The following is a 57,671-nucleotide window of genomic DNA, read 5'->3' on the forward strand; positions in this document are numbered from 1 at the left end:
CAATTGCTATAAGCATCATGGATTTTGACGCCGTCCTGCTGCTCTCGTTCGGCGGGCCGGAAGGGCCAGAACAGGTACGGCCGTTCCTGGAAAACGTCACCCGGGGCAGGAATGTGCCGCCCGAGCGGCTGGACGACGTCGCCCAGCACTACTTGCATTTCGGGGGCGTGTCCCCGATCAACGGCATCAATCGCGCGCTGATCGGCGAGCTACAGGCCGAGCAGGACCTGCCGGTGTATTTCGGCAACCGCAACTGGGAGCCCTACATCGAAGACACCGTCAAAGCCATGCGCGACAACGGCGTTCGGCGGGCCGCGGTGTTCACCACCTCAGCGTGGAGTGGCTATTCCAGTTGCACGCAGTATGTCGAGGACATCGCACGGGCCCGCGAAGCGGCCGGCCCGGGCGCGCCGGAACTCGTCAAGCTGCGGACCTACTTCGACCATCCGCTTTTCGTCGAGATGTTCACCGAGGCGGTGGCCGCGGCCGCGGCAACCGTGCCCCCGGAGGCCCGGCTGGTGTTTACTGCGCATTCCGTCCCGATCGCGGCCGACCAGCGCTGCGGCCCGAACCTCTACAGCCGCCAAGTCGCTTACGCCGCAAGGCTTGTCGCCTCAGCGGCTGGGTACGACGACTACGACCTGGTGTGGCAGTCCCGTTCGGGGCCACCGCAAGTGCCCTGGCTCGAACCCGACGTCGGGGACCATCTGGCGTCGTTGGCTCAGGCCGGTACCAAAGCCGTAATCGTCTGTCCCATCGGATTTGTCGCCGATCACATCGAGGTGGTCTGGGATCTGGATACTGAGCTGCGGCAGCAGGCCGAGGCGCTGGGCGTCGCATTCGCCCGCGCCACGACACCCAATGCCGATCGCCGATTCGCCAGGCTCGCTGTGGATTTGATCGGTGAACTGCGGGACGGTCGCTCGCCCGCGCGGGTCAGCGCCCCGGACCCGGTACCGGGTTGTCTGGGCAGCGCCAATGGCGAGCGGTGCGGGCCGCCGCATTGCGCCGCTGGCTAATCCGTCCAGGCCGAGTGCAGGATCGCGGTGACCGCCGCCATCCGCGCCGAGCGCACCACGGCGGTCAACGGCCGCAGGGCGTTGGTAGCGATCTGCCCTTCCGAGGACGACTGCGTACCCGCCAATTCCGGTGCGGCGGCCATCCGGTCGGGCAGGCGACTCGACCCGGCGCTGACCGCGATGATCGCATCGACGTGCGCCGCGTTTTCCAGCACCCGCAACGCGCGCGTCGGCGCATGGTCGGGAACCCGGTGCTGGCGCGACGATTCCAGCAGCTGCTCCACCATGCCGCGCGGGTCTTCGATGTCGCTGTTGGCTGAGCCTAGGCCCATGGTGCTCAACGCGTCGGCGGCCGAGCGTACCGCTGACCGCAGGGCGTACTCGGCGTCACCGAGCTCGTGGTGGTCGAACACCGGCGCCGCGGGCAGCGAGTACACCATCCACGTCAGAGCGCACAATTCCGGCACGACGGACTCGTCGTCGATGTCATCGAAGTCGCTGTAGGTGAACTCGGGGACGAGGCCGATCGCCGCGCCGGGTTCGTCGGGGTTGCTGACGATCACCGCTTCGCCCGCGGCCAGCGCGTCGCGCTCGAACTGAGTGCCCGCGGACAGCCCCCGAACGTCGCCGGGCACGGGCAGGACCACGTTGATGGTCCCGCGCAGTCGGCCTGGTGCCGCCGGCGACTTGCGGCCCACCGCCGCGCGCAACGTCTGAAGCAGACACACTGTGCCGGCATCGTTCACGTCCGGCCACGGTAGGCCGGTATGCCCGGCGGCGACGGCATCATACGCGGCGACCGATTGTCTTGGTGCCCATAGGGATAACGCGTCCAAAACGTCGTCGGGCGCAGCCTTGCCCGCGAGCCAGGCGTTGGCCCACATCGACAACGAAACACTCGGGCACCACATGATCTCGCAGTGTAATAGTTCGCCGCTATAAGCGTGGTTCACGCAGTATTCTGTGCGCATGTCCGTGGCGCTGGTCTGGCTGATCGCAGCTTTGCTGCTCGTCGGCGCGGAGGCTCTGACCGGCGATCTGTTCCTGCTGATGCTCGGCGGCGGCGCGCTGGCCGCTTCGGGGAGCAGTTGGCTGACGGACTGGCCGCTGTGGGCCGACGGACTGGTCTTTTTGATCGTCTCGGTGCTGTTGCTGGCAGTGGTACGTCCCGCGTTGCGGCGGCGGCTGTCCTCCGGCAAGGCCGTGAAAATGGGCGTGCAGGCGCTCGAGGGCAAGAGCGCCCTGGTGCTCGACAGGGTTGCCCACGATGCGGGGCAAGTGAAGTTGGACGGCCAGGTGTGGACGGCCCGTCCGCTCAATGCGGGCGACGTGTTCGAACCCGGCGAATCGGTGACCGTGGTGCACATCGACGGTGCCACGGCGGTGGTCTTCAAGGACATCTAGGCGCTCGAGAAAGGGGCTCCGGTGGAAGGTGCAGTTGCAGGTTTGGTGTTCCTCGCCGTCCTGGTCATCTTCGCGATTGTCGTGGTGGCCAAGTCGGTCGCGTTGATACCGCAGGCCGAGGCCGCGGTGATCGAACGGTTGGGTCGCTACAGCCGGACGGTCAGTGGCCAGCTCACGCTGCTGGTGCCGTTCATCGACCGCATCCGCGCCCGGGTCGACCTGCGCGAGCGGGTGGTGTCCTTCCCGCCACAGCCCGTCATCACCGAGGACAACCTGACGCTGAACATCGACACCGTCGTTTACTTCCAGGTCACCGTTCCCCAGGCGGCGGTGTACGAGATCAGCAACTACATCGTCGGTGTCGAGCAACTCACCACCACCACGCTGCGCAACGTCGTCGGCGGCATGACCCTCGAGCAGACGCTGACCTCGCGTGATCAGATCAACGCGCAGTTGCGCGGCGTGCTGGATGAGGCGACCGGTCGATGGGGTCTACGGGTGGCCCGGGTGGAGTTGCGCAGCATCGACCCGCCGCCCTCGATTCAGGCTTCGATGGAAAAGCAGATGAAAGCCGACCGGGAAAAGCGCGCGATGATCCTGACCGCCGAGGGCACCAGGCAGGCGGCGATCATGCAGGCCGAGGGCCAGAAGGCCTCCCAGATTCTGGCCGCCGAGGGCGCCAAGCAGGCGGCGATCCTGTCCGCCGAAGCCGACCGGCAGTCCCGGGTACTGCGCGCCCAGGGTGAGCGGGCCGCCGCGTACTTACAGGCTCAGGGGCAGGCCAAGGCCATCGAGAAGACCTTCGCCGCCATCAAGGCCGGGCGGCCGACGCCGGAGATGCTGGCCTATCAGTATCTGCAAACGCTGCCGGAGATGGCCCGCGGTGACGCCAACAAGGTGTGGGTGGTGCCGAGCGACTTCAATGCCGCCCTGCAGGGGTTCACCCGGCTGCTCGGCAAACCGGGCGAGGACGGGGTGTTCCGGTTCGAGCCGTCTCCGGTCGACGACGCACCGCGGCACTCGGCCGACGACGACGATCCCGAGGTCGCGGACTGGTTCCGCAGCGACGGCGATGCGGCTATCGGGCAGGGGTCCAGGACGGAGGTGTTGCCGGTGAATCCGGCCGAACGTCCGTTGAGCAGTCCGCCCGAGTTGCGTCAATAGAATTCTCCGATGAGCACTTTGACGTCACCCAAGACCTACGCGGCGCTGGCAGCGCTGCAGGCCGGCGATGCGGTTGCGTGTGCGATTCCGCTGCCGCCCATCGCGACCGCGCTGGACACCGTCGGATTGCCCGAGAGCGTCCGCCCGGTGCTGCCGGTGGTGAAAGCCGCCTCGGCGGTCGGGCTCGCCTCGGTGACCCGCTATCCCACCCTGGCCAGGCTGACCACCGCGCTGCTCACGCTGTACTTCGTGCTGGCGCTCGGTGCGCACATCCGGGTGCGGGACAAAGTCGCCAACGCGCTCCCGGCGGCGTTGTTCCTAGCGCTGTTCGCCGCGATGACGGCAAAGGGCCCGGAGTCACCCCGCCAGCCGTAGCTCCACCATCGGCAGCGGCCGGTCGCCGAGGGTTTCCTCGAGAACGTGCTGGAACTGCTGCCAGGCGCGTGGGTGACGGCGTTGGTACTCGGCAAGAATGCCATCGGCTTCTGCTTCGCTGAGCACGCGGGCGGTAGCCGTCGCGGGCGCGCGGCTGCGGACGAAAACGCGCACTTTTGGGTTGGCCTGAATGTTGCGGAACCACTGCGCCTTCGCCCCGAACCCCGAGGGAACGATGTAGGTGTCGGGCTGCGGGTGGCCGACGACCTCCAGCACGACGTGACGGGGGAGGCCCGATTTGCGGCCGACGTGTTCGAGCATCAGCATGCGGGAGCCGAAGAGCGCCCCGGCGCGCGCTCGGTAGATCCAGATCGGGGCGCGCACGAGCCTGCGGGATCGCAGGAGGCGTGCGCCTACCCGCGCGAAAAGCCCTGGTGTACCCGTGGTCCTTACCCCTCCTCCTTCGAGGATGCCACGAGCTGGTGGGGTGTCGCGAGGGTGCGCAGATGCCCGCCGACACGCCGCTGGGCGTGGCATTCTCCGCACGCTCGGCGGGTGATCCCGGGCGTGTGGCCGCTCGTTGCGTCCCAGCCCGGCGCGAGGGTGCGCAGATGTCCGCCAACACGCCGGTGGGCGTGGCATTCCGCGCACCCTCGCGGCCAACCGCGTTGAGCTACCGCGGGGGAGCGGGCGATGCGCTGGGCCCGGCCGACGGCGACGCCGGCGGCTGGCCCGGCCCCGGCGGCTGGCCCGGCCCCGGAGGCTGCTGAGCACCGGGTCCACCCGGCCCGCCGGGGCCCATCGGCGGCGGTCCGCCCGGGAACGGCGGCCGCATCCCCATAGGTCCATGGCCCCACGGGCCCTTCGGTCCGGCCATCGGTCCGCCGGGGCCTGGCGCCGGGGCGCCGAAGTGCGCTGGTCCAGGTGGCCCGAATCCCGGCGGGGGCGGGGGCGGCCCGAAGCCGAAGGCCATGATCAGGGCGGCTGCGCCCGCGGTGAAGACGGCGCCCAACAGGCCGCCCAGCAGCCCGGCGCCGAGCACCACGCGGGTGGAGTGGCGGCGTTCCTTGGCCACCACCAGGGCAGCCGCGGATGCGGGCACGGCGGCCGGTTGTTCGGGGGCGACCGCGGATTCCTCGGAGGTCATGCGACTCCTCACATCGTCGGATTGATTGGCAACCGCGACGGTAGGAGCCGAACTTGAAGTGGAGCTGAAGAATTCAGCGCGGGCCGGGCGGCAGCGGTGGCGGCACCGGGATCAGGCTGGGCGCCGACGACGGCCCGACGCTGGGTGCCGGCGCGACGCTGGACACCGGCGGCGGTGGCGGCGGGTAACTGGGCGTCGAAGAAAACTGCGGATACGGCGGCGGGGGCAGCTGCACGCGAACGGTGAACACCAGACCAGTCACCGCGAAGGCGGCGGCCGCTCCAAGCGCCAGACCCGCCAGCCCGGCGCCGACCACCACGCCGGTGGAATGCCGCCGGGCAGGTGGCGGTGGGGCGGCCGGCGGCGGCGTGTTGGTGGGAGTCACGCGGTGAGCGTAACGCCAGATACGCTCGCGAGGTATGACCGAGTTCAGCGTCGGCACGCCGCGGGTGCTGGTGGTCGAGGATTCCGAAACCATCCGCGAAATGGTCAGCGAAGCGCTGGCCGACGCCGGCTACCACACCGATACCCGTTGTGACGGAGACGGATTGGAAGAGACTCTGGACGGCGTGCGGCCGGACCTGGTGGTGCTCGACGTGATGTTGCCCGGCCGCGACGGATTCGAGCTCATCGACGTGATCCGCGAGTGGGGGGAGATCGGGATTGTGTTGATCACCGCCCGCGACGGGTTACCGGACCGGTTGCGTGGGCTCGACAGCGGAGCCGACGACTACGTGGTCAAGCCTTTCGAGCTTGCCGAATTGGTGTCGCGGGTGGGCGCGGTGCTGCGGCGCCGCGGGCGCCTGCCCACCGTGGTGCAGATCGGTGACGTGATCCTGGACGTCGAAGCGGGCGTGGCGGCGCGCAATGGCCATCGGCTCGACCTGACCGCCACCGAACTGAAGTTGTTGCAGTACCTGGTGGAACAGCGCGGCCGGATCGTCAGCGCCGGTCAAATCCTCAGCGCGGTATGGGGTTACGACGCATACGACCCGAACCTGGTGCAGGTGCACGTCAGCGGGTTGCGGCGCAAGCTCGAAGCGCACGGACCGCGCATCCTGCACACCGTGCGGGGTATCGGCTACCGCCTGCAGCCGCGGTCATGACGGACCAAAGCGTGACGCCCACGCCGTCGCTGCAGCGCCGGGTGCTGGTGCTGGTCATCGCGCTGCTGGCGGTGCTGCTGGTGGTGCTCGGTGTGACGGTTGACGTCAGCCTGGGCATGCAAGCCCGCCGGAATCTGCACGACCGGCTGCTCGCCGCCACCTCGCGGGCCGACGCGCTGGCGGCGGCCCACACCTCGCCCGACCTGCTGGCCGCCGAACTAAACGGCGGCAGCGTGCGTGCGCTCGTCGTCACGGCCGATGGCGCTACCTACGGTGATCCCGGCATCAGGCCCGATACCCAAGCGGGCCCGATGGTTCCGCCGCCGCGCCGTCCACCGCCGCCCGGCCATCCACCGATGCCGATGCCCATGCCGGGGCCGCCGTCCGGTCCGCCACTGCCGCCACCACCGCCCCCGCCCCTGTTCCCACCGGACAGCACCGCGACGGTGCTGGTTCACCCACTGCCCGACGGCGCGCGGGTGATCCTGGTCGCCGACACCACGCAAACCACCGACGTCACCCGCCAGTTGCGTCAACTGATGATCAGTGCCGGCCTGGCGACACTGGTGATCGCGGCCCTGCTGCTGATTGCGGTGAGCCGGGCGGCGCTGCGGCCGTTGGACCGGCTGACCGCACTGGCCCGAAGCATCACCACCGGCGACCGCGGCCGGCGCTTGCATCCGTCCCGGACAGACACCGAATTAGGGCGCGCCGCAAGCGCATTCGATGGAATGCTGGACGCGCTGGAGGAGTCGGAGTTGCGCGCCCGCCGGGCGGCCGACGACGCACAGCGGGCCGAAGCCGCGACGCGGCAATTCCTCGTCGACGCCGCGCACGAGTTGCGCACTCCGATCGCTGGGATCCAGGCCGCCGCCGAACAACTCGCCGCCCACGAGGCCGAGGAAGCCCAGCAGCGGCGGGCCAGCTTGTTGCAGTCCGATGCGCGCCGGGCCGGGCGCCTGGTGGCCGACATGCTCGACCTGAGCCGAATCGATGCCGGGATCACGTTGTACCGCCAGGACACCGACCTGGCCGCCATCGTCGACGCCGAGGTGCAGCGAGCCTCGATGCTTGCCCCGCACCTGTCGATCGTCCGCACCGGGGTCCCCGAGCTCACCGTCCACGCGGACCCGACGCGCGTCGCGCAGATCCTCTCCAACCTGCTGGACAACGCGCGCCGGCACACGCCCGCCGACGGCACCATCACCGTGGACCTGCGCGTCGACGACACCGCGGACGTGACCGTCACCGATACCGGCCCCGGGATTCCCGACGACGAGCGGCTGCGCATCTTCGAACGGTTGGTACGCCTGGACGCCGGCCGCGCCCGCGATCACGGTGGCGCCGGGCTCGGGCTGTCGATCGCCCGGGCGCTGGCCCGGGCGCATGGTGGCGATCTGGTGTGCCTGCCGCACGACGGCGGCGCGCAATTCCGGTTGAGTTTTGCCGCTCAACCCGTCACCGCGGTGAGACCCCATTGCGCAAGCCACGGCCGTACCAGCTCCGCCACCGAAAACGTTGCGGGCGTTGAACATCCGGGGTTGGGATCATTGGGCCGCCCGGCGCGGATGTGGATCCCGACCGCTACGGCACCATCGGTGGTCAAGAGGTAGACCGGGCCGCCCGAGTCGCCACACCGGCTGGCCGCCAGGAACACCACTTTGCTCTCGGTAATGGCGGTGATCTCCCCGCATTCCATCCGGCCCGTCGTCATGCCGTACTTGCACAGTTGCTGGCCGAGCTGCAGGTCGTCCGCAACGCCGGTCACCGGTAACGAGGCGATGATGGCCGGGGTGCGCGGCACCTCGTCGGAGTCGAGCAGGAACAACCCGATGTCGTGATCTTCGCCGTGTTCACCTTCCAGCACGGTTCGGCTGAAGGTGCCCACGGTGGTGTAGGGGAGGCTGCCCGGGTTCATGCTCACCTTGCTTTGCTCACCGAGCTTGTTGCAGTGCCCGGCGGTGAGCACCCCGGTACCGCCGTCGCCGGTGCGGACCAGAAACCCCGCGGTGCAACCCATTCCGCCGCTGCCGTCCGCGTAGGTGACGGCAATGCCGGTGCCGGGCCCGACGGCGCCCGCAGCGGGCAGCGGGATGGGCGGCTGCACCTCCGGCTTCAGCTGCAGCAGCGGCGCCCGGTGGACCGGCATCTGCAGGGCCGCGACGAAGGCCGCGGCGCCGAGCAACGCGACAGCCGACAACCGCCAGCTATAGGTTCCGTGGGAATTCGGCGCCGGGACCCGTCTGAGTCCGCGGGCCATCAATGGCCACGCCGCAACCGTCAGACACAGCAGCATGCCGCCGAGCAACAGCACCGTGCGAAGAGACGCGTGCGCCGCCGGGGTCATGCCATAAATCTTGCACTCAGGCCGAGGACGTCAGGGGGTGACGACCGGTTCTGAGACTGGTTCACCGGTTTCCGGTGCCGACCGGTGGTGGCGCCGGTACTGGCGCACCTCATAGACCAGGCCGCACAGCCCCAGCGCGCCCGTGCACACCGAGACCAGTACCAGCAGCGGGCTACCGTCGCCGGCGACCGCGTTGCCCAGGATGACCACCGCGACCGTGCCGGGCAGCAGCCCCGCCAACGTCGCCCACATGTAGGGCATTACCCGCACCGCGGACGCACCGGCGGCGTAGTTGATCGCCGCGAAAGGCACGAACGGAATGAACCGCAGCGACAGGATGGCCAGCCACCCGCGTTCCCGCATGCGGTCATCGAGGCGGCCCACCGCCCGGCTGCGCACCAGGCGATCCAGTCGCCACCCGGTCGCGCGTACCAGCAAGGTGGCCAGCACCGCGCTGGCCGTACTGGCGGTCACCGCGATCGCGATGCCGAACACCGGCCCGAACAACAGCCCGGCGGCCAGGGTGAACGTCGTGCGCGGAAACGGTGGCACGGTCACCACGACGTGCACCAGCCAGAACACCAGCGGGAACCAGGGGCCCACCGATCGCGCCCACTCGCGCAGCTGCATCGCCGTGGGCAGTTCGACCAACAACGCGACCGCCACCAAGGCTGTGATTCCCGCCACGGTCGTCACCAGCCGCAGCACCGACATCTGACGCACGGCCAACCAGACAGCGGCCGCAATCGCACGCACCGTATCGGTGGTTTTGCTGATGGCGGCGGTCGTCACGCTGTCCAAGGGTACGGGTAGTTCGTGAATATCCAGTATCCGCAGGCTGGCGTTTCACCACTGGTGAGCCGCCGATCACAGCACCTCGATTCCTAAGTCGGGGCGGCGATCAATTAGCCTTATTAGCTAAGCAACGATCCCGGAGTAACCCACAATTGCTGCGGAAACAGGAGCAAATCGGTGTCCATTGACGTACCCGAACTCGCCGACCTAGAACAGGTTCGCGGGCGCTGGCGCAGCGCGGTCGCCGGTGTGCTGTCCAAGAGCACCCGAAGCGACCCGGCGGACTTGGGGGATCACCCCGAGGAGCGGTTGGAGACGCCGACGTACGACGGATTCGCCATCCGTCCGCTCTACACCGCGTTCGACGAGCTGCCGGAACCGCCGCTGCCTGGGCAGTGGCCGTTCGTGCGCGGCGGTGATGCCCTGCGTGACGTCAAGTCGGGCTGGAAGGTCGCCGAGGCGTTCCCGCTGCCGGACACGCCGACCGGGGAAGCGAACGGGGCACTGCTTGCTGCGCTCGGCGAAGGCGTCAGTGCGCTGCTGGTGCGGGTGGGGGAGTCGGGCGTAGCCCCCGAGCGCCTCGCGGCCCTGCTCGACGGTGTGTACCTGAGCATGGCGCCGGTCATCCTCGATGCCGGCACCCACTACACCGCGGCCGCCGACGTGATGTTCGCACTGGTAGAGGCGGTGGACGACGAGCAGCGCGCCCTGGTGTCGGTGGACTTGGGTGCCGACCCGTTCACTGCGGTGCTCAGTGACCGCAACGCTCCCTCGGTCGAGGACGTCGTCGCCGTCGCGCAACGCGCGGTCGAATACCGGGGGGTGCGGGCCGTCACGGTCGACGGGCCCGCGTTCCACAATCTGGGCGCGACCGCCGCGTGGGAACTCGGCGCCACGATCGCCGCGGCCGTGGCGTATCTGCGCACGCTCACCGAGGCCGGTCTCACAGTTGGCCAGGCGCTCGGCCAGATCAGCTTCCGGCTGGCCGCCGACGACGACCAGTTCATGACGCTGGCCAAGATGCGCGCCGTGCGCCAGTTGTGGGCCCGGGTGGCCGAGGTGGCCGGCGACCCCGACCGTGGGGCGGCCGTCGTGCACGCCGAGACGTCGCTGCCAATGATGACGCAGCGCGACCCGTGGGTGAACATGCTGCGCTGCACGCTGGCGGCTTTCGGCGCCGGCGTCGGTGGTGCCGATACGGTGCTGGTCTACGCGTTCGACGTCGCCATTCCGGGCGGGTGGCCGGGCACCGCTACCAGTTTCGCCCGCCGCATCGCACGCAACACCCAGCTGTTGCTCCTGGAGGAGTCACACGTCGGCCGGGTGCTGGACCCCGCCGGCGGCTCCTGGTTCGTCGAGGATTTGACGAAAGAACTGGCCGAACGGGCGTGGGAGCACTTCCAATCCATCGAGTCGCGCGGCGGTTTTGTCGAGGCCCGCGAGTACCTGGCCGGCCGTCTAGGCGAGCTGGCGGACAAGCGCGCCGACGACATCGCCCATCGCCGGATCGCGATCACCGGTGTGAACGAATTCCCCAACCTCGGTGAAGCTCCGTTGCCGCAAGGGGATTCGCTGGGCAGGGCCGGGCAGGTGCGCCGTTACGCCGCCGAGTTCGAAGCGTTGCGAGACCGCTCGGACGTGTTCCTCGCCGAGCACGACAAGCGCCCGCAGGTGCTGTTGCTGCCGCTGGGACCGCTGGCCGAGCACAACATCCGAACCACGTTCGCGGCAAACCTGTTGGCTTCGGGCGGTATTGAAGCGGTCAACCCAGGACCGCTCGACGCAGACGGGGTCGCCGATGCCGTCGCCGCGGCGGGTTCACCGACCGTGGCGGTGATCTGCGGCACCGACAAGCGCTACGCCGACGAGGCGGCCGGTGCCGTGCGGGCGGCTCGCGCCGCCGGCATCGAGCGGGTGTATCTGGCCGGTCCGGAGAAGGCGCTGGGCGAGGCCGAAGACCGGCCCGACGAATTCCTGACAGCGAAAATCAATGCGGTTGAAGCACTTTCGAGCTTGCTGACCAGGTTGGGGGCCTAATCATATGACCGCCACAGTTCCGTCGATAGGTAGTTTCTCCGATATTCCCTTGCGTAGCGAGCGTACGACGCAACCGCCCACCGACGCAGAGGTGCAAGAGCACATCGCCGCCGCCGCGAAGGCGCACTGGTACTCGCCAGAGGATCTGCAATGGCAGACCCCCGAGGGCATCGACGTCAAGCCGGTGTACATCTCCCAGGACCGTGCCGCGGCCGGGGAGGACGGCTACCCGCTGCACACCTTCCCCGGTGAGCCGCCCTTCCTGCGGGGGCCGTACCCGACGATGTACGTCAACCAGCCGTGGACGATCCGCCAGTACGCCGGGTTCTCCACCGCCGCGGAATCCAACGCCTTCTACCGCCGCAACCTGGCCGCCGGCCAGAAGGGCCTGTCGGTCGCCTTCGATCTGGCCACCCACCGCGGTTACGACTCCGATCACCCGCGCGTGCAGGGTGACGTCGGAATGGCCGGCGTAGCAATCGATTCGATTCTCGACATGCGCCAGCTGTTCGACGGTATCGACCTGTCGACGGTGTCGGTGTCGATGACGATGAACGGCGCCGTGCTGCCGATCCTGGCGCTTTACGTGGTGGCCGCCGAGGAGCAGGGGGTGCCGCCGGAGAAGCTGGCCGGCACCATCCAGAACGACATCCTCAAAGAGTTCATGGTCCGCAACACCTACATCTACCCGCCCCAGCCGTCCATGCGGATCATCTCCGACATCTTCGCCTACACCAGCGCCAAGATGCCGAAATTCAACTCCATCTCGATCTCCGGCTACCACATTCAAGAAGCCGGTGCCACAGCGGATTTGGAGCTGGCCTATACGCTGGCTGACGGTGTCGAGTACATCAAGGCGGGCCTGGACGCGGGTCTGGACATCGACAAGTTCGCGCCGCGGCTGTCGTTCTTCTGGGGCATCGGCATGAACTTCTTCATGGAGGTCGCCAAGCTGCGGGCCGGCCGGTTGCTGTGGAGCGAGCTGGTCGCCGAGTTCGACCCCAAGAGCGCCAAATCGCTATCTCTGCGCACACATTCGCAAACCTCCGGTTGGTCGCTGACCGCTCAGGACGTGTTCAACAACGTTGCCCGCACCTGCATCGAGGCCATGGCCGCCACCCAGGGGCACACGCAGTCGCTGCACACCAATGCCCTCGACGAGGCGCTGGCACTGCCCACCGACTTCTCGGCCCGCATCGCGCGCAACACCCAGCTGGTGTTGCAGCAGGAATCCGGCACCACGCGGCCGATCGACCCCTGGGCCGGTTCGTATTACGTCGAGTGGCTCACTCACCAGCTCGCGCAGCGGGCGCGCGCGCACATCGAGGAGGTCGCCGAGCACGGCGGCATGGCGCAGGCCATCAGCGACGGCATTCCCAAGCTGCGCATCGAGGAAGCCGCCGCGCGGACCCAGGCGCGCATCGATTCCGGGCAACAGCCGGTGATCGGAGTCAACAAGTACCAGGTGGTCGAGGACCAAGAGATCGAGGTGCTCAAGGTCGAGAACAGCCGGGTGCGCGCCGAGCAGCTGGCCAAACTCAAGGAGCTGCGGGAGACCCGGGACCAGGACGCGGTCGACGCCGCGCTGTCCGAGCTCAGCCGCGCCGCTGCCGCCCAGGGACCCGCTGGTGAGGATGGGTTGGGCAACAACCTGATGGCGCTGGCCATCAACGCGGCGCGCGCGAAAGCCACCGTGGGGGAGATCTCGGACGCGCTGGAGAAGGTTTACGGTCGTCACCAGGCCGAGATCCGTACCATCGCCGGCGTCTACCGTGACGAGATCCAAGGAGGCGGCAACATCACTCCGCTTTCCGATGCCACCGAGCTGGTCGAGAAGTTCGCCGAGGCCGACGGGCGCCGGCCCAGGATCCTGATCGCCAAGATGGGCCAGGACGGTCACGACCGCGGCCAGAAGGTGATTGCCACCGCGTTTGCCGACATCGGTTTCGACGTCGACGTCGGGTCACTGTTCTCCACGCCCGAAGAGGTCGCCCGCCAGGCCGCCGACAACGACGTGCACGTGGTCGGAGTGTCGTCGCTGGCCGCGGGACACCTCACCCTGGTGCCGGCGTTGCGCGACGCGCTGGCCGAGGTGGGCCGCTCCGACATCATGGTCGTGGTCGGTGGCGTTATCCCGCCCGGTGACTTCGATGAGCTCTACGAGGCGGGCGCGGCCGCGATCTTCCCGCCGGGGACCGTCATCGCCGAGGCGGCGGTCGGCTTGCTGACCAAGCTGGCCGAGCGGCTGGGGTATGACCTCGGTCCGTAACGTCGAATAGCGGGGTTCGCCCCTATCGCTCCTGACGTTCGCAAAAGTCTCTTTCTCGAGTTACCGCAAAGGCCTTCGCGAGTTAGCCGACGTTGTTAAATTTGACCTTGCCCGGTCCACGTCGGTCTCACAGGCTAAGTGGACGATGCCGCAGGTCCGTCGGGAGACTCGGGGAACTCCCGAGGGACCTGACTCGGAATCAATTCATCAAGGGGGGCGATGAAAGGGGTAGCTCGACCAGCTTTCCAATGGCCGTCGCTAGGGAGCAATGTGCTCTCATCGGACCCGCTGAGCGATGTCCTCAGCACTAGCCGAATCCGGGATAACGCGCAAGGATCGGCTCCGAAGCAGCCAATAGCCAACCACACGCGCACATTTTTTACCCTGCTGGCGTGGGTCATGGGTTGCACAGCAGTACATGTTTTTATTGTTTTAGTGGTCTACTCAAACGCGGTCGTGCTACTGCAGTATTATGCTGTCAATTACGACTATGGTTTTGTCCGTCGCGGTTTAGCGGGCGAGCTTATTAGTCTATTCCCATATTTTGATTATTTTACCGTCGCATATGCAGTGGTCTGGGCTTCCGCGATAACATGGCTAATTTGCCTGGCCGTGCTGGTCTGGATTGTCTTATCGCCCGACCCGTCCAGCCAGCGTCGAAGAATGCTTGCGTTGCTTATTCCAGTGCTGCCGTTCTCGCTATCATACGCAGTCTACAATTCGCACCCAGAGATATGGGGGATGTCTGCATTATTGATCTTCAGCATCGCCATACGAGGCGCCCGCACAACAAAATCGAAAGTAGTCGCTTCTATTGTTTACGGGCTGCTGATAGCAGTTCTGGCGCTGATTCATGAGGCGATACCCGTCCAGTTCGCGCTCGGCGCCGTACTTGCGGTTACGGTGCTTTCCAAAGACTCTTCGACATCGATGAAGCGGATGCTCAGTATCGTGGCCGTCGGTCCGGGCGTTTTGACACTCTTCCTCATCGCCGTGCTGGGGCGCCGCAACATCGGAAACGATCTGTGCGCCCAAGTTCCCCATGGCTTCATCGACGACCCGGTGGGTACGGTCAGTGTGCCGCACAGCAGCTTCAGTTTCATATTGCCACAATTTCAACGGCAATCCGATTTTCACGACTGGGTCTGCGAAAAGACGTTGCCCTTCTGGCAACTCGACATTTTCGGTGCAGCCCGGGTAGTGGCCTCCTACGGATTCCTACGGCTCCTCATCTCTATTGCTCTTGGAATTGTCATTGGTGCCGTCACAATCGCGGCCGTGCGTAACGTGTGTGCTGTGCCATTTGTCTTGATGATGAAAGAGATTCGCACGAACAGATTGATGGTCGTGCTGGCGGCAGCGCTTATCATCCCGCTCTTCATAACGGGTTTGGATTGGACGCGGTGGTGCACCCTCATCGCTTTAGATGTGGCTATCGTCTATATCCTCTTCGCCATCGACAGACCAGAGATGAATGAGAGCCCCGCCCGGCGGAACTGGCTTATGTTTGTTGTGACTGTTGTGGTCTTTGCGGCCATACCGCTTGGAGACCTCAACAACGCCGGCTACTAGAAAGTGGGCAGGCAGGCCAGTTCACCTCGCTGCAGGGCGACCGGGTCGTCGCCGGTGTACCCGCAGCCCCGTGCGGCGTCCTGATCGTGGCCTGCATATGGAACCCTGAAGTCTGAAGAATTGGGCCGCGTCATCCGATCAGGCCGAAGTTGGAAGGCAGGGAACCGTGACCAGTCCCGATCTTGCCCGTACATCCACGAGTAACTGATGCGGCGAGCCGACACTGTCGAGGAGCTCGCGGGAGCAATTCGGGAAGGCGACCGCGCAGCGTTGCCAAGGGCCATCACATTGCTGGAATCCACCCGCGCCGACCATCGGGAACGGGCCCAGCAGCTACTGCTGGCGCTGCTGCCCGACGCTGGCAACGCCCACCGGATCGGCATCACCGGGGTGCCCGGGGTGGGCAAATCCACCAGCATCGAGGCGCTTGGTATGCACCTCATCGACCATGGTCACAAGGTGGCGGTGCTGGCGGTGGACCCATCCTCAACGCGCACCGGTGGCTCGATCCTGGGTGATAAGACACGGATGGCGCGCCTGGCGACCCACCCCGACGCCTACATCCGTCCATCCCCGACGTCGGGCACTCTGGGCGGGGTAGCAAAGGCGACCAGGGAGACAGTTGTCTTATTGGAGGCGGCCGGTTTTGACGTCATCCTGATCGAGACGGTGGGTGTCGGGCAGTCCGAAGTGGCGGTGGCCAATATGGTCGACACCTTCGTTCTGCTGACCCTCGCGCGCACCGGGGATCAGTTGCAGGGCATCAAGAAAGGAGTCCTCGAGCTCGCCGACATCGTGGTGGTCAACAAGGCCGACGGCGCGCATCTCAAGGACGCCCGGATGGCCGCCCGCGAACTCTCCGGGGCGATCAGGCTGATCTACCCGCGCGAAACGCTATGGCGACCACCCGTTTTGACGATGAGCGCTATCGAGGGCACGGGCCTGCCGGAATTGTGGGAGACCATCGAGAAGCACCGCAAAGTGCTCACCGAAGCCGGGCGGTTCGAAGCCCGCCGGCGCGATCAGCAGGTGGACTGGACCTGGCAGATGGTCCGCGACGCGGTGCTGGACCGAGTGGTGTCCAACCCGGAGGTGCGCCGAATCCGCAAGGATTTGGAGCGTCAGGTCCGGGACGGGGAGCTGACCGCGGCCCTAGCCGCCCAGCAAATACTTGAGATCGCAACTTCCTAACGGTTAGGTAACTTAATCTTGGTTTGCCGGTGGCCGCCCAAAACGGCCAAGTAAATTTGACGCCGTGACGGTAGACATCGGAGTCGATCGCCGCGCTGTCCAATCTCACCATGCCCCTGACGCAGGGCATGGTGTGTTCGGCGCCGCGGACTCCCACTTCGCATGCGTTGTACGTGCTTTCTCGACCATGTTCCCCGGTAGCCGCCTTGGCGGCGGGGCGTTGGCGGTGTATCTCGACGGACAACCCGTCGTCGACGTCTGGAAGGGCTGGGCGGATCGGGAGGGACGCATCCCGTGGTCGGCCGATCACGCGCCGATGGTGTTCTCGGCGACCAAGGGGATGGCCGCCACGGTCATCCACCGCCTGGCCGACCGCGGCCTGATCGACTACGACGCGCCGGTTGCCGAGTACTGGCACTCGTTCGCCGCCAACGGCAAGGCGAAGATGACCGTGCGCGAGGTCATGAAGCACACCGCCGGTCTATCGGGTCTGCGCGGGGCCACCCAGGAAGAACTACTCGATCATGTGCTGATGGAGGAGCGGCTGGCGGCGGCGTCGCCGGGACGGCTGCTGGGTAAGCCGGCCTATCACGCGCTGACGTTCGGCTGGCTGATGTCGGGGCTGGCCCGGTCCGTGACCGGCAAGGACATGCGGGTGCTTTTCCGGGAGGAACTGGCCGAACCGCTGGGTACCGACGGCATCCACTTGGGCCGTCCGCCGGCCGATTCGCCCACCCGGGCAGCCGAGATCATCATGCCCCAGGACCTGGCGGCCAACCCGATCCTGACCGGGGCGGTGCAGAAGGTGGCCAACTACTTCTCCGGCGGCTACCGATCGATGTACTTCCCCGGCGTGATCGCGGCCGTGCAGGGCAACATGGCCATGCTCGACGCCGAAATTCCCGCGGCCAACGGAGTCGTGACGGCCCGCGGGCTGGCCAGGATGTACGGCGCGATCGCCAACGGCGGCGAGGTCGATGGCACCCGGTTCCTGTCCCGGCGCCTGGTGGCCGGTCTGACCGGTGAGCGGATCATCCAGCGGGACCGAAACATATTCGTGCCGATGGCCTTCCACCTTGGCTACCACGCGCTGCCCCTGAAGAACGTGATGCCGGGATTCGGTCACGTCGGGCTGGGCGGATCGGTGGGATGGAACGACCCCGAAACCGGGTTGGCGTTCGCCGTGGTGCACAACCGGTTGCTGACCCCGTTGGTGCTGACCGACCACGCCGCGTTCGTCGGCCTCTACAAGTTGATCCGCGACGCGGCAGCAAAGGCACGCAAGCGGGGCTACCGCCCGGTGCACGGGCTGGGGGCGCCGTACGTCGACTCGGGAGATGTTGCTGCGGAAGCTTAGCCTTCCGAATCTTCCAGGCGGAAGCCGACTTTCATGGTCACCTGGTAGTGCGCGACATTGCCGTCTACCAGGTGGCCACGAACGGACTGCACCTCGAACCAGTCGAGGTTGCGCATCGTGTCAGAGGCGCGCGCCAGGCCGCTCTTGATGGCGGCGTCGACCCCGTCGGGTGAAGTGCCGACGATCTCGATCACGCGGTAGGTGTGGTTGCTCATCTCGTCCTCTTCTGTCGCTTGTTCAACGCAGGCCTTCGAAAGCCCCGATCTGCTCGCGGGTCACCTCGAGCGGGTCGGCACCCTCGTGCACTCGCCGTTCCCATTCGATGGTCCACCTGACGGCATCGCGGAAGCCCAGCCGATTGCGCCAACCGAGTTCCCGCTGCGCCTTGCCGGCGTCAAGGGCCAGCAGATTGGCCTCGTGCGGGTGGTCACCGGGCTGGTTCTCCCAGTGGGCGCCACCACCCCAAAGCTCGGCGGCCAAAGAGGCGACTTGGCCGACCTCGACGAAGCTGTCCCGGCCAGGGCCGATGTTCCACTGGCCCAGCCCGGACCCGGCCAGCAGCGCGTCGGCAATCGTGAGGTAGCCGTTGAGGCAGTCAAGTACGTGCTGCCAGGGACGCACAGCACGCGGAAACCGCAGTAGTGGTGCTCGGCCCGACGAGTAGGCGCGCACCAGGTCGGGCATCAGGCGCTCGGGGCTGACGTCGCCGCCGCCGATCACATTTCCGCCGCGGGCGATCGCGGTGGGGCAGCCGGGATAGCTGCGGACCCAGGATTGGGTGAGCAGGTCGGCCATCGCCTTGGACGCGCTGTAGGGGTCATCGCCGCCGAGAGGGTCGGTTTCGACGTAACCGGCTTCCTGGTCGACGTTGCGGTAAACCTTGTCGGTGGTGATGACGACGTGCGCCCGCACCGACGGGGTGGCGCCTACGGCGTCCAGCACATTGAGGGTGCCCATGGCGTTGGTCTCGTAGGTGTAGCGCGGTTCGCGGTAGGACTCGCGGACCTGCGACTGGGCTGCCATGTGGATCACGACGTCGGGCGTGGTGTCCTGGATCGCTGCTTTTGTCGCGTCGGCGTCGCGGATGTCGACGCGATGATCGGTTGCCAGCAGCTCGGTGAGGTGGGCCCGTTCGTAAAGGCTGCCTCCAGCGGGGTTGAGGGCCAGGCCCGATACCTGGTGGCCGCGGCTGAGCAGGAGAAAGACGAGCCAGGGGCCTTTGAAGCCGGTGTGGCCGGTGATCAGGTAGTGCATGGTTGCCTATTGTCCTGCAGAGGGATTTGGTGCTTATACCTGTGATCACCGGCCCCATACAGCTTCGATAAGTAATTCGTGTCACCTATGTGCTTCCGGGCGGAGCCACGCGCATTCCAGCGAATCGATGTCGTTCTGCGGCAATCCCGAGAGTGATTAAGAAGTCCCAGCTTTCACGCCGGGACTTCATTAGCCACCACGCGGTTAGGTTCATGCCTGTCGGCTGCCTGCTTGAAGAGCCATCGGTCGAGGATCAAGAAGCGGCCCACCCAAACAATGCCAAAGCCAAGGACTTGCGCGAAGAGCACGGTCAACGCCCGAAGAAACGGTGTCTGACCCACCAGCTCGTGTTCGACGATGTATGTGAATGAAGTGGCCAGTCCGACACCCAACATCACAGCTAACCAGAAGATCAACACTTGCTTGTGCAGTTCTCGTCCCGATCTAACTCGCCACACCAGATGTTTGTTCGCGAAGAAGTTTGGGACGGTAGCTAGGGACGCAGCCAACAGGGACGCAGCCACATAGTCGTTGAGCCAAGGGCCTAGAACTTGAAGCAGCCCTTGACCAATTGGTAGGAAAGCGACCGACACGCATGCGTACCGGATTTTTCTTCGCGCCGCAACAGAGCCTGAACGTGCAACGAAGCCCGCCCGCGAGAGGTCCATGCGACACAAACCTACTTGGTCGGCGGCTAAGGCGGGCGAGAATCACTCAACTGGTCGAGACCACTATCCGAAGGTTCAACGACTGCCGTATCTACCTATTCAGCTAGCTGTATTGACCGGACGGGCCGCCTCCTCGGCGACATCTCTGTCCAGAGTTCGTTTGACTGCACTAGCAATTCCGTTGGGAAGGAAGCTGCCGTCGCAGACAACTTGACAACGCAACGACAGCGGAACAGCACAGACGTGAACGCTCATGTCGTGGATGCAGAGGGAGGCCGCAGCGTGCCAACGGCTCCGACAACCCTTTCCGGGTGAACGCCTTCTGTCGAAGTGCGCCCCAGGTCATCTTGCCGCGAGCGGGCCAACGGTGAGCGCAGGAACACTACTGCGAGGACCACGAGGAGGAGTGCCCGCCCCCAGATCCCACAGGCTAGGACTTGTTCGGCCCACTTCAGATTAGGGTCGCCGATGAAATGGTAGTAGAGGGTTCGATACCAGCCGATAAAGACGGCGAGGTCGGCTAGTAAATATGTGACTATCCAACGGATTCGGATTCTTACGGTGACGAAGAATGGCAGCAGCCAAAGCACATACTGTGGGGAATGCACCTTATTGAATAACATGTAGGCGCAGAGCATCGCAGCGGCCGTCTGTACCCACGGAATGGCGCCTTGACGACGGCCGATGGCAATGCCTGCTACCACTGCGAGTGAAATGCCGACCAGAGTGCTCACCGTAGCAGCGGTGCCTAGCACGGACTGCGTCTTTGGGTCGTCAGGCCGCATTAGCGGTAAAAAGCCTTGAGACCAAAGCGATAAGGTGGTGCCGTCAATCGGCCTCTGTGCTTGGAATTGGAAAACCGACAGCCAGCCGGCTGAATTAATGATCAAAAACGGTAGGTTAGCGGCCAGCAAGACTGCAAGAGTGCCCCCGATTGCTCCGCCAGCGTTCCGCCAGCGTTCCGCTCGACTGTCCGCGCTAGGATTTAGCAATATCGCCAGGGCTAGGGGCACGATGAACAAGAGTGGGTAGAGCTTGAAAGCGCCGCCCACGCCGAACGCGACTCCGGCCGCAATCGCCCGGATAATCCTAGGCCACCGCAACGGGCCCTGTACCGCCACCAGCAGTCCAAGCGATGTCGCCGCGACCGGCAGAATATCCCAGTTGTAAAGCGCATAGAGGGCTAGCGGGGGGGAGGCTGCCCAGATCCATGCACGCCTACCCGCGAGTCGATATAGGCATAGGGTGGTCACGAGAACGACGGCCGCAAAGGAGAGGGCCGTGAGGACGAGAAATTCCTGCGTATCGGATGCGAACAGCGCCGTGGCCCAGGCCCATAGGCCGGTCAGGGTCGGATACTCGATAGCTCCGCCGTGAAGGGTAGGTGGATTGGATGTGTACCAGCTATGTATGTACGGGAACACGTGGTTCGCCAGGTTATGACTCTCGAACAGCGATGCAGTGTCCGAAAAACAACCGGTGCGGGTCACGCGGATAGTCCATGGTAAAGGGGTGCCACTCGGCCCGTTTTGCGGTGTAGTGCACGAGAGTTTGTGAGCGAAGCTCACCGCTGAAAGGCCAAGTGCCACAAGGCACATGACGGTCCGCTCGGTACTGTTAGCCGGATCCCTCGCGATCTGTCGTGAGTCCTTCATCGGTACCTCAGTTGTCCGTATTGTCGTGGTCTGCCAACATTAACGTGACCAAAGCTGCTGCGCGCGTAGCTGCGGAAACTCTCGAGGTGCAACCTCAGAGACGACCGAAATTCAATGAACCCCGGTGCGTTCGGCGGTCTGTCAGCTCAGATACCCTGTACACCCGCGGAGTAGCGCCGATGACTGGCCGACTCTACATGGCATAGCCTTTTGCTGACGATTATGGAGGCGCTTTGACTTCAATCGAGGTGCAGCAGAAGAGTCGGCTGAGTTTCCCACTTTTGGTAGCACTTGCGGTGGGGTTGCTGTTTATGCGTGGTGCTCAGCGGCTATCAAATCCAGCGCTCTTCGCTGAGGACGGTGCAGTATTCCTAGCCGGGGCAAAAAATGACGGCTTATGGGCGTTCACTGAACAATACGCCGGCTATCTGCATTTGCTTCCGCGTATCATTGCGGCCGCGTTCTCGTCGTTTCCAATTGTTATGACCCCGGTACTCTACGCCGGGGCGGCGCTCGCGGTTCATGCGGCCTTGTTGACGCCTGCATTATCCGCACGATTGGAATGGCTCATCCCAGGAAAAATGCGGCGGGCCACGCTATTTGTGCTACTGTGTCTGTTGCCGCCCCTACCAGAGGCATTGGCTAACATTGCAAATTTGATCTTCCTCGGTGGAATAACTTTGCTTTTGTTGATGCTGTCGGATGATCCACGAAGCTCCGCGGGCAGAATCTTCGAACTCTTTGCCGTGGTAGCTTTAGGTTTGAGTGGTCCACTATCAGTGATATTTGCGCCATGGTTTGCTTGGCGGTGGCGCCGGACGAAAACTGTTCACAGCGTCGTCGTATTTGTTGCGGTAGCGAGTACCGCCGTAATACAAGGATCGATCTTCGTGTTGTCGGATCGTCAGACTTCGGGTGGAGATATTGTCTACTTGCCGCAGGTTTGGGTCGAGCGTATCGGGGTCGCATGGATTGCTGGCCATGTGGACCTCTTGCATTCGCCGATGAGACTTGGATTAACTGTACTGGCCACTGCGTGGTCGCTCGTAGTGGTTGCGGTCACTGTGATGGTGTTAAAACGTACCGCTGTCGCACTGTGGCTTCTACACTTCGCACTGTTGGCCGCGCCGGTTTTGGCCTATGGGTACATGCCTCCACCGAGTGCGGATCAGCGGCACTTCGTAGTACCGACCGCCATAATAGTTGTGATGCTTGTCGCCGTGCTCGGTGCGGACAAGCTAAAGATTGGCGCACTCGTGCTTCTCATCCTCGGTATAGGAGGAATGCTTTATGACTTTGCTGCGGCACCATACTCATACCGACCTAGCTTGACTAATTTTCAAGAATGCGTGGATCGAGGAGAGTCGACTTGCAAACAATCGATTTACGATGACAGCGGTCACTGGCAGGTTGAATTACACCATTGAGATATGGAGCAGACGGCGAAACTGCCGTGCCTGTGTGAACTCACGAACCGGCGCGCTCAATAGTTGCCTGAACCGCTGCCAACGATTGGGGCCAAAAAGGATCACCTCTGAAGCTAGCCTCACCCATGTCGGAAACCACCAACCGCCGGCAATAAAGCGAACGGCAATAGTGGACTCGCTGTCGATGATCATCCACGTAAGCACGCGCAGCTGGTCGAGCCACCAGCTTCGCGTCGCGAGAATCCCAGTTGTTGCTGTCGCCGATGTATGACTACGCACAGATAATTCCTGCGGGACAAAGCAGACGGCCGATCTAAGCATCAGGCGCAGCCAGAGGTCGAGATCGACGAGTTGGTATATGTCCGAGCGGAATCCTCCGACCTCCTCCGCGAGCCGTTTCCGAAACATTACGCAGGTCGGCTCGCCAATCCAATTGGCTAATCCTCGCCCCCGCAGCAGCATTGCCGCGACCAGCGATGGCCCGGGGTTGTGTTCCTCGAGCTTACGGAAGTGGTGGTGAAGCGTCCCATAACGCTGCTGCCACTCGGCATTACCTCCAACGACCCGCCGAGGGGCGAACGCAAGTCCAACGTCCGGGTCTTCAAAGTATTGAGCGAGAGTGCGCAAAGCCCCGGGAAGCAACCAATCGTCGCCGTGTACGAACTGAATACATGTTCCGCGTGCCAGCTCAAGGCATTTGTTGTGGTTTCCATTCAAGCCAAGCCGAGATTCGTTGCGAACAAGGCGGTCGCCGGCTCGAAGCAATGCGGCGGCTATGCCGACGCCGTCGTCAGACGAAGCGTCATCTACTACCAGGATTTCGAAGTCTACGCCGTCTTGATCAATGACACTGCGTAGGCAGCGCGCAATTGTAGCATCGTTGTTGTACATCGGTATGCACACCGAGATGGATGGGCTCATCGGCCAGTGTTCGGCATTATCGATCCTATTGGTCAATCTAAAGCCTTCATCACTGCCCGCGAGCGACCGTTGGTAGCTAGGATCTTGTCGACTGTCACGTTAAGCAGGTGCCATCAAGTCATCGGAAAACGCTGCGCGGAAGTTTGCGATAATCTTGTGCGCGATGGATCGCGGCTATAGAGTCGTAGAATTCGACTTTTTCGACGAGAGTCGTCGCGAGCGGTACGCGTATCTTCTTCTTTCGGTACGGATGATCTAGGCGGTAATCAATCTCTTTATTCACCTTCTGGTAGTGAGCGTGCATCGCATCGATGAGCCACTTGGTGAAATCCACAAATGACATCCGAGTGTCTCGATATTCCTTCCAGTAGTGAGCTGAAATATCTTCGACGATGTACACGCCCCCGGATGCCAAGCCGTGGGGAAATAGGAACCGAAAAGTGTTGACCACATGAGACGTCATATGGCTGCCGTCATCCAAAATGATGTCGAAGGGTCCAAACTCAGTGATTATGTCCTTGAGGAAGGTGGTGTCGTCCTGGCTCCCGACACGCACGTGAACCTCACGTGCCGGGTCATCGAACTGCCGTGTGGATGGATCAATATCCACACCAACGATTATGGACGAAGGGTCTAGATAGCGTCGCCACATCTGCAGTGATCCGCCGCGCGCAACGCCGATCTCTAGCATCCGTACCGGTCGTGCTCGGAACGGGGACACTACGGACTCGTAGACCGGCAGGTAGTGCAGCCACTTATGGATGTTTGCTGTGGTTGCAAAGATATCGGCCATCGGGCCGACTGGGGTTTGCTCATCAGACTCGTTCCAAGTGACAGTGGTACCGAGGTCGTTACCGAGCGCCTTGAGCATGCGGCGCCGGTTCCGGAATCCGTAACGGCGCGTCAAGAATGCCTCCTTGTCCGGTGTTAGAAAGCTATCGTCAATCCGCGACTACCTTACGCTATGCCAGGCAAGAGGGATCGAAAAGGCGTACGTTGAGCCAAGTTTCGCGACTGACCGAGACACAAGGACCGGTTTCGTGCTTGAGCATGGGTGCAATCGTTGCGGCGCGCGTAGCATGACGAGATCATGTCTCCGCACCTAGATGGGATCCGACCCGCAGCTGTCAGGCGGATCAAACGTGCGTGGGGTTCCTTGTGTCGGTGCACCACGAGGGTAATTTGAAGCTGTCGGCGTTGTTACGGGCTGAGCGCGGCTCTCACCTTGATGCGATGCGATACCGCTTGGACGGAAATTGCCTTCGGTTCATCAGCGAGATCCATAAGGAAGTTCCATCACAACCACTCCGGGCCTGCCCTACGTTGGCTCTGTTTGCGCATTTTGATCCCCAGGGCGTTGTCGACCCGTATGTGATTTATTACCTCGAGCGGCTACATGAAATTGGAGCGACGATCATATTCGTTTCAGGCGCTCCGGTTCTCAGTCCCGACTCGGTTGATCCCATCAGAGAACTCTGTGCCGGCATCTACACCCGCCATACTCTGTCCCTCGACTTCGGATCGTGGCACCTCGGGTGGTCGATCTTGCGGCAGCGCGGGTGGTCACTTGATCAGTTTGACCGCTTGCTATTGGTCAACGATAGCGTGTATGGACCGCTTTTCCCGCTTGACGAAATGTGGAGTTCTTTCTGCGGCGCAGACATGTATGGTGCAATCGAGAGCCACGAGCACATGCCACATCTGCAATCGTTCTTCTTGGCGTGGGATCTGAATCAACGCACCCGCCCATTCCTCGAACGCTTCTGGAACAATTTCAAGTATGTAGTCGATAAAAATGCCGTCATCTGGCGCTATGAGCTTGGGCTGTCCAAGGGTGCCCGTGACGCTGGCTTGAGTCTCAAACCATTCATTTCTGTGTCAGCAATCGATGCCATGTACAGCCGTTCGCCAGCGCACCAATGGGCGGGTAAGTTCTCGGATCCTTCGATCAACAATACTCTTTACTACTGGGACGGGCTCATAGAATACATGCGGTTTCCCTTTCTGAAGACGGTTCTGCCGCGTTACAACAAGCCTTGGCACGACTCCATGGAAAACTTGCGCAACTTTATTGAGCAACACACTAGTTACCCGTACGAACTGATCGAGTCGAACGTGAACCGCCTTGGTTGCGGATCGCAGTCCTGGTGAGAATCACGTTGAACGGAGTCAGAGGACCGGGGGATCGCTCGAACGCCCTTCCAGGCACCGACCGCCGCTGTACCGTTGATCCGTGTCGTTACTGATCGCAGTGCCGGTGTTCGGCCAGCACGACTACACGCATGCCCTCGTCGGGGATCTGAAACGCGAGGGGGCCGACTACCTCATCATCGACAACCGCGGTGATTACCCCGCAATCGGCGACGAAAGGGTCATAACCCCTGGTGAGAACCTCGGCTGGGCAAAGGGGAGCGACCTGGGTTTCCGTACGGCGTTCGCCGAGGGCTACACCCACGCCATGACGTTGAACAACGACACACGCCTTTCCAAGGGCTTCGTCGAAGGACTGCTCGACCCGAACCTGCCGGACGACGCGGGCATCGTCGGCCCGATGATCGACCAGGGATTCCCTTGTGCGATACCCGATGAGCAGCCCGAAGCCGCCAACTACACACCCCAACCGCACTACCGGGCCGTGCCAGCGGTGGAAGGTACTGCGCTGATGATGTCGCGCGAATGTTGGGACGCACTCGGCGGCATGGATCTAGGGAGCTTCGGTCGCTACGGCTGGGGTATCGACCTCGACCTGGCGCTACGGGCCCGAAAGGCCGGCTACGGCGTCTATGTCACCGAGATGGCATACATCAATCACTTCGGCGGCAAAACAGCCAAAGCGAACTTCGGTAGTTGGCGCTATGAGTGGAATGCCAACTATGCACTGGTCCGGGGGCTTGGGCGGGTGCACGGCCGCAAGTGGCGCGAGCAATTCGACGGGGCGCTGATGGGTGGTGATGGTCCCACCGGCTGGCGAGCCAAGGCCATGCTGACAGCGGCGATGGCCGGCGAAGCCGCAGCCCTCGTCGACAGCCGACGCGAGCGTCGCAGGAGCAAAACGGGGAAGTGGTGATCCGGCGCGCGGGGCTTTGAGATACTCACCCGGTGAGCCTTCGCGCGAAAGTCAGATCCAGCCCGTTCGTCATGAAAGCCGTAGCGAAATACGGCTATCCGATAGGAACCCGCCTGATGGGCGGCGACGAGATGTTGTTCATCAACTTCGCGTACGAAGAAGACCCCCCGCTGGGAATTCCGCTGTCGGAATCTGACGAACCTGACCGCTACTGCATCCAGCTCTACCATCAGACCGCTACCCAGATCGACCTCGGCGGGAAGCGCGTGCTGGAGGTGAGTTGCGGCCATGGCGGTGGTGCCTCCTACCTGACCCGCACCTTTAAACCGGCCTCCTACACCGGTCTGGACCTGAATTCAGCAGGGATTGCGTTCTGCCGTAAGCGGCATCAGATCCCGGGGCTTGACTTCGTCCAAGGCGATGCCGAGGACCTGCCCTTCGACAAGGAATCTTTTGATGCAGTTATCAACGTCGAGGCCTCCCATCACTACCCGCATCTTCCGCGCTTCTTCGATGAAGTTGCGCGCGTACTTCGTCCCGGTGGGCACCTCCTGTACACCGATTTCCGTGTTTCCCACCTGGTAGACGACTGGGAAGCGGTGCTGGCCGAGGTACCGCTGCGGCTCGTCTCGAAACGGGTCATCGACGAAGAAGTGAAGCGGGGAATGAAAGAACGTTCACCGCGGATAGAAGCCGTGATCAGCCGGCGTCTGCCCAAGTTCTTGCAGCGCTACGCGCGCGATCAGGCCGGCATTCCCGGGGGGAGCCTCTACGACTGGGCGCAGGCGGGAGTGTTTTCGTACCGCATCTACCACTTCGTCAAGGACTAAACCGCAAACCCTCGACCGATCTCAGGCTGCTGATCAGCCCGAGACTGGTCGAGGTTGAGCCTAGACTGCAGCGGCCGCGGCAAAGCGAGAAACGCCTATCGCGTCAGCTCAAGCGCTGCACTCGGCGGCGGACCGGTAGCCACGCACGGCCAGCGGAATGAACACTGCGATCAGCGCGACCGCCCACCCGAGAGTCATCACCAGCGGCAATAGCAGTGGGCCTTCGTGCGCGAGCGCCCGCATCACCTCAATCGGGGGTGACATCGGTTGCATCCGGACCACTGGCTGTAGCCAGTGGGGAAACTGCGAGACGGGCGTAGTACCGGAACTGATGAAGACCAGGGCGGTGATGATGGCCGCCAGATAGGTCACGATGGCGCGGCCGTTGCTGCGAACGGCCAGCGTCATCACGAGTGCCGTGAATCCGACCACCACCAGCGGCGGAATCAGTATGTACGCGAGGGCGGTGTGCCAGCCATGCGCGAATCGCAGACCCATCGCCGTTCCGACCGCGGTGATAAGGATGGTCCCCAAGAGAGCACGCGCGGCCTCGGCGGTCAGCCGGCCGGCGATAGCGCTTGCGCGGTGCACCGGCAGCACCCACATGCGACTGAGCAGGCCGGAGGAGCGTTCCATTGGAATGCCGACGGCACCGCCCAGGGCGCCGAACATCCCCGCCAGCACCGCGCACATCGGAACAAGTCCATAGATGCTGTCCACGCCGGTGACCTTGTATATCTGCTCGCCAAGTACCGCCTTATACACCACCAGCAGGCAGATGGGTAGGAGCACGGTGCTGAGCACCGCCGCAGGTTCCCGCCGCCACCGGATCATGATCCGTCCGGCGTGCAGCCAACTTTGGTTTACCAGCGCAAAAAGTGCGTTGCTTGCCGGGTTCATGCGCCGCGCCTCTGCATCCGCAGTGTGATCCCTCCAAAGACCAAGAGCATTCCCAAACACCACGCCATGGCTGCTGTTGCATGGTTCGCCGGCACGTGCCCACTGGCCAAACCCCGCAATGTTTCGGCGGTATGCGATACCGGCTGGTTGCGCACGAACGGCCGGATCCACTCGGGGAAGGTCTTCTCCGGCGCAACGCCCGTGGACAGCAGGATCAGTACCAGCTGCGGGATGAGCAGCATTTGGCTCGTCGTCTCGATGTTGCCGCCTCTGGACCCCAGGGCGTCGGCGCCGAGGGACACCGCCAAGCAGAGCAGAAGTGCCAGGAAGACGAAGGCTAAGCCGGCGGGAAGTCCGCCTGTCACCCGGAAACCGAACGCGTAACCCGCGATCATGGTCGCCGTTAAGGCGATCAATGCCCGCACCAGCGTGGCCGTGATCCGCGCGCTCACCGGGGATATCGCCGCAATCGGCATGGTCCGCAGTCGCGTACCCAAACCGAACACGCGATCGCGGCCGGCACGGTCAGCGGTGAGCGCCGCAGCCATGATCATCGACTGGACGACGACAGCGGGCAGCACGTACTGCGGGTATGTCATGTGGCCGGTGTCGATCATGCCGTGCGTGGCCATGGTGAGACCCACCAGAGAGACGATCGGCACGAACACCTCGAAGATGATCCCTGCGTCGCGGAGCGTATTGCGCAGCGATCTTTCAGTGAGGGCGGCCAGGGCGGTCATGTCTGGGGGACGGGTTGGCTGGTGAGGTGCAGGAACGCTTCATCCAGAGATGGTTTACGCAGGGAGATGTCGGCGATCTCGATGCCGATCGCATCGAGCCGGCGGAAAACTTCCGTCAACGTGGCCACGCCGTCCCTAGCGAGTACGGATACCGAGTTGGTGTCAGAGTCGAGATCAATGCCCTCCAGTCCGGCCAGCGCCGACCCGACCTGCGACAGGTCCGCTGGGTTGGCAGGTGTCACCTCGCAGTAGCAGGCGCCCGCCTTGCGCTTGAGTTCGGCCGCGGTGCCACTGGCGATCACCTGACCGTGATCGAAGACAATGATCGAATCGCTCAGGACATCCGCCTCTTCGAGGTACTGAGTCGTGAGCAGCACGGTGACGTCCTGCGCGGCAAGCGAACTGACGATGCTCCACACGTCACGGCGGCTACGCGGGTCCAGTCCGGTGGTGGGTTCGTCGAGGAACAACACCTTGGGTGTGACCACCAATGCGCTGGCGAGGTCGACCCGCCGCCACATGCCTCCCGAGAAGGTCGATACTCGCCGGTCGGCCGCCGCGACCAGGTCGAACTGCCCAATCAACTCGTCGGCGCGCGCCTTTGCTTGCTTACGGCCAAGCCCGCGCATGCGTCCGAACAGGACCAGGTTCTCCCGTGCCGTGAGCATCGGGTCCACCGCCGTGAATTGTCCGGTTATCCCGATTTGAGAGCGCACTTTGGCTGATTGACTGACGACGTCGTACCCAGCGACCACCGCGCGGCCCGAAGTGGGCCGAATCAATGTGCACAGGATGTTCAGCGTGGTCGTCTTGCCAGCGCCGTTATGGCCCAGGATCGCGCACACCGAGCCTGCCGGAACCGAGAAATCCACCCCACGAAGAGCCGGCGCGGGCCCTCCAAACGTTTTCGTGAGGCCCTCGACCTCAACAGCATGCTGCCCCACGGGAGGAAGTATTTCATGTTCGGTACGCGCGTGCTGGATTATCGCCGCATTCGCAAAAACGCCGTGTGTGAGTCGGATCTCCGGCAGTCACCGGTTGTCCAGAACGCCCTGCCGCCAGCGGCTGGACTGATAGTCTACGACCTTCACAGCTGATCGAACGGACCGAGATGACCGCCCTGCAACGCTTTTTCACCGATGATCGCCGGCGAACCGATCGTCGCGCGAACTGGCGGCGCGCTGGGCGGCGAGCGCAGGCGACTCTCATACCGTGGTCCCCGAGGGTCTTGGGGAAGCGGCTGGAAAGCCAGGCCCTGATGCTCGGAGACCACATCGGTCGGGGCGACACGGTCCTGGACGTCGGGTGCGAAACGGGGCATCTGTGCAAGTACCTGACGGAGATGCACGGTGCGGTCACGACCGGAATAGACGTCCATGACGCGGTGACCACCCCCATCGACTTCAGTGTGTTCGACGGCAGATCGATCCCTTTCCCGGACAATGCCTTTGACCATGTCGTTCTCAGTTTCGTGCTGCATCACTGCAACGACCCGATGGCGTTGATCAAGGAATGCCGTCGGGTCGCCCGGCGCAGCATCATTGCGTTCGAGGATCTGCCCGAGACCCGGGTGGAGAAGGCGCTGACCAAGTTCCACATCGGAGCCTTCCGGCTGGCATACCGGCTCGAAATAGCGGGCGATTATCGGACGGCCCTGCGGTGGATTGAGGAGCAGGCCGTCGAGGTGTCCGAGACGCCGCTGCCGCTGGACTGGTTCGATGTGTTGTACCGCGTTCCGCACGTCATGTTGATTTACAAGCTCCCGAATGACTAAAGGTCGATGAGATTCGTCCTGTCGAGTTGCGGGACGCGCGGCGACGTCGAGCCATGCGCAGCAGTCGGGATCGAACTGCGGCGCCGCGGGCACGACGTTGTCGTGGCCACCCCGCCCGACCAGGTCGGATTCGTTGAGAGCATGGGCCTGGCGGCGGTTCCGATGGGTCCCCCCACGGGCGAGATTCCCGATGTTTTCGTCACTCCGTGGAGCATCAGAGATCCGATCAAACCGGTACGGGACGCGCTGGACCACGTCAATCAGCGCTGGGCTGACGTGAGCCACACGCTGAGGTCGGTGACGGCCGGGGCCGATCTTCTGTTTAGCGGTGTTTCGTACCAGGAAGCGGCCGCCAACGTCGCCGAGCACTACAACATTCCCCTGGCTGCATGGCATCACGTCCCGATGCGACCGAATGGCCATTTGATGTCCATCGTCCCTGCGCCCGTGCTGCGCTCGGCGATGACGGTGAGCGACTGGGCGCAGTGGCGCCTGGTCAAGCGCGCCGAGGACGTGCAACGACGCGAACTGGGTATAGCCAGGGCCAAGGGGCCCGCGTCACGGCGAATGGCGGATCGCGGATCGCTGGAGTTGCAGGCCTACGACGCGCTGTGTTTCCCCGGCTTGAGCGCAGAATGGACCGCGCGACGACCTTTCGTCGGTGCGTTGACCGCGGAATTGCCCACCGATTTCGACGACGAGACCTTGAGTTGGATTGCGTCGGGTACTCCGCCGATCTATTTCGGCTTCGGCAGCATGCCGGTCAAGTCGCCGGCCGAGATGGTGCGCACGATCATCAGGGCGTGCGACGAGTTAGGTGAGCGAGCGTTAATCTGCTCCGGTGCAACCAATTTGAACGATGTGCCGGCTTCGCCCCGGGTCAAGGTGGTGCGGGCGGTCAGCCACGCCGCGATTTTCCCCGCCTGCCGGGCGGTGGTACACCATGGCGGCGCTGGTACCACCGCCGCCGGCTTGCGCGCCGGGGTGCCCACTCTGATCCTGTGGGTGGCCTCGGATCAGCCGATCTGGGCAGCGGTGGTGAAGCGGCTCAAAGTCGGCAGGGCCCGGCGGTTTTCGCGCGTCACGGCTAGGTCTCTGACCAAGGATCTGCGTCGGATACTCACGCCGCAATGCGTCGAGCGAGCCCGAGATGTCGCCGCCCAGATGACGAAAGCCACCATCAGCGTCGCTACGGCGGCCGACCTTCTCGAAGACGCTGCGCGTGGTAAGCGGTTCTTCTGAAATGAGGCGCCCACTCGTCGAAGCGGTTTTCCAACGCGGCCCGAAGCGGATTGGGCCGATGTACGGTGGCTAGCGTGTCGGTTCTGATCACTGTCCCGGTCTTCGGACAGCACGAATACACCCACGCCCTGGTGGGTGACCTGGAGCGCGAGGGCGCCGACTACGTGATCATCGACAATCGCGGTGACTACCCGAGAATCGCCCAGGAGCGGGTGGTCACCCCAGGCGAGAACTTGGGGTGGGCGGGCGGAAGCGAACACGGGTTCGCAATTGCGTTCTCCGAAGGCTATTCCCACGCTATGACGCTGAATAACGACACCCGAATCTCGAAGGGTTTCGTCGCTGGCCTACTCGACCCGCGGCTACCAGCCGACGCAGGGGTCGTGGGCCCGATGTTCGATCACGGTTACCCATACGCGACGGATAATCAAAAGCCCGATGCCGCCGACTACGTACCCCGCCCGCAGTACCGGGTGGTGCCGTCGGTGGAGGGCACTGCCTTTATGGTCTCGCGGGCCTGCTGGCAGGAAACCGGCGGCATGAATCTGGTCGACTTCAAGCAGTACGGGTGGGGGCCGGACCTCGATCTCTGTTTTCGCGCGCGCAACGCCGGATTCGGCGTCTACACGACAGAGATGGCCTACATCAACCACTTTGGCCGCCGGACGGCCAATGCGCACTTCGGCGCCTGGCGTTATGAGCTGGGTGCGAATATCGCCATGCTGCAAGGATTGCGGCGCCTACACGGCCTTCGTGTGGCGGCAAACATCATGCGGCAGATAGGGATCGCGCACGACCGCAGCGCGCACAAGGCGCTGCGGTTGGAGACTTCGGCAAGCTGATCAGCCGTGGATTTCTGCGGTTAAGCCAAATTCGTCGAGGGTGCGCAGCGCCGCTTCTTTCAATTCCTGCCGGTCGGTGATAACCCCCGGAAGGTAGGCATTGAGTGAGATCCACAATCTGCCGTGAATCCGCCCAGATACCAAGAACAGCTGACCACGCATCCGCTCCAGAACACGCTTGCTGATCCCAGGCTCCACTAGCCGCCCAGCCGCGTAATCGGCGTCGGTGCCATCCGGTCGATTGACCACCGGGTCCAGATCGCCCATATTCGAGCAGCCGATCGGGAGTTGTGCACTTCCCATCCCTACCCCTGCTGTCCTGCGCGCCAACCATTTCGGAGCCATCGACGTCAGCGGCAGCGTGGCCAGCAATTCATCAGACGTGCGGCTCAGGTCGGTGAACGCCAGCTTGGCTTTACCGCGCACCTCGGTCAGGTCTGCGGTCAACCCGGTTGGGTCGACGGAAGCGACAGGCAACACCATAGCGTTTCCCCGGGTGTCGTCCTTGGTCCGATCGCTGATCGGCAGGGACAGGTTGACCGTCCCGTCGGGGCACACCCGCCCGGTCCGCACACCGAGGCGGGCGGCGAATCCTGCTAGCAGGGTATGGCTATTGCCGCCAAGGCTATTGGCGCATGCGTCCCAATCCAGCAGGTCGATGTAGGCGGTCACGGAGGGCACGACGACGGGGTGGTCGGCCCCGCCGCCCCGCCGAGAAGTGCGGCTGGAGGTGAAAGACGCGCGAACGTCACTGCGACGATTGCGCACCACGCGTCCGGTCGCTGCGAGCGCCTGAGCCAACTGCGGAGCAGAGGCGATCGTCAGGCGACCATCCTCAACCACTGCCCGCCGCCGCGTCCTCGAACCCGGGAGCGGATACCCGAAATGGTGCCTGCGACCGTGGACCGCATCGGCGATCGCTTGCAGGAACCCCAACCCGTCCACAACGGTATGCGAAGCTGTCAGACACACCGCCGACCCGCCATCCGTCAGTGGCAGCACCCCGAGATGCCAACTGGGCCCGCGTTCTGGATCGATGGGCAGGCAGGCGCGCTCATACGCCCAAGCGGTGACCTCGGAGCGCGCACGGGAAGTGGCTGCGACGTCCACGTCGCGGGGTCCCCGGCAGCTGACCCAGCGGTCACGAGCGAACGGTAGGGGAGACCGTTCAACCCGTCGCCCCAGCAGTCCATAGCCCAAGTTCTCGTGAAATCGGCGCAGCTGGTCGAGGTTGACCGGGCGGTCGTATATCCAGCTGAACTGGACCAACGCGCCGTAGCCGAGCGCCCGAACACCGAGAAACGACACCTGGTCCATGTGCGCGAGCAGATTTTCCATTTCACATCAGCCTAGGTGACGTCTGCCGTGGGCCTACCTTCACGTTCCCGCCAGAAAACGCGGCCACATATGTAACCTGATGTCCGTGGTTGAGTCCTCCCTTCCCGCCGTGCTGCGCGAGCGCGCTAGCTTGCAGCCCAATGACCCGGCGTTCACATATGTTGATTACGAGCAAGATTGGGACGGCGTTCGCACCACCCTGACGTGGGCACAGCTGTACCGGCGAGTGTCGAACCTGGCCGAAGAACTGAAGGCACACGGTTCGACGGGTGACCGGGCGCTCATCTTGTCGCCGCAGGGGCTCGAATACCTGGTCGGGTTCCTTGGTGCCCTGCAGGCCGGCCTTATCGCTGTTCCATTGTCCGTGCCCTACGGCGGCGCCCACGACGAGCGAACGCTTTCCGTTCTTGCCGACACATCGCCCGCTGTGATCTTGACGACATCCGCCGTCGCGGAGAATGTCCGAGAGGTGGTGCAGGCAGACGGGACGTCCGACATCCCCACGACCGTCGAAATCGACCTGCTCGATCTGGATTCGCGAAGAAGACCATCGGGACCACGGCCGCGGGCCGGGCGGAGTGACCAGCCCGAATTCCTGTACCTGCAGTACACGTCCGGCTCGACCCGCACGCCGGCTGGCGTCATGGTCAACAACCGGAACGTTTTCGCCAACTACGAGCAGATCATTGGTGACTTCTTCAAGGCCCGCGGGGGCGTCGCACCCCCGGGCCTGACGATCGTGTCCTGGTTGCCCCTCTACCACGACATGGGCCTGCTGCTGGGCATCATCATGCCGATCTTGGGTGGCTTTACCACGGTGCTCTCCAGCCCGGTCGGCTTTCTGCAGCGCCCGGCCAGGTGGCTGCAACTCATCGCCGAGCATGAGTGCACGGTTTCGGCGGGCCCGAACTTCGCCTTCGACATAGCGGTGCGCAAGACGTCCAGCGAAGACCTGGCCGGACTCGATCTCGGGGGGCTCCACAGCATTCTCAACGGCAGCGAGCGGGTGCAGCCGGCCACCCTCAAGCGATTCACAGATCGATTCGCGCCCTTCAACTTCCCACCCGAGGCGCACCGGCCGGCCTACGGGATGGCAGAGGCAACGGTTTACATTGCCACCCGCGAACCCGGTGATCCGCCGGAGATCGGTTACTTCGACAGCGAGAAGTTGCCGGCGGGCACCGCGGTGCGGGTTCAGGGCGGTACCGGCACACCGCTGGTGAGCTACGGAGCGCCCGAGTCGATGGAAGTTCGCATCGTCGACGCCGACACGAATCGCGAATGCCCCGAGGGGACCGTCGGCGAGATTTGGGTTCGTGGCGGCAACGTCGCGTCCGGTTATTGGTCGAAACCCGAAGAGACGCAACGGGTGTTCCAGGCGAAGATCGTCGACCCGGGTCCAGGGACCGCCGAGGGGCCGTGGCTGCGAACGGGGGATTCCGGGTTCTTCTCCGAGCGAGAGCTTTTCATCATCGGGCGGATCAAGGATCTTCTGATTGTCTACGGCCGCAACCATTCCCCCGATGACATCGAAGCCACTATCCAAGAGATCACTTCCGGTCGATGCGCGGCCATCGCGGTATCCGACCGAGGCGTCGAGAAGCTGGTCGCGATCGTCGAGATGAAGAAGCGCGACAATGACGAGGACGCGTTGGACAAGCTGCGTGCCGTCCAACGTGAAGTGAAATCGGCAATCTCGAAGTCACACGGACTCACTGTGTCGGATCTGGTGCTGGTATCGCCGGGTTCGATCCCGATCACCACCAGCGGCAAGATCAGAAGGTCGCAATGCGTCGAGCTGTACCGCCAGGACGAGTTCACCCGCCTGGACGCATAGCGCCGATTCGCCCGGCCGGCTCGACACCGGCCGGGCATTCAACCTCAGCTCACTGCGGGTCGACTGCTTGGTCGGTGGCCGCGCCGTTGCCGTTGCTCTTTGCCGGCTTTGTCCCCACGACGACGGCACTGTGTGGAATGACGCTGTAACCGAACAGCGGCAGCGAGTGGCCCACGTAGGGATCTACCTTTTTGCGCTTCTTCTTGCCAGTGCCGTTGCGCTTGGCAATCGGGCCGGAATCTGTCCATTGGAGGTCGTCCGTCAGCTGTTTCCGCACTCCGCTCAGGTCGAACAACGGAAGCGAGTGGCTGGGCTCGTAGTGACCTGCTCGAGCTTTCGCGGGTGCCCTCTGGCCGGCGCGGGCCCCCGGCCGCGGCCGCGGTTTTTTAGGCGGTGGTGGCGGCGGCGGCAGCAATTTCATCTTGATCAACTGACGTGAAATCTTCGCCCATACCTGGTTTGCTTTTCCGTTCGATCGCGATTTGCCCGAACCGTCCAGCTTGGAGGGCCACCAGTTCTTCTGCCCGATCATCGCGGCCAAAGCCGGAACGGTGACGGTGCGCACCAGGAACGTGTCGATCACGATGCCAATCCCGATGATGAAGCCCGCTTCTTGCATGGTGCTGATACTGGCGGTGAGCAGGCCGAACATGGATGCCGCGAAGATCAGACCCGCCGAGGTGATCACACCGCCGGTGGACGCTACGGTGCGGATGACGCCGAACCGCACACCGTGTGGCGATTCATCACGTATTCGGGAGATGAGCAGCATGTTGTAGTCCGCGCCCACGGCGACAAGCAGAATGAATGAAAGCCCGGGCAGGCTCCAGTGCAGTTCTTTGCCGAGGAGGAATTGGAAGACGAGAACACCGATGCCTAATGCTGACAAATAGGAGAGCAGCACCGAGGCAATGAGGTACAGCGGCGCAACAACGGCGCGCAACAGAATCACCAAAATCAGAAACACAATGATGATGGTCGCGATGATGATGAAATTCATATCGCCGTTGTAGTAGTCGCGCGTATCGCGAAGCCCGGTAGGAACCCCGGCTACCGCAATCCTGGCGTCCGATATTTCGGTGTTCGGTATCGCTTCGCGGGCGGCCTTCTCGATCGCGGTGATCTGGTCCATCGCGTCCGTGCTGAACGGATTGAGCGCGCTCTGGATGAAGTATCGCGCGGCGTGGCCATCCGGCGAGAGGAAGATCTGCGCGCCCTTTTTGTACTCATCCCTCGTCATGATCTGTGGGGGAAGGTTGAAGCCTGCCATGTTCGGCTTCGTGGCATCATGCTTCATCTCAAGCAAAAACGTTGACGCCTCGTTCAGACCGCCACCGATCTTCCTGGTCTGATCCACAAGTTCCTTGACGCCGAAGGCAATTGCCCGGCTTCCGTCGGCAAGCGCGTTAGAGCCTTGCTGCGCTTGGGCCATCGTTGCTTGCAGATTCTTGATGGTCTTCAAAGCGCTGGAGGCCTGAGTGAGCGTCTGCTGGATCTTTGTCAGCGTCTCGCCGATGGTGCGGGCCTGCTGCGTCGCTTGAAGATTCCGTGCCAGTGCCTTGATGGAAACCAGGGTTCCATCGTTGTCGGCCGCAACCATTGCGGCCAAGCCGGCACGCGAATTCACACACCCAGGATCGATGTTGCAATCCGGAGAGTTGTACAGCGCCCTCAGCATCGGGCCGGCCCATGCCGATATGTTCTCCGCATTTGCGGTGGAGGCACTGAGGCTGTCGCCGAGGGCCTTCATCTGTCCGGTGTACCGTGCCCCCTGGTCCAGAGCAGCAATGGCGCGGTCACCGCCGATCATCTCCTCCATAGCGGTAAGTGCCGCGACCGTACCGCTCAGACTGGATACGGCACCCGTGACTTGGTCTCGAAGCTGGGCGAGGGCATCGGCCAATTGGTTTGCGCCACCGACCAATCTGTCCAGGTCACCGCCGTGATTCTCGATCTGGTTGGAGGCTTCGTCGAGCTTGCTGCCGACCTCACCGGCTTGCCACGACACCTTCATTTGTTCTAGCGGTTCCCCATTCGGCCGCGTCAGCCCCCGCACCATCGTGATACTAGGAACTTGACTGACCCGACTGGCAATTTGCTCGAGGTCGGCGAGAGCGCTGGGAGTCCGCAGGTCGTGCGATGAGTGGACGAACAACATCATGGGCGACATCGCATTCATCGGGTAGTGGCGATTCATCGCCTCGTACCCCATGGAGCTTTCCACGTCGGCCGGCATCGACTTGAGGTCGTCGTAGTTGAAGCGAACGGCGCCGAGACACGCGGCGAGCGCGATGAGGACGACGAGACTCGCGGCGAGGTGGATGCGCGGCCGGCGCACGATGCGAATTCCGGAGCGCCGCCACAGCTTTCCGGTCAGCTCGCCGCGTGGCTTGATCCAACCGCGCCGGCCGGCGAGCACCAGAACGGCGGGCAGGAAAGTGACCGCTGCCAGCAGCGCGACGACGATGGAGATCGAGATCGCCGGACCGACCGCGTTGAACACTTCCAGTTTCGTGAAGATCATCGCGAGGAACGTGACAGCAACGGTGGCCGCAGACGCGGCGATCACCTTGCCGATCGACATCAGCGCCTTCTTGACCGCTGTATCGGAGTCATCGCCGTTCCGCAGGTAGTCGTGGTAACGGCTGATCAGAAAGACGGCATAGTCCGTTCCGGCGCCCATCAAGACTGCGGTCATGAAGACCATGACCTGCAGGTTGGTGCCCAGACCGAGTTCCGCCGCGCCGGAGAGGACGCCCTGGGCGGTGGCTACCGAGATCCCGATCGTCGCTAGCGGCACGAACATCGTGACCAGATTGCGGTAGATGACGAGCAGAATCAGCAAGACGCTGACCACGGTGGCGATCTCGATGAAGTGGATATCCTCCTGGCCCATATCCGTGATGTCAGCCACGGTTGCCAGCGGTCCGCTGAGGTTAGCCGTCAAGGTCGTTCCCGCGACGGTCTGTTTGACGATTGCCGCGACACGCTTGTAGGTCGCAAGGGTGGCCGGATCGTTCTGATCGCCAGGCACATTGACCGGCAGGATCAGGGCTTTGCCGTCCTTGGCAACCAGCAGGTTCCGCGCCTCCTGGTCGTCCAGGGCATTCTGGACCGACATTTTGTCTTGCGTGTCTTCGTTCAGCTTGCTGACGAGTTTGCGGTACGTGGCTTCGTCGGCGGGCGTGAGACCCTTCTCATTGGTCAATACGACCATTAGAAATGAAGTTGGCGATGCCGCCGCCGCGGCCGCCGCGCCGCCCTGTTCGTCCTTTGAACCGTCCGCCGGCGCGCTGAATGCTTTGGTCATCTCCCGTGTCACGACCATTGTTGGGGCGTCGTCGGGGAAGGGCTGCGGCGGGTGCTTTCCGGCCTGGACCTGAAGCGGCGGAAATGCCAGAGCTAATGCGATCGCTACCGCGATCCAGCCCCCGATGACCAGCAGCGGCCACTGCACCACGAATTGGCCTATGCGGTCGTAAATTCCCCCAGGCTTGGCCGATTCACTGGAACCAGAAGAACGGCTTGACACTCTACAACCCTACAAGTTCGTTCCGGCGCCGGCCGGGTAATCAATTGTCGCCCTCAATCGTGACGCTAGCGTTACATTCGGCCCGGTCATGGAGGCTATCCCGCATCCCGCGCCGGCACAGCCTTCTGGCTCTCACGGACCTTGGCTTCGATGAGGTCGACGGCCTTCTGGACGCTGACAGCCGAAGGGGTCATCCGCTGGGCCATCTCCCGAGCGCGGTTCACGTACTTGGGCTCGAGGATCTTTTGCAGATCTTTGAGCAGAGTTTTCTTGGTGACTCCGGCGAAACGGCGCGCCTTGCCGATCTTGAGTTTGACCACTTGCGCCGCCCATAGCGGCTGTTCGGCGCTGATCCAGAGAACCAGTGTCGGCACGCCGGCCTTCATCCCCGCCGCCAGCGTGCCGGGACCGCCATGGTGAACAACGGCGCGGCACTTGGGAAAAACGGCGGCATGGTTGGCTTCGGCGACCAGTTTGACGTTGTCGGGTACCGGAATATCCCCGAGATCCGTTACCCCACCACAAATCAGGGCTCGGGCGCCGAGCTCTCTGCACACCTCGCTGATCAGGGCGACGGTGTTTTCGGGGGTTTCCACCCGCATACTGCCGAACCCGAAGTAAATCGGGGGCGTGCCCTCGGCAATCCACGCTGCGACTTCATCATCGGTGGATGTCGGCAATTCCAGCGTCAGCGCGCCGACAAACGGTCGCTTGTCGCCCCACTCTTCTTTCAGGCCCGGGAAGAAGACGTCTTCGTAGCCCTGGATTTCCAGCCAGTCGTATTGCCCAATTCGCTTGGCGGAGGAAACCCTTGTCGTCGGCATGCCCAACGCGCGGCGCTGCTCATTTTCGGGGCCCTTGGTCATCAGCCAATACAAGCCGTATACCGCCCGCATCGCGGTACGGGTGACCGGTGGCGGCAACAGCGGGATCAAATGGCCGTGCACCCGTTGCGGAAAGTAGTGCAGTGCGGCCATCGGAATCTTGAGGTACTCGGCAACATTGGCCGGAACCCCCTGATAGGTCTGGCCCGCGACGATGATGTCGGCACCCTCCGCCAGCGATACCAACGTCTCGCCCATCTCGGCCCATCCCCGGGTGAGGTATTCGGCGCCCGGGCGCAGGACGCCGAGAGGATTACGCACCCGCCAGAAACTGCGGAAGATCTCTTCCTCTAATTGCGCATGCGAATCCGGGCCGTAGGCAACGGCTTTGAGGCCGGCCGACTCAACGAACGAAATCAGATTGGGCGGGACCGCCATCTGCACTTCGTGCCCCCGACGCTGGAGCTCAGCGCCGACTGCGGCACAAGGCTCGACGTCGCCGCGGGTGCCATGGACGGCGAGGACAGCTTTCATTGCCGGTATTCAACTCCGTAATAAATATCGTCGCGCGTACGCGAACTTCGGTCCTACGGACCGGCTACTGCGCCACCCGAACCGGGGCGACCGCCAAAGTGCCGGCCACTACCCGCTGGAACACCGACTTCAACTGGTCGGTAAACCGCGTGACCGACTCCCGAGCGACCGGGTTATTCGGGTACGACACCATGATCGAGACCTCGTCGAACAAGCGGAACACCGTCGAGTACTTGTACGCCGGGCTGCGGCCGTCGGTGTATGCGCCCGCATTCACACCGTCCAAAGCGGTAGCCACGATGCCGGACAAGGGCGGCAGCCCCGCATCCATGTAGCTCATCATCGTGAACTGCGGTCCCGGCTTGCGTAGCCACGGGGCCAGCTCCAGCACGCGGTCGAACGGTACGTCCTTGCAGCTCATGTTCGCGTCGAATGATGCCTGGGCGGCGCGAGCGGTTTCTTCGAACGAGTTCGGGTCGATGGGAACGGTGAAAGGCACGATGCCGGTGAACCAGCCGACCGTCATGTATTCGGCCGGGGTCTTGCGCTTGTCGGTCGGGGTGAGCCCGTAGTAAGTGAGTTCGCCGGTCAGCTCATAGTGAGCCAGCGCGGCGCAAGCGAACAGGCCGCCACTGAACCGTGCATCCGCCTGCCGGCACATTGATTCGAACTTCGCCGTTTGATCGGCCGCCAGCAATTGCTCAACGCGGATGTCGCCGCCGCACGCGATCGACTGGTCACCCAGGGGGAGTGGGAAGTCGGGCAGCGTTCCGCCGTTGGCTTCGGCGAACTCGACCCAGGTGCGTACCTCCGGCGACTCCAGGGTCATGGCCGCGATCGTCTCGTTCTCGCGAATGCAGAAGTCGTCGTAGCTTGCCGCGGGCGGCATGCTCATCGGCGCCCTGCCCTCGACCAGCGCGTTGTAGTTCATCACGATTTCGACGTACAACCCGGCGATCAACATCGGGTCGCAGTGAAGGTGGTCCACGACCGCATACAGCGCGAAGCGGTCTTCGTACTGAATGATGCCGTACCGGAAGCAATCCCACTGCAGTGGGTCAGGAGTGGCCAGCACGTGGGCTTCCCACTCGGGCTGCGTCATCGGACCGTGCTTCTTGGCGACGAAGTTGATGTCGCGCGGGTTCTGCAGGGTGTGGCGGACGATGTTGTCCGGGTCGTTGAACTCGAACCAGCTGTGGTAGGTCCCGTGCCTACGGAGATGCGTGTTGATCACGTAGGTCATAGCGCGAATGTCGCACCGGCCCGGTACTTCCCACGAGCCCATGATCGCGCGGGAGTAGTCGAGGCCCTTGTCTCGGAACTCGACGAATCCGCGGAGGTGACCCGCCTGCATGCAGCTGGCCGGCACCGAACTCGCCGGCGCCTGCTGCGCCTTCGCGAGGCAAGCCGGAGTCGGTTCCCAGGTGATGACAATTCCGTCACCCGGATCCCAGTCGTAGGCGTTTCCGACCCTCATGCCGTCGTGCTCAGACCCTCCACCTATGAACACGTTTCCTCCTGTGTCTAGAGTCCTGCAGGACAGGTCATTTCGTCGTAGAGATTGCGTCATGTCGACGCGCTTTCTTTTGGTGCCATTTTGTCGACGAGGTGATCGGCCAATCCTCGGACGGTCGTGATGTCGGCGGACGTGATGCGCACGCCGGTCTGAGACTCGATGTGTGTGCGCAACTCGAGATTGCCCAGGGAGTCGAGCCCATATTCGGACAACGGGTGATCTGGGTCAATGTTTCGGCGCAGGATCAGTCCAATCTGCTCGGCCAGCAGACGCCGCAACCGGCCGGGCCACTCCTCGATCGGCAGCTCTGCCAATTCAGCGCGCAATTTGCTTGACCCAGAACGCTTGTCGCCAGCGGTCTTGAACAGCTCCAGGAATTTGCTCCGCGCTGCGAAGGACGCGATCCACGGTGTCCCGACCAGGGGGGTGTAGCCAGAGTATGGCCGGTCGTGACGGAGCAGCGCCTCGAAGGCGTAAGCGCCCTCGTCCGGAGCAATGGCGGCCCCGGTGCCTTCCGCGAAGTCCGCGCCTCGGCCGATCTCGCCCCAGGCTCCCCACGCAATGGCGGTGGCAGGCAAGCCTTGTGCGCGCCGCCAGTGAGTGAAGGCGTCCAGCCAGCTGTTGGCTGCGGCATACGCACCCTGACCCGGTGAGCCCAACAGCGCTGCCGCTGAGGAGAACGAGCAGAACCAGTCCAGCTCCGCCGTGGCACATGCCTCGTGGAGGTTCCACGCGCCGTAAACCTTTGGCGCCCAGTCACGGTCGATCAGCTCATCGGTGATGTTGGTCAGAACGGCGTCTTCGACCACCGCCGCACCATGCAGGACGCCGCGCAATGGAAGCCCGGTCGCGGTTGCGGTCGCCACCAACTGGTGGGCGGTGTCGGCCTGTGCGATGTCGCCGCACGACACTACGACGTCGGATCCAATCGAACGGATGAGTTCGATTGTCTCCAAGGACTTTCGCGACGGCTGGGACCGGGAGCTCAGCACGATGCGACCAGCACCGGCCGCGGCCATCTTCTCGGCCAGGAACAACCCCAGGCCACCCAGCCCGCCGGTGATGATGTAGGAGCCGTCGCGGCGGAACACTGGAGCCTGCTCCGGCGGCAGCACCACACTGCTGCGCCCCACCCGCGGGATGTCAAGGATCAGCTTCCCGGTGTGCTCTGCGGCGCTCATCACCCGGATCGCGGTTGCCGCCTCGGCCAGCGGGTAGTGCGTAGCCTCCGGCATCGGGAGCTTGCCCTCTGCGGTCAACCGGTAAACGGTGCTGAGGATTTCGCTGACCTGCTCCGGGTGGCTGACCGACATGACACCGAGATCGACACCCCAGAAGGCGAGGTTGCGACGGAACGGGAACAGGCCCAGCTTGGTGTCCCCGTAGATGTCCCGCTTGCCGATCTCGACGAAACGTCCGCTCAGCGCCAACAGCTTCAGGCCGGCGAGCTGGGCTGCTCCTGGGACGGAGTTCAGCACGATGTCGACGCCGTAGCCGTTGGTGTCGCGCCGGATCTGTTCGGCGAACTCGACGGTGCGCGAGTCGTAGACGTGCTCGATACCCATGTCGCGCAACAGTTGTCGACGCCGCTCACTGCCAGCGGTCGCGAAGATCTCAGCCCCCGCCAAGCGGGCCATCGCGATAGCCGCTTGTCCCACGCCGCCGGTGCCCGAGTGGATCAGCACCTTGTCGCCGGCCTTCATGCGGGCCAGGTCGTTCAGGCCGTACCAAGCGGTGGCGTGCGCGGTGGTCACCGCGGCGGCCTGCGCGTCGGTCATTCCCTCCGGCAACGTGGTGGCAAGGCGGGCATCGCACGTGACGAACGTGGCCCAGCAACCGAGCGGCGACATTCCGCCGACATGGTCTCCCACCTTGTGGTTGGTAACACCGGGTCCGATTGCTGTGACCACACCGGCAAAGTCGGTGCCAAGCGCCGGGAGGATCCCGTCGAGGCTCTGGTAACGGCCGAAAGCATTCAGCACGTCAGCGAAGTTGATACTCGATGCGGTAATCGCAACCTCGATCTGCCCGGGGCCCGGAGGCACCCGGTCGAAGGCGGCGAACTCCATGGTCTGCAGGTCGCCTGGGGTACGGATCTGCATCCGGACCCCCTCGCTGTCGTGAGCCGCGATCGTGGTTAGCCGCTCCTCGGGACGCAGCGGCGAGGGGCACAGACGAGCCGTGTACCACTCGTTGTTGCGCCACGCCGTCTCGTCTTCTTCGGTTCCCGCCAGCAGCAGTTGGCGTACCACCTGCTCGGCCTCGGTCTGCCCATCGAAATCGATGTGGGTGGTGTGCAGGTGCGGGTGCTCCGCACCGATGACCCGCAGCAATCCGCGCAGCCCGCCCTGCTCCAGGTTCGGCACGTCGTCGGGGAGAACCTTCTGGGCGTCCCGGGTGACGACATACAGCCGAGGCGCTTCGCCCTCTGTCTCCGCCAGCTGGGACGCGATCCGGACCAGGTGGTGGACGTACTCGCCACTGCGGCGAGGGGAATCGCTACCCGGCTCACCCTGCTGGGTTCCGGTGAGAACCACCACGCCGTTGAAACCGCCGCGGTTCAACTGGTCACGCAGCTGCTCGGCCATGGCCGAGTGGTCGCCGTCGGTGTGCCACGCCAGAGTCGTTGACTCCGCATCATGCAGCTTCATTGAGTCCGTCAACGTCGCCGCCAGCAGGTCGGCGGCGTCGGTGGTGCTGACGAACAGCCAGGATCCGGCATCGGTGGTGGCGACGTCGGGCAGCTGCCGCTGTTGCCACTCGATGGTCAGCAGTCGTTCACCCAGCACTCGCGCCCGCTCGCCGCTGGCCGACACCCCGGTGCCCATCTGCAGTCCGCGAACCGTCAGGACTACCGCACCTTCCTTGTCCAGCAGGTCGAGGTCGGCCTCAACGGCGCCGCCGGTCGCCGAGGTCACCCGGGAGTAGCAGTACTTCGCGGTGTGCACGGGTCCGAAGGCGCGCAGCTCACGAACGCCCAGCGGCAACAGCAAGCCACCGAGACTGGCGATCGCCACGCTTGGGTGAGCCGCTACCGACTGGAAGCACGCATCCAGCAGCGCCGGGTGCACGCCGTAGTTGGTCTGCTGGGTGCGGATGACGCTGGGCAGCGATATCTCGGCCAACACCGAGGTGCCCGTTTCTTCGGCGGTGTGCGCGACTGCGAGGCCGGTGAACGCCGGTCCGTACTGGATTCCGCACAGGTCAAGTGCATCGCGGAGGTCACTGCCCTGAACGGGACTCGGGTGCAACGCTTGCAGAGCTTCGATGTCCTGTGGCGCCGGCGGCGTTTCACTGCCGAGAGCCTGCAACACCGCGGATGCCCGGCGCGACGCAACGCCGTCCTCGTTGGTTTCGACGACGAAGTTCAGGGAGTCCGGAACCTCAGCGGTCGCGGTCAGGGTGACCTGGGTTTCCTCGTCGAGCATCAGCATCTGCTCGAAGCGAATGTCCTGCACCACGGATGCGTCGCCGAAGACGGTGCGGGCGGCGGCCAACGCCATTTCGCAGTACGCGGCGCCCGGCAAGGTCGCGGTGCCGTGGACCTGGTGGTCGGCCAGCCACGGCAGGGCGGCGGTGCCGATTTCGGCCTGCCAGACGTGGCGCTCGGGCTCCTCCGGCAAGCGCACGTGCTGACCCATCAGCGGGTGCACCGGAACACTGGCCCGCAAGGCTTGCGAGCTGTGACCATCACGGCTCAGCATCAGGGTCCGGTGGCTCCACACCGGAAGGGGCGCGTCGACAAGATGTCCGCTGGGGTACATCGCCGAGAAGTCAACCGTCGCGCCGGTGCTGAACAGATCCCCGACGAAGCCGCGCAGTCCGAACGGAACCGGCTGTTCGCGGCGCATGGCCGCCAGCGCTGCGGCCGTCATGTCGAGGCTGCGCGCGGTCTGGTCGACGGCGTGCGTCAGCAACGGGTGCGGCGACAACTCGCCGAACACGCGATAGCCGTCTTCCAGCGCCGCCTGCACCGCCGCGGAAAACCGGACGGTGTGGCGCAGGTTGTCGACCCAGTAGTTGGCGTCGCAGTAGGGCTCCTCGCGCGGATCGAATGAGGTAGCCGAGTAGTACGGAATTGTGGGGGACAACGGCTCGATGTCGGCCAGGACGTCGTAGAGCTCGTCCAGAATCGGGTCGACCTGCGGTGAGTGCGACGCGACATCCACGGCCACCTCGCGCGCCATCACGTCGCGCTCTTCCCACGCGGCCACCATGTCGCGGACGCTTTCGGGGGCGCCGCCGATCACGGTCGATTCCGGTGAGGCGACCACCGCGACCACCGCATCGTTGATGCCGCGTGCCATCAACTCCGAAAGCACCTGCTGGGCCGGCAGTTCCACGGAGGCCATGGCACCGGAACCGGAGATCTTGGTCATCAGCTTCGAGCGGCGGCAGATCACGCGCGTGCCGTCTTCCAGCGAGAGCGCACCGGAGACGACGGCCGCAGCGCACTCACCCATCGAGTGGCCGATGACGGCAGCCGGGTGAACGCCGTGGGACTTCATAGTGGCTGCCAGCGCGACCTGCATGGCGAAGATCGTCGGCTGCACACGATCGATGCCGGTCACCTTCTCGGCTGCGGTCATGGCTTCGGTTACCGAAAAACCGGACTCCGCGGCGATCAACGGCTCAATGTCGGCGATGGTCGCGGCGAACACCGGCTCGTTGGCGAGCAGATCGGCACCCATCGCGGCCCACTGAGAGCCTTGGCCGGAGAACACCCATACGGGCGGGCGTTGCTCCTGGCCGACAATTTCTGGGTATAGGGCCTCACCGTCAGCGACCTGGCGCAGAGCGGTCAGCAGCTCGGATGCGTTGTTCGCCAGCACGGTCGTCCGGACCGAGCGGTGCCCACGCCGGCGCGCCAGGGTGTACGCGAGATCGCGGGCCGCGAACTCCGTCGCGTGCCTCTCGATCCAGTCGGCCAGGCGTGCCGCGGTGTGGCGCAATGCGATCTCGGACGAGGCGGAGATAGGAAGCAGCAGCGTCTCATCGGTGCTGGGGCTGCTGGTAGCCAGCCCGTTGGGGGAGGGCGGCACCGGCGCCTGTTCGACGATGGCGTGGACGTTGGTGCCCGAGATTCCCCAGGCCGATACGGCTGCGCGCCGAGGGCCGTCACCCGACACAGGCCACTCCGTGTGTTCGACCGGCAGGAACAGCTTCGTGTCGATCTGCGCCAACTCGTCCGACAGCTTTTCGAAATGCAGGTTCTTCGGAACCACGCCGTGCTGAAGGGCGAGCACCGTCTTCATCAATCCCAACGCGCCGGCGGCTGCCTGGGTGTGTCCGAAGTTGGTCTTGGATGCCCCGATCGCGACCTTGTTATCTATGGCGTAGACCTTGGAAAGGCTCGTGTACTCGATGGGGTCACCGACGGGCGTCCCGGTGCCGTGTGCCTCGACCATGCCGATGCTGCTGGGGTCGACGCCCGCCGCCGCCAACGTCGTGCGGTACAACGCTTCCTGCGCGTCGCCGGAAGGCATGGTGATGTTCGGGGTGTGGCCATCTTGATTGGCGGCCGTGGCACGCACAACCGCCAAGATCCGGTCGCCGTCGCGCTGGGCGTCCGCAAGGCGCTTGAGGACCAACAGCACGCAGCCCTCACCGGAAACGAAGCCGTCCGCCTTGGCATCAAATGCATGGCAATGTCCGGTGCCCGACAGCATGCCGCCCGCCGAAGCCGAGGCCGACCTGCGCGGCTCCAGCATCACGTTGACGCCGCCGGTGATCGTCATGTCACTCTCGCCGTCGTTCAAACTCCGGCACGCCTGGTGGATCGCGAACAGTCCCGAAGAGCACGCGGTGTCAATCGTCGATGCCGGTCCTTCCAGACCGAGCGCGTAGGAGATACGCCCGGAGGCCATGCTGAACAGCGACCCCGGATTTCCGTAGGGACCGTCGAAGGCATCCGAGGCCATCTGCACGAGCTGGTAGTCGGCGTAGTTCACACCGATGAAGACACCGGTCTGCTTGGCGATGGTGTCCTTGGTCAGGCCGGCGTGCTCCACTGCCTCCCACGCCGTTTCCAGCAGCAACCGATGCTGCGGATCCATCGTGGTGGCCTCTTTTTCAGAGATACCGAAGAACTCCGGGTCGAAGTCGCCGACGTCGGAGAGGAAGGAGCCCCACTTGCAGACCGACCGTCCAGGCACTCCCGGCTCGGGGTCGTAGTAGTAGTCGTTGTCCCAGCGATCCGGCGGGATTTCGGTGACCAGATCGGCGCCACGCATCAACGCGTCCCACAGCAAGTCAGGAGAGTTGATGCCCCCCGGCATCCGGCAAGCCATCCCAATGACAGCGACCGGAGTGACGCCCGTCCTAACCACTAACCTTCACCTCTCTGCCTATCCACAAGTTCTTATCACCGCCGCACGCTGTTATCAGCGCTTCGAGAAATTTCGCCGGGCCGTATTGGCACTGCCACTCTGCAGCGCCGCGACCAGCTACCCATTGACCCCCGTACGAAGCAGCCTCGTGAACTTTGGTGCGAATCAAAGCGTAGCTGTTCTGCTGCACACGCGAGGAAAAATCGTGCGATCGTACAAAAATTTAACAAGCCGCTCTGACGTGGCCAAATGCGCCCGCTGCGGACAACTGTGACGCGGACCACCCGGCAGACCCTTCCGCGTCACATTGCGTGATTGCGCACGTAACTGGCATGGCAATACATGGCTGGCCAGGCCGGCGAAGCGTCGTGGCAAGGCGGGAAAACCGAGGAAATTGTGGGTTGCTTGGTGCGCCCGTGGCGGCCGAGTTCATCAGAATGTAATAAGGGAAGGCTCCAGGGCCGAGTTTGCTCGGCCGCGAGGCGAGCCGTCACCTCGCTTCTTCGTACGCCGCCACTTGGCCGGCGTCCGCTCGCTACGGTCACGCACCCAGTTACGTCATATTAGGCGGTAAGGAAGGGGTTCGTGGGCGAATTCGGCAATTTGGGATTTTTGCCATTCCTGTCCCGCCCGCTGCACATCGAAGTGCCCGGCGCCGGACCATCGGGCGCACGCCTGACGTCTTCGCCGACGGGTTGATCAGCGCCGTACGGTGGCTAGGCTACGTCCAGAATAGTGACGACTTCGCGGTGCCGGTGTAGTTGAAATTGCGGGTGGAACACACGCGTCAGCCGGGGTGGACAGCGTGCCGAAAGGGCCGCTTGTGGCTGCCTGTGCGGGGTCGGAATTCAGATCCGGCTTTGCTCACGCGGGGTCTACCCATCACGGTATCGTCGACGCGTGCTCGAACCCTCCGTCCCCGCTGTAGTGCGGAAACACGCCAGCCAGCGGCCCGATGAGACAGCTTTCACCTTCATTGACTACGAGAAGGATCCGGCCGGCGTTGCCGAAAGCTTGACGTGGTCACAGCTGTATCGACGGACACTCAATGTCGCGCATGCACTGCGCGCGTGCGGGTCGACAGGCGACCGCGCAGTGGTCCTGGCGCCGCAAGGAATGCACTACATCGTCGCCTTCCTCGGCGCCATGGAGGCGGGCCAGATTGCGGTACCGCTGTCCGCCCCGCAAGGCGGCGCCAGTGACGAGCGCGCCAGTGCGGTCCTGCGGGACGCGGCGCCGACCGCGATCCTGACGACATCCTCGGTGGCGGCCAGCGTTGTCGAGTGCATCGAGCCGGGCGAAGTCGTGCCGACGGTGATCGAGCTTGATTTGCTGGACTTGGACGAAGAACGCACACCTGCGGTCGAGATCGAAGACCTACCAGAGATTGCGTATTTGCAATACACCTCGGGGTCGACCCGCACCCCGGCGGGTGTGGTCATCTCGCATAAAAACATGCTGGTCAACACCGAGCAGATCATCGCTAGCTATTACCGCGAAGACGGTGGCGTGGCACCGCCGGACACCACCGTCGTGTCGTGGCTGCCGTTTTTCCACGACATGGGTTTGATTGTAGGAATTGGCATTCCGATCGTCGGCGGCTTTCGCGGTGTGCTCACCAGTCCGCCCGCCTTCTTGCAACGACCGGCGCGCTGGATGCAGTTGCTGGCCACCGCGAGCAGCCCGTTCACCGCGGGGCCGAACATTTCTTTTGAACTGGCCGCGGCCAAGACCTCCGATGACGACCTGGCCGGGCTCGACCTGGCGCACGTGCGCAACATTCTCAACGGTGCAGAGCGCGTGCAACCCGCCACACTTAAACGTTTTGCCAAGCGATTCGCGCGTTTCAATCTCCCGGAACGAGCTTTGCGGCCCTCATACGGACTGGCCGAAGCCACCGTGTACGTGGCAACCCGCGAACCGGCGGAACCGCCCGCGATTGTGTACTTCGAATCCGAGGAATTGACCGCTGGCCACGCGAAGCCGTGCGCGAGCGGACAAGGCACGCCACTGGTCAGCTACGGCGCGCCGCAGTCACCGATCGTGCGCATCGTTGACCCCGAAACAGGTATCGAGTGTCCGGCCGGCACGATCGGGGAGATCTGGACGTTGGGTGACAACGTCGCTGACGGCTATTGGCAGAAGCCGGAAGAATCCGCACGGACATTCGGAGCGACGATCGTTGATCCCTCGCCCGAGACGCCCGAGGGCCCTTGGTTGCGGACCGGAGATCTGGGGTTTTTCTCCGGCGGTGAGATGTTCATCATCGGCCGGATCAAAGACCTTCTTATTGTCTATGGGCGCAACCATTCTCCCGACGACATCGAAGCCACGATCCAGGAGATCACCGCCGGCCGTTGCGTGGCAATCGCGGTCCCGGATGACGACGGCGTGGAAAAGCTGGTCACCATCGTCGAGCTCAAGGTCCGCGCCGATTCCGAAGAGGCGGCCGCCGAACGGGTCAGCGTCGCCAAGCGTGAACTGACCGCGGCCATTTCGAAATCGCACGGTCTCAGCGTCGCGGATCTTGTTCTGGTGGCACCGCACTCGATTCCGCTGACCACCAGCGGCAAGGTCAGACGCCGAGAATGCCTGCAGCGGTACCGTCGCGGCGAGTTTGCTCGCATCGACGCGCAGCTTCGTCGGCCAAAGCAGCCCAGTGTGAAGGAAACCGGCTCGCAACGCGGGGACGACTCGGCGTTGGCGCAACGCCTGCGCGGGCTGCGACAACAAGAGCAAGAACTTCTGGTCGGGGTGGTGTGCGAGCAGGCGGCTGCGGTATTGGGCCGAGCCAACGCCGCGGAGATCGACCCGGAAAGCGCGTTTCAGGATCTGGGGTTTGACTCGGTGAAAGCCACCGAGCTACTAGACCGGCTGAAATCGGTTACCGAACTGGACCTTCCGCCCACGCTGGCCTTCGACTATCCCACCCCCGCGGCGCTGAGCAACCAACTGGGACAGCTGCTCGGCGGGTCGGTCCCGGCGACGGCGGCTACGCAGGTAGTTGCGCAGACCGGGTCGGACGAGCCCGTCGCCGTGATCGGGATGGCGTGCCGCTTCCCCGGTGGAGTCGATTCGGCTGCGGCGCTGTGGGATCTGGTTGCCACCGGCACCGACGCAATGGGAGGCTTTCCGACCGATCGCGGCTGGAATCTCGCGGAACTGTTCGATTCGGATCCGGACGCGGTGGGCAAGACATATACCCGGACCGGGGGTTTCCTGGCGGATGCGGCCGGGTTCGACGCCGAGTTCTTCGGAATTTCGCCGCGGGAAGCTCAAACGATGGACCCCCAGCAACGGATGCTGCTGGAAGTGTGCTGGGAAGCGTTGGAAACCGCGCGGATTGACCCCTCCAGCTTGCTGCGCTCGGAAACTGGGGTGTTCGTCGGGGCGTGGTCACAACCTTACGGCGCGGCCGGTAGCGACGGGGTCGAGGGATACGCACTGACCGGTCTGTCCACCAGCGTGGCATCCGGACGCGTCGCGTATGCGTTGGGTTTGCAGGGACCAGCCATTACCGTCGACACCGCATGCTCATCGTCGCTGGTGGCAACGCATCTGGCGTGTCAGTCGCTGCGGAACGGGGAGAGCAGCCTTGCCCTCGCCGGTGGCGTGACCGTGATGACCTCACCGATGGTGTTCACCGAATTTGCGCGGCAGCGCGGATTGGCGGTCGACGGGCGCTGCAAAGCATTCGCCGCCGCGGCTGACGGCACCGGCTGGGGAGAAGGGGCCGCGGTGCTGGTCCTGGAACGGCTCAGCGATGCGCAACGCAACAACCACCCAGTGCTGGCGGTGATTGCGGGATCTGCGATCAACCAAGACGGCGCCTCCAACGGGTTGACCGCTCCCAATGGACCTGCTCAACAAGCCGTCATCCGTCAGGCCGGAGCCAATGCCGGCGTCGGGCCTGCTCAGGTCGACGTCGTTGAGGCGCATGGCACCGGCACCGCTCTCGGCGATCCCATCGAGGCGGGTGCGCTGCTGGCCACCTACGGTGCCGGCCGGGATCCGGATCGACCGTTATGGCTTGGGTCGATCAAGTCAAACATCGGCCACACTCAGGCCGCGGCCGGTGCAGCAGGCCTGATAAAGATGGTCGAGGCGCTCAACCACGATCTGCTGCCCTCCACATTGCACGTCGATCAGCCCAGCCCGCATATCGATTGGTCGGACGGGGCGGTGCGGTTGCTCACCGAAGCGGTGCCCTGGCCGGCCACTGACCACCCCCGCACCGCGGCGGTGTCCTCATTCGGGATCAGCGGGACCAACGCGCATGTCATCGTCCAGCAAGCTCCGGCATCGCCGGGGGCGCCGTCGGATCATGCGGAGCCGGCGACTGCACAACAAGTCCCGCAGCCGCCGCTGCTGCTGTGGCCGATCTCGGCGCGCAGTTCTCGAGCCCTGGCCGGTCAAGCGCACCGGTTGGGTGAGTATTTGCGTTCTCGTCCCGATGTCGGGTTGGCCGACGTGGCTTACAGTTTGGCTACCACCCGCGCGCAGCACCCCTACCGGGCCACTGTCACCACCAACCCGGAAAGTGGAGATCCACGCCGCGATCTTCTCGAAGCTTTGGATGCGTTGATCGCAGATCAGCCCCATCCCTGCTTGACCCGACACCACGGCTCTGCGCATCAGCTGCCCGCCGACACCGTGTTTGTGTTTCCAGGCCAAGGCGCCCAATACCCCGGCATGGCTTTGCAGCTCTACCAGCACCAACCCAGCTTCGCGCGCAGCCTGGACGACTGCGATAAAGCGTTGCGCCCCTTCACCGGTTGGTCGGTGCGAGACGTCATCCTGCAGGACCCGACCTCGCCGTCCTTGGAGCGGGTGGATGTGGTCCAGCCGGTCCTGTTCGCGATCATGGTGTCCCTGGCGGAAACGCTGCGCTCCTTGGGCATTGTTCCGGATGCCGTCATCGGACATTCCCAAGGTGAGATTGCCGCTGCCTATGTTGCTGGCGCCCTGTCGCTGGATCAGGCCGCCAAGATCGCGGCATTGCGCAGTAAGGCGCTGACCGGGCTTTCGGGTCGCGGCGGTATGGCTTCGATCGTGCTGCCCGCAGCGGAAGTTCGCGCGCGACTGCAGAGTTGGAACGGTGCCCTCAGCATCGCTGCGATCAACGGGCCTTCACACACGATTGTCAGTGGTGACCCGGCGGCGCTCGAGCAGCTCACCGCTGCCTGCGAGCGAGACAACATTCAAATACGTTCCATCGCAGTCGATTACGCGTCGCACTGCGAACAGGTGCAGCAGTTGCGTGACCACCTGCTAGAAGAGCTGGGGGAAGTGGTCGCCCAGCCCGCACGTATACCGCTGTATTCCACGGTGGAAAGCGCATTATCGGCGCAGCCGCTCGACACCACAACGATGACCGCCGATTACTGGTACCGGAATCTGCGCGAGCCGGTTCGGTTCTATGACAACGTCGCCGAACTGTTGGGCCGGCGTGAGCATCTTTTCGTGGAGCTCTCGCCGCACCCCGTGCTAGCCGCGGCGGTCACCGACACATTGGCCAGTACTGCCGATCGTGGCGGTTCCGCGGTCATTGCTACTCTGCATCGGGAACGGGCCGACCTCGACGCCGTTGCCGCCACGCTGGCGCAGCTGCACAATCACCGCAAATCTCCCGCCTGGCAGAGCCTTTACCCCGGCGCCAACGTCGTTGCCTTGCCTACCTACGCATTTCAACACCGCTCCTACTGGATGACACCTATTTCGCCGGAGACCACCGGCGGCACGGCTGACGATGCGCTTTGGAGAGCCGTTGATGCTGGCGCCGTCGAGACGTTCACGGAACTGCTGGGGCTGACCGAGGTCCAAGACGGCAAATCAGTGGAAGCCGTTATGCATGCGCTGCGGCAGTGGCGCAACGATTCCGATCTCCGGTCAGCGGCCAACAGTCTTCGGTATCAAGTCGCCTGGCGGGTAGTTCGCCCCAACACCTTTCCGCAGGCTCGTCGTCGCTGGCTGGCCGTAGCCTTTCCGGAACAGGCCAACGGCGCGTGGGTTACCGGCCTTGCCGCGCGATACGCGGATGCGGTGGACGTGCTTACCGTCGACCCGAATGAGCTCGGCAGGGAGTCGTTGTCCGCCCTGTTGAAGTCGGCTACGGCGCGGGCGCAGTTTGACGGCATCATCTCGTTCCTGGCCACAGATGAGCGGGCGCACCCGACGCTGCCGGGCATATCGGTCGGATTGCTGTCGACACTGCTTCTCGCGCAAGCTCATTGCGATTCCGGTCTGGGAATCCCGTTGTGGGTGGCCACCCAGGGTGCGGTTTCTGTATCCACGGATGACGCTCCTGCGCGCCCTATCCAGTCCGCTGTGTGGGGGCTTGGACAGTCGGTGTGCCTTGAGCATCCCGACCAGTGGGGCGGTCTGATCGATCTGCCGTCCGTTGCGGCACAGCATGACATCGAGACCTTGTACGCCATTCTCAGCTGCGAGCAATCGGAGGACCAACTCGCGATTCGGCCGCACTCGGTGAGTGCGCGCCGCTTGGTCGAGGCGCCGCTGCCGTTGCAGCGTCTTGAACGGGCCGGCAGTTGGAAACCGTCCGGACCGGCTCTGGTGACGGGTGGGACCGGGCGCCTGGGTAAGCACATCGTCGGTTGGCTTGCCGATGCCGGCGCCAATCCCATTGTGCTGATCAGTCGTAACGCCGCCGAGCACCCGCAAACGGCCGAACTGGCCAAGCAGCTGCACGAGCGTGGCGTGGCCGTCAAGGGGCGCTCGGTTGATGTTAGCGATCGGTCCGCGTTGGCGGCCGCGGTCGCCGCCGTTCGCAGCGAGCACGGATCTGTGCGGACGGTCGTACACGCCGCCGCGTCCATCGGGTGGAACACCATTGCCGACACATCAGCTGAAGAACTGGCCGACAGCTACGCCGCCAAGGCGGTTGGAGCCGACAACCTGGTGAGCGTGCTTGCGGACGACCCGCCAGCAACGTTCATCCTGTTCTCTTCCGGAGCAGCGACTTGGGGCGGTGCGCAACAAGGCGCGTATGCGGCCGCGAATGCTCATCTCGAAGCTCTGGCCGTGCGATTGCGCAGCAACGGCTGGGGCGCGGTCGCGGCAGCCTTCGGCCTTTGGGCGGACGAAACCAGCAGCATGCCGTCCGAGGTTGTCGACATCTTCCAGCGGATCGGCCTCAACCCGATCCGGCCCGAAATCGTACTGGCCGCACTGCAACAGGCCATCGAGGCGGGCGACACACTGATCACCCTTGCCGATATTTCCTGGGACAAATTCATCCCAGCGTTCACGGTCCGTCGTTCGCACCCACTATTGACCGAACTGGCGTCAGGCTCAGGCACAGCCCCGGCGAGCGATGAAGCATCGTCTTTGGCCGACTCGGGGCTTCGCGAAATGCTCGTTGGCCGACCAGGGGAAGAGCGACTTGCGATTCTGACCGACGTGGTGGCACGCGCCACCGCAACGGTGTTGGCGCATCGCGACCCGGATGCACTTGACACCGACGGGGCCTTCAAAGACCTCGGAATCGACTCGCTCACCGCGTTGGAACTACGCAATGCGCTGAGCGCCCAAACCGGGCTGACGCTGCCGGCCACCTTGGTGTTCGAACATCCCACACCCACCTCGCTCGCCCGCCATTTAGCGGGCCTACTCACCGAGACGCCGGTGGAGACGGCGGTGCCGGCCCCCTCGAATGCCCTTGAGCCGCTCGACAACCGACTGGCGTACCTCGACCAGGCGTCTTTCCTCGCAACCCGAGCGGTGCACGGCGCGCTGATCCAAGTGACGTGGATCTACGATCGCGGCGCCGACATCGAAGGGTTGCGCCGCTTTCACCGAAACCTCGGCTCCGGGTTATTCGGGCGGTTGATCGAGCGGTCGCCGTTACCGTTCGCGCGCGATCGCTGGGTGCTGGCACCGAACTCCCCGGACATGGATATCGAAGCGACGCCGCGAGCGCGCGACGACGTGAGCAACTGGGCCGATGAACGGGCGCGCCTTGCCATCGATCCGGAGTGGGGCCCGGGCTGGCATCTTGGGGTGCTTCCGCTCACCGATGGCGGCACTGCGGTGAGCCTGGTGGTCTCGCATACGGTTGTCGACGCAATCGCTTTCGGTCAAGCGATAGCCGACGCGGCCGAAGGCAGGACGCACGACCTGGGTTATCCGCCCCGGGGATCGCGTCCTCGCGGACGGGCGCTGCGGGAGGACTTCGGGCAAACCGCAAAAGAAGTTCCGCACATCGGGCGGGCACTGGTCGCCGTGGCTCGACGGGCTCGGCGCGACCGCAAGGAACTCACCTCAACGATCAAAGCGGCGCCGCCCGCGCCGAGAACGGGCGGCGACGATCCGAGGATCGAGATGCCGGCGCTGACTGCCTACGTCAAGCTCAGCGACTGGGATGCGCTGGCGAAACAACTTGGCGCAAGCAGCCATTCGCTGGTGGCGGGGGTCGCGTGCCGGCTGGCTGTACGGGTGGGGCGAGTCAACGATGACGGAGCGGTGACGCTGCGTCTGGTGGCGAATCTGCGAGACAACGGCGATATCCGCGGCAATGCCATCACCGCTATCGACATCGGTGTGGACCCGACGAATGCGGCGACCGACCTTCGGGACATTCACCTCAAAATCACGCAGACGATTCTTGAAGCGATCGACAACTCCGACAACGAGTGGTTG

At 63.9% G+C, this 57,671-nt stretch carries 38 protein-coding genes and 3 pseudogenes (2 of these 41 only partly in view); 21 read left to right on the plus strand and 20 right to left on the minus strand.

All coding sequences use genetic code 11. The features are described from left to right. Both inhA and BN972_RS09785 read left to right on the plus strand, forming a co-directional pair. Positions 1-12, plus strand: the final stretch of a protein-coding gene (gene inhA, locus BN972_RS09780; protein ID WP_036355732.1) for an NADH-dependent enoyl-ACP reductase InhA. The gene continues 798 nt to the left of window position 1, outside the view; only the last 12 of its 810 coding nucleotides appear in the window; its start codon lies off the left edge, out of view; it ends in the stop codon at positions 10-12. Positions 13-17: 5 nt separating this feature from the next. Further along, positions 18-1,050: pseudogene (locus tag BN972_RS09785) on the plus strand (ferrochelatase). On the opposite strand, the gene BN972_RS09790 reads toward BN972_RS09785, so the two are convergent. Then, positions 1,016-1,930, minus strand: coding sequence for a hypothetical protein (locus tag BN972_RS09790; protein ID WP_036357164.1), 915 nt, complete (start codon positions 1,928-1,930; stop codon positions 1,016-1,018). The pseudogene BN972_RS09785 and the gene BN972_RS09790 sit on opposite strands and share 35 nt — an antisense overlap. A gap of 58 nt (positions 1,931-1,988) precedes the next feature. Between BN972_RS09790 and BN972_RS09795 the strand changes: the two genes are divergently transcribed. From BN972_RS09795 to BN972_RS09805, 3 genes are read left to right on the plus strand one after another with little or no spacing between them, the layout of a single operon-like run. Beyond that, the gene (locus tag BN972_RS09795; protein WP_036357167.1) at positions 1,989-2,423 is read left to right on the plus strand and encodes an NfeD family protein; all 435 of its coding nucleotides are present in this window, start codon (positions 1,989-1,991) and stop codon (positions 2,421-2,423) included. A 21-nt stretch (positions 2,424-2,444) separates the two neighbouring features. Next, entirely contained in the window at positions 2,445-3,587 is a 1,143-nt protein-coding gene (locus BN972_RS09800; RefSeq protein ID WP_036355738.1) for an SPFH domain-containing protein, read from the plus strand. A gap of 9 nt (positions 3,588-3,596) precedes the next feature. Next, a complete protein-coding gene (locus tag BN972_RS09805; protein ID WP_036355740.1) occupies positions 3,597-3,962 on the plus strand; it encodes a DoxX family protein in 366 nt (121 codons plus the stop codon). Here the strand turns inward: BN972_RS09805 and BN972_RS09810 are convergent. The 3 genes from BN972_RS09810 to BN972_RS29920 all read right to left on the minus strand — a co-directional run bounded on the left by BN972_RS09810 (position 3,945) and on the right by BN972_RS29920 (position 5,494). Further along, positions 3,945-4,433 (minus strand): nitroreductase family deazaflavin-dependent oxidoreductase, encoded by a 489-nt coding sequence (locus BN972_RS09810; RefSeq protein ID WP_051545346.1) that lies wholly within the window; start codon positions 4,431-4,433, stop codon positions 3,945-3,947. The genes BN972_RS09805 and BN972_RS09810 overlap by 18 nt on opposite strands. A 202-nt stretch (positions 4,434-4,635) precedes the next feature. Then, entirely contained in the window at positions 4,636-5,109 is a 474-nt protein-coding gene (locus BN972_RS29520) for a hypothetical protein (protein WP_051545186.1), read from the minus strand. A gap of 73 nt (positions 5,110-5,182) precedes the next feature. Next, entirely contained in the window at positions 5,183-5,494 is a 312-nt protein-coding gene (locus BN972_RS29920) for a hypothetical protein (protein WP_200869724.1), read from the minus strand. Positions 5,495-5,528: 34 nt separating this feature from the next. Between BN972_RS29920 and BN972_RS09820 the strand changes: the two genes are divergently transcribed. Beyond that, complete coding sequence (locus BN972_RS09820) at positions 5,529-6,215, plus strand: response regulator transcription factor (protein ID WP_036355741.1); 687 nt, start codon at positions 5,529-5,531, stop codon at positions 6,213-6,215. Next, a pseudogene (locus BN972_RS09825) lies at positions 6,212-7,657 on the plus strand (sensor histidine kinase); the annotation flags it as partial. The gene BN972_RS09820 and the pseudogene BN972_RS09825, both read left to right, overlap by 4 nt. 8 nt (positions 7,658-7,665) lie before the next feature. On the opposite strand, the gene BN972_RS31350 reads toward BN972_RS09825, so the two are convergent. Next, complete coding sequence (locus tag BN972_RS31350) at positions 7,666-8,571, minus strand: endopeptidase (RefSeq protein ID WP_083041824.1); 906 nt, start codon at positions 8,569-8,571, stop codon at positions 7,666-7,668. A gap of 21 nt (positions 8,572-8,592) precedes the next feature. Next, on the minus strand, positions 8,593-9,354 hold the full coding sequence (locus tag BN972_RS09830) for a TVP38/TMEM64 family protein (RefSeq protein WP_036355742.1): 762 nt from the start codon (positions 9,352-9,354) through the stop codon (positions 8,593-8,595). Positions 9,355-9,534: 180 nt separating this feature from the next. On the opposite strand from BN972_RS09830, the gene mutA reads away from it, so the two are divergent. The 5 genes from mutA (at position 9,535) to lipL (ending at position 17,783) form a co-directional block, all read left to right on the plus strand. Then, positions 9,535-11,394, plus strand: a complete 1,860-nt coding sequence (gene mutA / locus BN972_RS09835; protein ID WP_036355744.1) for a methylmalonyl-CoA mutase small subunit — start codon at positions 9,535-9,537, stop codon at positions 11,392-11,394. A 4-nt stretch (positions 11,395-11,398) separates the two neighbouring features. Beyond that, on the plus strand, positions 11,399-13,663 hold the full coding sequence (gene scpA, locus BN972_RS09840; RefSeq protein WP_036355746.1) for a methylmalonyl-CoA mutase: 2,265 nt from the start codon (positions 11,399-11,401) through the stop codon (positions 13,661-13,663). A 270-nt stretch (positions 13,664-13,933) separates the two neighbouring features. Then, positions 13,934-15,235: a hypothetical protein gene (locus tag BN972_RS09845; RefSeq protein ID WP_142277029.1), complete on the plus strand. Its 1,302-nt coding sequence runs from the start codon at positions 13,934-13,936 to the stop codon at positions 15,233-15,235. Between the two features lie 207 nt (positions 15,236-15,442). Continuing rightward, complete coding sequence (gene meaB / locus BN972_RS09850) at positions 15,443-16,426, plus strand: methylmalonyl Co-A mutase-associated GTPase MeaB (protein WP_036355750.1); 984 nt, start codon at positions 15,443-15,445, stop codon at positions 16,424-16,426. A 64-nt stretch (positions 16,427-16,490) separates the two neighbouring features. After that, positions 16,491-17,783, plus strand: coding sequence for an esterase/beta-lactamase LipL (gene lipL, locus BN972_RS09855; protein WP_036355751.1), 1,293 nt, complete (start codon positions 16,491-16,493; stop codon positions 17,781-17,783). Here lipL and BN972_RS09860 read toward each other — a convergent pair. The 4 genes from BN972_RS09860 to BN972_RS09875 all read right to left on the minus strand — a co-directional run bounded on the left by BN972_RS09860 (position 17,780) and on the right by BN972_RS09875 (position 21,195). After that, the gene (locus BN972_RS09860) at positions 17,780-17,998 is read right to left on the minus strand and encodes a dodecin (RefSeq protein ID WP_036355755.1); all 219 of its coding nucleotides are present in this window, start codon (positions 17,996-17,998) and stop codon (positions 17,780-17,782) included. The two genes, lipL and BN972_RS09860, sit on opposite strands and share 4 nt — an antisense overlap. A 22-nt stretch (positions 17,999-18,020) precedes the next feature. Beyond that, positions 18,021-19,037: a CDP-glucose 4,6-dehydratase gene (gene rfbG, locus BN972_RS09865; protein ID WP_036355757.1), complete on the minus strand. Its 1,017-nt coding sequence runs from the start codon at positions 19,035-19,037 to the stop codon at positions 18,021-18,023. A 173-nt stretch (positions 19,038-19,210) separates the two neighbouring features. Further along, on the minus strand, positions 19,211-19,705 hold the full coding sequence (locus BN972_RS09870; RefSeq protein WP_051545189.1) for a GtrA family protein: 495 nt from the start codon (positions 19,703-19,705) through the stop codon (positions 19,211-19,213). A 251-nt stretch (positions 19,706-19,956) separates the two neighbouring features. After that, complete coding sequence (locus BN972_RS09875; RefSeq protein ID WP_158086293.1) at positions 19,957-21,195, minus strand: glycosyltransferase 87 family protein; 1,239 nt, start codon at positions 21,193-21,195, stop codon at positions 19,957-19,959. A gap of 398 nt (positions 21,196-21,593) precedes the next feature. Between BN972_RS09875 and BN972_RS29165 the strand changes: the two genes are divergently transcribed. Next, positions 21,594-22,787, plus strand: a complete 1,194-nt coding sequence (locus tag BN972_RS29165) for a hypothetical protein (protein ID WP_142277027.1) — start codon at positions 21,594-21,596, stop codon at positions 22,785-22,787. Here BN972_RS29165 and BN972_RS09880 read toward each other — a convergent pair. Beyond that, a complete protein-coding gene (locus BN972_RS09880; protein ID WP_051545193.1) occupies positions 22,776-23,708 on the minus strand; it encodes a glycosyltransferase family 2 protein in 933 nt (310 codons plus the stop codon). The two genes, BN972_RS29165 and BN972_RS09880, sit on opposite strands and share 12 nt — an antisense overlap. A 118-nt stretch (positions 23,709-23,826) precedes the next feature. After that, entirely contained in the window at positions 23,827-24,615 is a 789-nt protein-coding gene (locus tag BN972_RS09885) for a class I SAM-dependent methyltransferase (protein ID WP_235192397.1), read from the minus strand. Between the two features lie 257 nt (positions 24,616-24,872). Here BN972_RS09885 and BN972_RS09890 point away from each other — a divergent pair, with 257 nt between their 5' ends. From BN972_RS09890 to BN972_RS09900, 3 genes and pseudogenes are all read left to right on the plus strand, one after another. Beyond that, entirely contained in the window at positions 24,873-25,859 is a 987-nt protein-coding gene (locus BN972_RS09890) for a rhamnan synthesis F family protein (RefSeq protein WP_235192398.1), read from the plus strand. 82 nt (positions 25,860-25,941) lie between these two features. Further along, positions 25,942-26,637, plus strand: a pseudogene (locus tag BN972_RS09895) (glycosyltransferase family 2 protein); the annotation flags it as partial. A 209-nt stretch (positions 26,638-26,846) separates the two neighbouring features. Continuing rightward, positions 26,847-27,605 (plus strand): phthiotriol/phenolphthiotriol dimycocerosates methyltransferase, encoded by a 759-nt coding sequence (locus BN972_RS09900; RefSeq protein WP_051545194.1) that lies wholly within the window; start codon positions 26,847-26,849, stop codon positions 27,603-27,605. A gap of 108 nt (positions 27,606-27,713) precedes the next feature. On the opposite strand, the gene BN972_RS09905 is transcribed toward BN972_RS09900, so the two are convergent. The 3 genes from BN972_RS09905 to BN972_RS09915 are packed head-to-tail and all read right to left on the minus strand — an operon-like array spanning position 27,714 to position 30,189. Then, positions 27,714-28,505, minus strand: a complete 792-nt coding sequence (locus BN972_RS09905; protein ID WP_080696755.1) for an ABC transporter permease — start codon at positions 28,503-28,505, stop codon at positions 27,714-27,716. After that, positions 28,502-29,245 carry an ABC transporter permease gene (locus tag BN972_RS09910; protein WP_036355764.1) on the minus strand — a complete coding sequence of 248 codons (744 nt, stop codon included), beginning with the start codon at positions 29,243-29,245 and terminating at the stop codon, positions 28,502-28,504. Before BN972_RS09910 ends, BN972_RS09905 begins: the two co-directional genes overlap by 4 nt. Further along, positions 29,242-30,189, minus strand: a complete 948-nt coding sequence (locus BN972_RS09915) for a daunorubicin resistance protein DrrA family ABC transporter ATP-binding protein (RefSeq protein WP_036355766.1) — start codon at positions 30,187-30,189, stop codon at positions 29,242-29,244. The genes BN972_RS09910 and BN972_RS09915 overlap by 4 nt, the downstream gene beginning before the upstream one ends. Before the next feature lie 284 nt (positions 30,190-30,473). Between BN972_RS09915 and BN972_RS09920 the strand changes: the two genes are divergently transcribed. From BN972_RS09920 to BN972_RS09930, 3 genes are all read left to right on the plus strand, one after another. Continuing rightward, entirely contained in the window at positions 30,474-31,019 is a 546-nt protein-coding gene (locus BN972_RS09920) for a class I SAM-dependent methyltransferase (RefSeq protein WP_158086292.1), read from the plus strand. A 6-nt stretch (positions 31,020-31,025) separates the two neighbouring features. After that, positions 31,026-32,261 (plus strand): glycosyltransferase, encoded by a 1,236-nt coding sequence (locus BN972_RS09925; protein WP_036355767.1) that lies wholly within the window; start codon positions 31,026-31,028, stop codon positions 32,259-32,261. Positions 32,262-32,335: 74 nt separating this feature from the next. Further along, positions 32,336-33,103, plus strand: coding sequence for a glycosyltransferase family protein (locus BN972_RS09930; RefSeq protein WP_036355768.1), 768 nt, complete (start codon positions 32,336-32,338; stop codon positions 33,101-33,103). On the opposite strand, the gene BN972_RS30260 is transcribed toward BN972_RS09930, so the two are convergent. Beyond that, the gene (locus BN972_RS30260; RefSeq protein WP_235192400.1) at positions 33,104-33,775 is read right to left on the minus strand and encodes a hypothetical protein; all 672 of its coding nucleotides are present in this window, start codon (positions 33,773-33,775) and stop codon (positions 33,104-33,106) included. 745 nt (positions 33,776-34,520) lie between these two features. Between BN972_RS30260 and BN972_RS09940 the strand changes: the two genes are divergently transcribed. Further along, the gene (locus BN972_RS09940; RefSeq protein WP_080696756.1) at positions 34,521-36,278 is read left to right on the plus strand and encodes an AMP-binding protein; all 1,758 of its coding nucleotides are present in this window, start codon (positions 34,521-34,523) and stop codon (positions 36,276-36,278) included. A gap of 49 nt (positions 36,279-36,327) precedes the next feature. Here the strand turns inward: BN972_RS09940 and BN972_RS09945 are convergent, their stop codons facing one another. The 4 genes from BN972_RS09945 to pks2 all read right to left on the minus strand — a co-directional run bounded on the left by BN972_RS09945 (position 36,328) and on the right by pks2 (position 49,013). Continuing rightward, a complete protein-coding gene (locus tag BN972_RS09945) occupies positions 36,328-39,810 on the minus strand; it encodes an MMPL/RND family transporter (RefSeq protein WP_036355772.1) in 3,483 nt (1,160 codons plus the stop codon). A 95-nt stretch (positions 39,811-39,905) separates the two neighbouring features. Then, complete coding sequence (locus BN972_RS09950; protein ID WP_036355775.1) at positions 39,906-41,168, minus strand: glycosyltransferase; 1,263 nt, start codon at positions 41,166-41,168, stop codon at positions 39,906-39,908. Between the two features lie 64 nt (positions 41,169-41,232). Further along, positions 41,233-42,645, minus strand: a complete 1,413-nt coding sequence (locus BN972_RS09955; RefSeq protein WP_036355777.1) for a condensation domain-containing protein — start codon at positions 42,643-42,645, stop codon at positions 41,233-41,235. A gap of 89 nt (positions 42,646-42,734) precedes the next feature. Continuing rightward, positions 42,735-49,013, minus strand: coding sequence for a sulfolipid-1 biosynthesis phthioceranic/hydroxyphthioceranic acid synthase (gene pks2, locus BN972_RS09960; protein WP_036355780.1), 6,279 nt, complete (start codon positions 49,011-49,013; stop codon positions 42,735-42,737). Between the two features lie 900 nt (positions 49,014-49,913). Here pks2 and BN972_RS28185 point away from each other — a divergent pair. After that, positions 49,914-57,671 carry the 5' portion of a type I polyketide synthase gene (locus BN972_RS28185; protein ID WP_080696757.1) on the plus strand. Its footprint extends 366 nt past the window's final position, so the window shows 7,758 of its 8,124 coding nt (coding positions 1-7,758); it begins with the start codon at positions 49,914-49,916; the stop codon falls past the right edge of the window.

Source organism: Mycobacterium asiaticum DSM 44297, from assembly GCF_000613245.1.
Classification (GTDB): domain Bacteria; phylum Actinomycetota; class Actinomycetes; order Mycobacteriales; family Mycobacteriaceae; genus Mycobacterium; species Mycobacterium asiaticum.

Excerpts from the sequence above, each read along its gene's own strand:
- BN972_RS09790 (WP_036357164.1), bottom strand. The coding sequence starts at position 1,930 with ATGTGGTGCCCGAGTGTTTCGTTGTCGATGTGGGCCAACGCCTGGCTC.
- BN972_RS09795 (WP_036357167.1), top strand. The coding sequence starts at position 1,989 with ATGTCCGTGGCGCTGGTCTGGCTGATCGCAGCTTTGCTGCTCGTCGGC.
- BN972_RS09870 (WP_051545189.1), bottom strand. The coding sequence starts at position 19,705 with ATGGACCTCTCGCGGGCGGGCTTCGTTGCACGTTCAGGCTCTGTTGCG.
- BN972_RS09900 (WP_051545194.1), top strand. The coding sequence starts at position 26,847 with ATGAAAGCCGTAGCGAAATACGGCTATCCGATAGGAACCCGCCTGATG.
- BN972_RS09940 (WP_080696756.1), top strand. The coding sequence starts at position 34,521 with ATGTCCGTGGTTGAGTCCTCCCTTCCCGCCGTGCTGCGCGAGCGCGCT.
- BN972_RS09910 (WP_036355764.1), bottom strand. The coding sequence starts at position 29,245 with ATGACCGCCCTGGCCGCCCTCACTGAAAGATCGCTGCGCAATACGCTC.
- BN972_RS29520 (WP_051545186.1), bottom strand. The coding sequence starts at position 5,109 with ATGACCTCCGAGGAATCCGCGGTCGCCCCCGAACAACCGGCCGCCGTG.
- scpA (WP_036355746.1), top strand. The coding sequence starts at position 11,399 with ATGACCGCCACAGTTCCGTCGATAGGTAGTTTCTCCGATATTCCCTTG.
- rfbG (WP_036355757.1), bottom strand. The coding sequence starts at position 19,037 with ATGCACTACCTGATCACCGGCCACACCGGCTTCAAAGGCCCCTGGCTC.
- BN972_RS09880 (WP_051545193.1), bottom strand. The coding sequence starts at position 23,708 with ATGAGCCCATCCATCTCGGTGTGCATACCGATGTACAACAACGATGCT.
- BN972_RS09925 (WP_036355767.1), top strand. The coding sequence starts at position 31,026 with ATGAGATTCGTCCTGTCGAGTTGCGGGACGCGCGGCGACGTCGAGCCA.
- BN972_RS09955 (WP_036355777.1), bottom strand. The coding sequence starts at position 42,645 with ATGAGGGTCGGAAACGCCTACGACTGGGATCCGGGTGACGGAATTGTC.
- BN972_RS09860 (WP_036355755.1), bottom strand. The coding sequence starts at position 17,998 with ATGAGCAACCACACCTACCGCGTGATCGAGATCGTCGGCACTTCACCC.
- BN972_RS09805 (WP_036355740.1), top strand. The coding sequence starts at position 3,597 with ATGAGCACTTTGACGTCACCCAAGACCTACGCGGCGCTGGCAGCGCTG.
- meaB (WP_036355750.1), top strand. The coding sequence starts at position 15,443 with ATGCGGCGAGCCGACACTGTCGAGGAGCTCGCGGGAGCAATTCGGGAA.
- BN972_RS09950 (WP_036355775.1), bottom strand. The coding sequence starts at position 41,168 with ATGAAAGCTGTCCTCGCCGTCCATGGCACCCGCGGCGACGTCGAGCCT.
- BN972_RS09820 (WP_036355741.1), top strand. The coding sequence starts at position 5,529 with ATGACCGAGTTCAGCGTCGGCACGCCGCGGGTGCTGGTGGTCGAGGAT.
- BN972_RS09905 (WP_080696755.1), bottom strand. The coding sequence starts at position 28,505 with ATGAACCCGGCAAGCAACGCACTTTTTGCGCTGGTAAACCAAAGTTGG.